Source organism: Xanthomonas sp. F14, from assembly GCF_014199865.1.
The window spans coordinates 1-55,428 of record NZ_JACHOM010000001.1; the positions used below are offsets into that span (position 1 = coordinate 1).

The 55,428-nt window shown below is 64.4% G+C and carries 60 protein-coding genes and 2 pseudogenes; 50 read left to right on the forward strand and 12 right to left on the reverse strand.

Features of this window, described 5'->3' with window-relative positions; all coding sequences use genetic code 11:
* The 31 genes from GGR73_RS00005 to GGR73_RS00155 all read left to right on the forward strand — a co-directional run.
* A partial coding sequence (locus GGR73_RS00005; RefSeq protein ID WP_456362897.1) for an EF-Tu C-terminal domain-related protein occupies positions 1-351 on the forward strand: 351 nt, incomplete at its 5' end.
* Between the two features lie 456 nt (positions 352-807).
* Positions 808-1,119 (forward strand): 30S ribosomal protein S10, encoded by a 312-nt coding sequence (rpsJ, locus tag GGR73_RS00010; RefSeq protein WP_003486723.1) that lies wholly within the window; start codon positions 808-810, stop codon positions 1,117-1,119.
* An 11-nt stretch (positions 1,120-1,130) separates the two neighbouring features.
* On the forward strand, positions 1,131-1,781 hold the full coding sequence (gene rplC / locus GGR73_RS00015; RefSeq protein WP_184455121.1) for a 50S ribosomal protein L3: 651 nt from the start codon (positions 1,131-1,133) through the stop codon (positions 1,779-1,781).
* 12 nt (positions 1,782-1,793) lie between these two features.
* Positions 1,794-2,399, forward strand: coding sequence for a 50S ribosomal protein L4 (rplD, locus tag GGR73_RS00020; RefSeq protein WP_024938567.1), 606 nt, complete (start codon positions 1,794-1,796; stop codon positions 2,397-2,399).
* Positions 2,396-2,695 carry a 50S ribosomal protein L23 gene (gene rplW, locus GGR73_RS00025; RefSeq protein WP_002811694.1) on the forward strand — a complete coding sequence of 100 codons (300 nt, stop codon included), beginning with the start codon at positions 2,396-2,398 and terminating at the stop codon, positions 2,693-2,695. The genes rplD and rplW overlap by 4 nt, the downstream gene beginning before the upstream one ends.
* 10 nt (positions 2,696-2,705) lie before the next feature.
* The gene (rplB, locus tag GGR73_RS00030; RefSeq protein ID WP_003486715.1) at positions 2,706-3,533 is read left to right on the forward strand and encodes a 50S ribosomal protein L2; all 828 of its coding nucleotides are present in this window, start codon (positions 2,706-2,708) and stop codon (positions 3,531-3,533) included.
* A 6-nt stretch (positions 3,534-3,539) separates the two neighbouring features.
* Entirely contained in the window at positions 3,540-3,809 is a 270-nt protein-coding gene (gene rpsS, locus GGR73_RS00035) for a 30S ribosomal protein S19 (protein ID WP_005993369.1), read from the forward strand.
* A 12-nt stretch (positions 3,810-3,821) separates the two neighbouring features.
* The gene (gene rplV / locus GGR73_RS00040; RefSeq protein ID WP_002811686.1) at positions 3,822-4,157 is read left to right on the forward strand and encodes a 50S ribosomal protein L22; all 336 of its coding nucleotides are present in this window, start codon (positions 3,822-3,824) and stop codon (positions 4,155-4,157) included.
* 17 nt (positions 4,158-4,174) lie between these two features.
* A complete protein-coding gene (gene rpsC, locus GGR73_RS00045) occupies positions 4,175-4,909 on the forward strand; it encodes a 30S ribosomal protein S3 (protein ID WP_024938565.1) in 735 nt (244 codons plus the stop codon).
* 5 nt (positions 4,910-4,914) lie between these two features.
* Positions 4,915-5,328: a 50S ribosomal protein L16 gene (gene rplP / locus GGR73_RS00050; RefSeq protein WP_011036127.1), complete on the forward strand. Its 414-nt coding sequence runs from the start codon at positions 4,915-4,917 to the stop codon at positions 5,326-5,328.
* Entirely contained in the window at positions 5,328-5,513 is a 186-nt protein-coding gene (gene rpmC, locus GGR73_RS00055) for a 50S ribosomal protein L29 (protein WP_006450638.1), read from the forward strand. The genes rplP and rpmC overlap by 1 nt, the downstream gene beginning before the upstream one ends.
* Before the next feature lie 11 nt (positions 5,514-5,524).
* A complete protein-coding gene (gene rpsQ, locus GGR73_RS00060) occupies positions 5,525-5,794 on the forward strand; it encodes a 30S ribosomal protein S17 (RefSeq protein WP_016900663.1) in 270 nt (89 codons plus the stop codon).
* A gap of 14 nt (positions 5,795-5,808) precedes the next feature.
* A complete protein-coding gene (gene rplN / locus GGR73_RS00065; RefSeq protein ID WP_003486699.1) occupies positions 5,809-6,177 on the forward strand; it encodes a 50S ribosomal protein L14 in 369 nt (122 codons plus the stop codon).
* A 15-nt stretch (positions 6,178-6,192) separates the two neighbouring features.
* Positions 6,193-6,510: a 50S ribosomal protein L24 gene (rplX, locus tag GGR73_RS00070; protein WP_003486696.1), complete on the forward strand. Its 318-nt coding sequence runs from the start codon at positions 6,193-6,195 to the stop codon at positions 6,508-6,510.
* Between the two features lie 11 nt (positions 6,511-6,521).
* Entirely contained in the window at positions 6,522-7,064 is a 543-nt protein-coding gene (rplE, locus tag GGR73_RS00075; protein WP_010371090.1) for a 50S ribosomal protein L5, read from the forward strand.
* Positions 7,065-7,082: 18 nt separating this feature from the next.
* Positions 7,083-7,388 (forward strand): 30S ribosomal protein S14, encoded by a 306-nt coding sequence (gene rpsN, locus GGR73_RS00080; protein WP_005917137.1) that lies wholly within the window; start codon positions 7,083-7,085, stop codon positions 7,386-7,388.
* A gap of 205 nt (positions 7,389-7,593) precedes the next feature.
* Positions 7,594-7,992 (forward strand): 30S ribosomal protein S8, encoded by a 399-nt coding sequence (gene rpsH, locus GGR73_RS00085; protein WP_010371096.1) that lies wholly within the window; start codon positions 7,594-7,596, stop codon positions 7,990-7,992.
* Positions 7,993-8,007: 15 nt separating this feature from the next.
* Entirely contained in the window at positions 8,008-8,535 is a 528-nt protein-coding gene (gene rplF, locus GGR73_RS00090) for a 50S ribosomal protein L6 (RefSeq protein ID WP_024938564.1), read from the forward strand.
* Between the two features lie 90 nt (positions 8,536-8,625).
* A complete protein-coding gene (gene rplR, locus GGR73_RS00095) occupies positions 8,626-8,985 on the forward strand; it encodes a 50S ribosomal protein L18 (RefSeq protein ID WP_016900655.1) in 360 nt (119 codons plus the stop codon).
* 159 nt (positions 8,986-9,144) lie between these two features.
* Positions 9,145-9,687 (forward strand): 30S ribosomal protein S5, encoded by a 543-nt coding sequence (rpsE, locus tag GGR73_RS00100; RefSeq protein WP_003486682.1) that lies wholly within the window; start codon positions 9,145-9,147, stop codon positions 9,685-9,687.
* Positions 9,680-9,871, forward strand: coding sequence for a 50S ribosomal protein L30 (rpmD, locus tag GGR73_RS00105; RefSeq protein ID WP_024938563.1), 192 nt, complete (start codon positions 9,680-9,682; stop codon positions 9,869-9,871). The genes rpsE and rpmD overlap by 8 nt, the downstream gene beginning before the upstream one ends.
* 4 nt (positions 9,872-9,875) lie before the next feature.
* Positions 9,876-10,319 carry a 50S ribosomal protein L15 gene (gene rplO, locus GGR73_RS00110; protein WP_016900650.1) on the forward strand — a complete coding sequence of 148 codons (444 nt, stop codon included), beginning with the start codon at positions 9,876-9,878 and terminating at the stop codon, positions 10,317-10,319.
* A 7-nt stretch (positions 10,320-10,326) separates the two neighbouring features.
* Positions 10,327-11,694, forward strand: coding sequence for a preprotein translocase subunit SecY (gene secY / locus GGR73_RS00115; protein WP_016900648.1), 1,368 nt, complete (start codon positions 10,327-10,329; stop codon positions 11,692-11,694).
* Positions 11,695-12,026: 332 nt separating this feature from the next.
* Positions 12,027-12,383, forward strand: coding sequence for a 30S ribosomal protein S13 (gene rpsM, locus GGR73_RS00120; RefSeq protein WP_003486672.1), 357 nt, complete (start codon positions 12,027-12,029; stop codon positions 12,381-12,383).
* Positions 12,384-12,393: 10 nt separating this feature from the next.
* The gene (gene rpsK, locus GGR73_RS00125) at positions 12,394-12,786 is read left to right on the forward strand and encodes a 30S ribosomal protein S11 (protein WP_003486671.1); all 393 of its coding nucleotides are present in this window, start codon (positions 12,394-12,396) and stop codon (positions 12,784-12,786) included.
* Positions 12,787-12,801: 15 nt separating this feature from the next.
* A complete protein-coding gene (gene rpsD, locus GGR73_RS00130) occupies positions 12,802-13,428 on the forward strand; it encodes a 30S ribosomal protein S4 (protein WP_024938562.1) in 627 nt (208 codons plus the stop codon).
* Positions 13,429-13,481: 53 nt separating this feature from the next.
* A complete protein-coding gene (locus GGR73_RS00135; RefSeq protein ID WP_002811635.1) occupies positions 13,482-14,480 on the forward strand; it encodes a DNA-directed RNA polymerase subunit alpha in 999 nt (332 codons plus the stop codon).
* 180 nt (positions 14,481-14,660) lie between these two features.
* Positions 14,661-15,044 carry a 50S ribosomal protein L17 gene (gene rplQ, locus GGR73_RS00140; RefSeq protein WP_003486665.1) on the forward strand — a complete coding sequence of 128 codons (384 nt, stop codon included), beginning with the start codon at positions 14,661-14,663 and terminating at the stop codon, positions 15,042-15,044.
* Between the two features lie 324 nt (positions 15,045-15,368).
* Positions 15,369-15,887, forward strand: a complete 519-nt coding sequence (locus tag GGR73_RS00145) for a disulfide bond formation protein B (RefSeq protein WP_184455123.1) — start codon at positions 15,369-15,371, stop codon at positions 15,885-15,887.
* 48 nt (positions 15,888-15,935) lie between these two features.
* Positions 15,936-17,327: a class II 3-deoxy-7-phosphoheptulonate synthase gene (locus tag GGR73_RS00150; RefSeq protein WP_046345812.1), complete on the forward strand. Its 1,392-nt coding sequence runs from the start codon at positions 15,936-15,938 to the stop codon at positions 17,325-17,327.
* A gap of 86 nt (positions 17,328-17,413) precedes the next feature.
* On the forward strand, positions 17,414-18,541 hold the full coding sequence (locus tag GGR73_RS00155; RefSeq protein ID WP_024938559.1) for a mechanosensitive ion channel family protein: 1,128 nt from the start codon (positions 17,414-17,416) through the stop codon (positions 18,539-18,541).
* Here GGR73_RS00155 and GGR73_RS00160 read toward each other — a convergent pair.
* The 3 genes from GGR73_RS00160 to typA form a co-directional block, all read right to left on the reverse strand.
* Positions 18,531-20,135, reverse strand: a complete 1,605-nt coding sequence (locus GGR73_RS00160) for an amidase (RefSeq protein ID WP_184456431.1) — start codon at positions 20,133-20,135, stop codon at positions 18,531-18,533. The genes GGR73_RS00155 and GGR73_RS00160 overlap by 11 nt on opposite strands.
* Before the next feature lie 106 nt (positions 20,136-20,241).
* Complete coding sequence (locus GGR73_RS00165) at positions 20,242-20,661, reverse strand: DUF2127 domain-containing protein (RefSeq protein ID WP_184456433.1); 420 nt, start codon at positions 20,659-20,661, stop codon at positions 20,242-20,244.
* A 70-nt stretch (positions 20,662-20,731) separates the two neighbouring features.
* Entirely contained in the window at positions 20,732-22,561 is a 1,830-nt protein-coding gene (typA, locus tag GGR73_RS00170; RefSeq protein ID WP_016904579.1) for a translational GTPase TypA, read from the reverse strand.
* Between the two features lie 218 nt (positions 22,562-22,779).
* Here typA and GGR73_RS00175 point away from each other — a divergent pair, with 218 nt between their 5' ends.
* Complete coding sequence (locus GGR73_RS00175; RefSeq protein WP_016904578.1) at positions 22,780-23,274, forward strand: peptidylprolyl isomerase; 495 nt, start codon at positions 22,780-22,782, stop codon at positions 23,272-23,274.
* A 117-nt stretch (positions 23,275-23,391) separates the two neighbouring features.
* Positions 23,392-24,378 carry a malate dehydrogenase gene (locus tag GGR73_RS00180; RefSeq protein ID WP_024938556.1) on the forward strand — a complete coding sequence of 329 codons (987 nt, stop codon included), beginning with the start codon at positions 23,392-23,394 and terminating at the stop codon, positions 24,376-24,378.
* An 80-nt stretch (positions 24,379-24,458) separates the two neighbouring features.
* Here GGR73_RS00180 and GGR73_RS00185 read toward each other — a convergent pair whose 3' ends face one another.
* From GGR73_RS00185 to GGR73_RS00205, 5 genes and pseudogenes are all read right to left on the reverse strand, one after another.
* Positions 24,459-25,073 carry a glutathione S-transferase family protein gene (locus tag GGR73_RS00185; protein WP_184455126.1) on the reverse strand — a complete coding sequence of 205 codons (615 nt, stop codon included), beginning with the start codon at positions 25,071-25,073 and terminating at the stop codon, positions 24,459-24,461.
* A gap of 63 nt (positions 25,074-25,136) precedes the next feature.
* The gene (locus GGR73_RS00190; protein ID WP_016905076.1) at positions 25,137-25,598 is read right to left on the reverse strand and encodes a cell wall hydrolase; all 462 of its coding nucleotides are present in this window, start codon (positions 25,596-25,598) and stop codon (positions 25,137-25,139) included.
* 999 nt (positions 25,599-26,597) lie between these two features.
* Positions 26,598-27,064 (reverse strand): annotated as a pseudogene (locus GGR73_RS00195) (MFS transporter); the annotation flags it as partial.
* Between the two features lie 332 nt (positions 27,065-27,396).
* Positions 27,397-29,436, reverse strand: a complete 2,040-nt coding sequence (locus tag GGR73_RS00200) for an NADPH-dependent 2,4-dienoyl-CoA reductase (protein ID WP_184455128.1) — start codon at positions 29,434-29,436, stop codon at positions 27,397-27,399.
* Between the two features lie 539 nt (positions 29,437-29,975).
* Positions 29,976-30,998: a zinc-binding alcohol dehydrogenase family protein gene (locus tag GGR73_RS00205; protein WP_184455131.1), complete on the reverse strand. Its 1,023-nt coding sequence runs from the start codon at positions 30,996-30,998 to the stop codon at positions 29,976-29,978.
* 416 nt (positions 30,999-31,414) lie between these two features.
* Here GGR73_RS00205 and GGR73_RS00210 point away from each other — a divergent pair, with 416 nt between their 5' ends.
* From GGR73_RS00210 to GGR73_RS00220, 3 genes are all read left to right on the forward strand, one after another.
* Positions 31,415-32,512, forward strand: coding sequence for an OmpA family protein (locus tag GGR73_RS00210; RefSeq protein WP_024938552.1), 1,098 nt, complete (start codon positions 31,415-31,417; stop codon positions 32,510-32,512).
* A gap of 191 nt (positions 32,513-32,703) precedes the next feature.
* A complete protein-coding gene (locus tag GGR73_RS00215) occupies positions 32,704-33,219 on the forward strand; it encodes a hypothetical protein (protein ID WP_184455134.1) in 516 nt (171 codons plus the stop codon).
* A 19-nt stretch (positions 33,220-33,238) separates the two neighbouring features.
* Positions 33,239-34,090 (forward strand): pseudouridine synthase, encoded by an 852-nt coding sequence (locus GGR73_RS00220; RefSeq protein WP_054591852.1) that lies wholly within the window; start codon positions 33,239-33,241, stop codon positions 34,088-34,090.
* Here GGR73_RS00220 and GGR73_RS00225 read toward each other — a convergent pair.
* Positions 34,044-34,433, reverse strand: coding sequence for an HNH endonuclease (locus GGR73_RS00225; protein ID WP_104608448.1), 390 nt, complete (start codon positions 34,431-34,433; stop codon positions 34,044-34,046). The two genes, GGR73_RS00220 and GGR73_RS00225, sit on opposite strands and share 47 nt — an antisense overlap.
* Entirely contained in the window at positions 34,433-35,641 is a 1,209-nt protein-coding gene (gene kbl, locus GGR73_RS00230; protein WP_046345819.1) for a glycine C-acetyltransferase, read from the reverse strand. Before kbl ends, GGR73_RS00225 begins: the two co-directional genes overlap by 1 nt.
* Positions 35,642-35,730: 89 nt before the next feature.
* Between kbl and GGR73_RS00235 the strand changes: the two genes are divergently transcribed.
* The 5 genes from GGR73_RS00235 (at position 35,731) to GGR73_RS00255 (ending at position 40,667) form a co-directional block, all read left to right on the forward strand.
* A complete protein-coding gene (locus tag GGR73_RS00235) occupies positions 35,731-36,831 on the forward strand; it encodes a sulfate ABC transporter substrate-binding protein (protein WP_026064742.1) in 1,101 nt (366 codons plus the stop codon).
* Between the two features lie 3 nt (positions 36,832-36,834).
* Complete coding sequence (gene cysT, locus GGR73_RS00240; RefSeq protein WP_046345821.1) at positions 36,835-37,695, forward strand: sulfate ABC transporter permease subunit CysT; 861 nt, start codon at positions 36,835-36,837, stop codon at positions 37,693-37,695.
* Positions 37,692-38,645 (forward strand): sulfate ABC transporter permease subunit CysW, encoded by a 954-nt coding sequence (gene cysW, locus GGR73_RS00245; protein ID WP_024938545.1) that lies wholly within the window; start codon positions 37,692-37,694, stop codon positions 38,643-38,645. Before cysT ends, cysW begins: the two co-directional genes overlap by 4 nt.
* A 7-nt stretch (positions 38,646-38,652) precedes the next feature.
* Positions 38,653-39,684, forward strand: a complete 1,032-nt coding sequence (locus GGR73_RS00250) for a sulfate/molybdate ABC transporter ATP-binding protein (RefSeq protein ID WP_016902217.1) — start codon at positions 38,653-38,655, stop codon at positions 39,682-39,684.
* Positions 39,685-39,950: 266 nt separating this feature from the next.
* A complete protein-coding gene (locus GGR73_RS00255; RefSeq protein WP_024938543.1) occupies positions 39,951-40,667 on the forward strand; it encodes a TorF family putative porin in 717 nt (238 codons plus the stop codon).
* An 842-nt stretch (positions 40,668-41,509) separates the two neighbouring features.
* On the opposite strand, the gene tdh is transcribed toward GGR73_RS00255, so the two are convergent.
* Together tdh and GGR73_RS00265 are read right to left on the reverse strand one after the other, a co-directional pair.
* Positions 41,510-42,544, reverse strand: a complete 1,035-nt coding sequence (gene tdh / locus GGR73_RS00260; protein WP_172641694.1) for an L-threonine 3-dehydrogenase — start codon at positions 42,542-42,544, stop codon at positions 41,510-41,512.
* A gap of 554 nt (positions 42,545-43,098) precedes the next feature.
* Entirely contained in the window at positions 43,099-45,444 is a 2,346-nt protein-coding gene (locus GGR73_RS00265) for a TonB-dependent receptor (protein ID WP_102252630.1), read from the reverse strand.
* 194 nt (positions 45,445-45,638) lie between these two features.
* Here GGR73_RS00265 and GGR73_RS00270 point away from each other — a divergent pair, with 194 nt between their 5' ends.
* From GGR73_RS00270 to GGR73_RS00310, 9 genes and pseudogenes are all read left to right on the forward strand, one after another.
* The gene (locus GGR73_RS00270; RefSeq protein ID WP_184455143.1) at positions 45,639-47,720 is read left to right on the forward strand and encodes a phosphocholine-specific phospholipase C; all 2,082 of its coding nucleotides are present in this window, start codon (positions 45,639-45,641) and stop codon (positions 47,718-47,720) included.
* A 3-nt stretch (positions 47,721-47,723) separates the two neighbouring features.
* Positions 47,724-47,924: pseudogene (locus GGR73_RS00275) on the forward strand (S46 family peptidase); the annotation flags it as partial.
* A gap of 91 nt (positions 47,925-48,015) precedes the next feature.
* Entirely contained in the window at positions 48,016-48,660 is a 645-nt protein-coding gene (locus tag GGR73_RS00280; RefSeq protein WP_016902223.1) for a histidine phosphatase family protein, read from the forward strand.
* Positions 48,661-48,713: 53 nt separating this feature from the next.
* A complete protein-coding gene (locus tag GGR73_RS00285) occupies positions 48,714-49,259 on the forward strand; it encodes a hypothetical protein (RefSeq protein WP_440585406.1) in 546 nt (181 codons plus the stop codon).
* A 150-nt stretch (positions 49,260-49,409) separates the two neighbouring features.
* Positions 49,410-50,702 carry a bifunctional tetrahydrofolate synthase/dihydrofolate synthase gene (gene folC, locus GGR73_RS00290; protein ID WP_184455146.1) on the forward strand — a complete coding sequence of 431 codons (1,293 nt, stop codon included), beginning with the start codon at positions 49,410-49,412 and terminating at the stop codon, positions 50,700-50,702.
* Between the two features lie 59 nt (positions 50,703-50,761).
* The gene (locus GGR73_RS00295) at positions 50,762-51,835 is read left to right on the forward strand and encodes an SPOR domain-containing protein (RefSeq protein ID WP_184455148.1); all 1,074 of its coding nucleotides are present in this window, start codon (positions 50,762-50,764) and stop codon (positions 51,833-51,835) included.
* A 213-nt stretch (positions 51,836-52,048) separates the two neighbouring features.
* A complete protein-coding gene (locus GGR73_RS00300) occupies positions 52,049-52,795 on the forward strand; it encodes a CvpA family protein (RefSeq protein WP_016902227.1) in 747 nt (248 codons plus the stop codon).
* A 30-nt stretch (positions 52,796-52,825) separates the two neighbouring features.
* Complete coding sequence (gene purF / locus GGR73_RS00305) at positions 52,826-54,292, forward strand: amidophosphoribosyltransferase (RefSeq protein ID WP_016902228.1); 1,467 nt, start codon at positions 52,826-52,828, stop codon at positions 54,290-54,292.
* A 265-nt stretch (positions 54,293-54,557) separates the two neighbouring features.
* Positions 54,558-55,361, forward strand: a complete 804-nt coding sequence (locus tag GGR73_RS00310) for a ferritin-like domain-containing protein (RefSeq protein ID WP_456362898.1) — start codon at positions 54,558-54,560, stop codon at positions 55,359-55,361.
* Positions 55,362-55,428: the final 67 nt, after the last annotated feature.

The window sequence follows — 55,428 nt, forward strand, 5'->3', positions numbered from 1 at the left end:
CTGCGCGGCACCAAGCGTGACGACGTCGAGCGCGGCCAGGTGCTGTGCAAGCCGGGTTCGATCAAGCCGCACACCGAGTTCGAAGCCGAAGTCTATGTGCTGTCCAAGGATGAGGGTGGTCGTCATACCCCGTTCTTCAAGGGCTACCGTCCGCAGTTCTACTTCCGCACCACCGACATCACTGGCGCCTGCCAGCTGCCGGAAGGCGTGGAGATGGTGATGCCGGGCGACAACGTGAAGATGGTCGTGACCCTGATCAACCCGGTCGCGATGGACGAAGGTCTGCGCTTCGCCATCCGTGAAGGCGGTCGTACCGTCGGCGCCGGTGTGGTTGCCAAGATCATCAAGTAAGTGCCTGCAATCCAGCGGCATTAGTCGCTGGATCTGCAAGAAGGAGGGTCGGCGCAAGCCGGCCCTTTTTTTGGTCCGGGGTCAGGGTTCGCAAACGTCCTCATAGGGCAGGGTGCTTGCGCGACCACAATCACGCCGCTATAATGCGCGGCTCGGTGTCCCTGGGTAGGGCGCTGAGTTACAGCGAAAAGAACGGCAGGATGCCGCTCGTGTTCGCCAGACCGGGAAGGTCGCGTCGCATGGAGCACTCAACAACTCACATGTTGTTGACCGTGCTCTTGTTGCGCACTATACTTTTCCGTCTGGGCAGGCCGGTTTACCGGTCTGCCTCAGTTTTTGGGCGGAGGAAATGCCCTCGCCAGCAGGATGCGCGGCGATTTCATCTACGTCAGGAATATCGGGGCAGGTATCCCAGAGGCCTTGCCCGTCGCTCTTTTAACGAAGGAAGCTTCCGTCATGTCGGAACAAAAGATCCGGATTCGGTTGAAGGCGTTCGATCATCGTTTGATCGACCGTTCGGCCAGCGAGATCGTCGAAACGGCTAAGCGGACCGGCGCGCAAGTGCGTGGCCCGATCCCGTTGCCGACCAAGATCGAACGTTACACCATCCTCGTATCCCCGCATGCCGACAAGGATGCGCGTGACCAGTACGAAACCCGCACGCACAAGCGTGTGCTCGATATCGTCGACCCGAACGACAAGACCGTGGACGCGCTGATGAAGCTCGAACTCGCGGCTGGCGTCGACGTACAGATCAAGTTGACCTGAGGACTACGACCATGACGAAGAAATATTCGTTGGGCTTCGTGGGCCGCAAGGCTGGCATGAGCCGCGTCTTCACTGAAGACGGCCGCTCGGTGCCGGTTACGCTGATCGAAGCAACTCCGAACCGCATCGCGCAGATCAAGACCGTTGAAACCGACGGTTACAGCGCAGTGCAGATTACCGTTGGCGCGCGTCGCGCCGCACTGGTCAACAAGCCGGCCGCTGGTCACTTCGCCAAGGCGAAGGTGGAAGCGGGTCGCGGCTTGTGGGAATTCCGCGTTGACGATGCGCAGCTCGGCGATTTCGCCGTCGGCGGCGAAATCAAGGCGGACATCTTCGAGGTCGGCCAGAAGGTCGACGTCCAGGGCGTCACCAAGGGTAAGGGTTTCCAGGGCACCATCAAGCGCTACAACTTCCGTATGGGCGATGCAACTCACGGTAACTCGCTGTCGCATCGCGCGCCGGGTTCGTTGGGTCAGCGCCAGACCCCGGGTCGCGTTTTCCCGGGTAAGAAGATGTCGGGCCACATGGGCGCCGTGCAGCAAAGCACGCAGAACCTGGAAGTGGTCAAGGTCGACGTCGAGCGTGGTCTGATTGCTATCCGCGGCGCCGTGCCTGGCGCAGCTGGTGGCGACGTGATCGTCCGTCCGGCGAGCAAGGCATAAGGAGAGATGACGATGGAACTCGTTATCACGGGTAGCAACAACAAGGTCTCGGTCTCCGATGCCGTGTTCGGTCGCGAATTCAGCGAAGATCTGGTTCACCAGGTCGTCGTCGCTTATCGCAATGCCGGCCGCGCTGGTACCAAGGCTCAGAAGACGCGTTCGGAAGTTGCGGGCACGACCAAGAAGTCGAAGAAGCAGAAGGGCGGCGGTGCGCGTCATGGCGCGCTGACGGCTCCGATCTTCATCGGCGGCGGCGTGACCTTTGCGGCCAAGCCGCGCAGCTTCGAACAGAAAGTCAACCGCAAGATGTACCGTGCGGCCATCTGCGCGATCTTCTCTGAGCTTAATCGCCAGGGTCGCCTGATGATCGTCGATGCGTTCGACGTCGAAACCACCAAGACCCAGGGTCTGATCGAGAAGCTGAAGGGACTGGACGTGGGCAAGCGCCCGCTGATCGTCACCGAGGAAGCGTCCGAGCACCTGTATCTGTCCGCCCGCAATCTGCCGTATGTGCAGGTGCGTGATGTGCAGGGTCTGGATCCGGTCGCTCTGGTCGGGGCCGATACGGTCGTGATCACCGCCGATGCGGTCAAGAAGGTCGAGGAGTGGCTGGCATGAGCAGCAACGAAAAAATCTTCAGCGTGCTGCGTGCTCCGCGAGTCTCCGAAAAGACCGCGCGCCTGCAGGAAATCTCCAACCAGTATGTCTTCGAAGTTTCGAACGAAGCCACCAAGGCCGATGTAAAGGCCGCGGTTGAGCAGCTGTTCGACGTCAAGGTCAAAGCAGTCAACGTGGTCAACGTCAAGGGCAAGAGCAAGTCCTTCCGTAACCGTGCTGGCAGCCGTGGCAATTGGCGCAAGGCGTACGTCCGCCTGGTTGATGGTCAGTCCATCGACGTAACGGCCAAGGCCTGAGGTCCATCCCATGCCATTGATGAAGTTCAAACCCACCTCTCCCGGCCGTCGTTCCGCCGTGCGCGTGGTCACCCCCGATCTGCACAAGGGCGCACCGCACGCGGCGCTGCTCGACTCGCAGAGCAAGTCCGGTGGTCGTAACCACCATGGCCGCATCACCGTGCGTCACGTCGGTGGTGGTCACAAGCAGCACTACCGCATCATCGACTTCAAGCGCAACAAGGAAGGTATTCCGGCGCGTGTGGAGCGGATCGAATACGATCCGAACCGTACCGCTCATATCGCCCTGCTGTGCTACGTCGACGGCGAGCGCCGCTACATCATCGCCCCCAAGGGCCTGAAGGCTGGCGACCAGGTCATTGCCGGTGCCAATGCACCGATCAAGACCGGCAACACGCTGCCGCTGCGCAACATCCCGGTCGGTACGACGGTCCACGGTATCGAGCTGAAGCCGGGTAAGGGCGCTCAGATCGCACGTGCTGCCGGTGCAGCCGTCCAGCTGGTCGCTCGCGAAGGCATCTATGCCACGCTGCGTCTGCGCTCGGGCGAAATGCGCAAGGTGCCGGTCGAGTGCCGCGCCACCATCGGCGAAGTCGGCAACGACGAGCACAACCTCGAGAAGCTGGGCAAGGCTGGCGCCAAGCGCTGGCGCGGTGTTCGTCCGACCGTTCGCGGTGCGGCCATGAACCCGGTCGATCACCCGCACGGTGGTGGTGAGGCCAAGGCTGGCCAGGGTAATCCGCATCCGGTCACCCCGTGGGGTGTTCCGACCAAGGGTTACAAGACGCGCAAGAACAAGCGCACCCAGCAATTCATCGTCCGCGATCGTAGGGGCTAATCGACCATGGCACGTTCACTTAAGAAGGGCCCGTTCGTCGATCACCACCTTGCAAAGAAGGTGGAGTCCGCTGCGGGTAGCAAGAAGCCGATCAAGACCTGGTCGCGCCGTTCGATGATCCTGCCGGAAATGGTAGGCATCACCATCGCCGTGCATAACGGCAAGAACCACATTCCGGTGCTCGTCAACGAGAATATGGTCGGCCACAAGCTCGGCGAATTTGCCGTCACCCGGACCTTCAAGGGTCACGGTGGCGACAAGAAGTCGAGCAGGTAAGGAGAGATGACGATGGAAGCGAAAGCAATCCTGCGCACCGCGCGCATCTCCCCGCAGAAGGCCCGCCTGGTCGCTGACCAGGTGCGTGGACTGTCCGCCGAACGTGCGGTCAATCTGCTGAAGTTCTCGGACAAGAAGGCTGCGCACCTGATCAAGAAGGTTGTGGAGTCGGCTATTGCCAATGCCGAGAACAATCAGGGCGCGGATGTCGACGAGCTGAAGGTCAAGACCATCATGGTTGATGAAGGTCCCTCCCTGAAGCGTTTCATGGCGCGGGCGAAAGGCCGCGGTACCCGCATCCTCAAGCGCACCAGTCACATCACTGTGATTGTCGGCGCCGCCAAGTAAGCGGAAAGGAAAAGACCATGGGTCATAAAGTTCATCCGACTGGAATTCGCCTTGGCATCGCCAAGGACTGGAATTCCAAGTGGTACGCAAGCAAGGCCGACTTCGCCGCCTACCTGGCAGCCGACCTGAAAGTGCGTGAAATGCTGCGCAAGAAGCTCGCGCAGGCAGGTATCAGCAAGATCTTGATCGAGCGCCCTGCCAAAACCGCCCGCGTGACGATTCACACCGCCCGTCCGGGCGTGGTGATCGGCAAGCGTGGCGAGGACATCGAAAAGCTGCGTAAGGAAGTGAGCGCGATGATGGGTGTTCCTGCCCACATCAACGTCACCGAAGTGCGCAAGCCGGAGCTGGATGCGCAGCTGGTCGCCGAGTCGATCGCGCAGCAGCTTGAGCGTCGCATCATGTTCCGCCGCGCAATGAAGCGCTCGGTCGGCAACGCGATGCGCTTGGGTGCCCTGGGCATCAAGGTCAATGTGGCTGGCCGCCTCAACGGTGCAGAAATCGCCCGTTCGGAGTGGTACCGCGAAGGCCGCGTGCCGCTGCACACGCTACGTGCCGACATCGATTACGGTTTTGCCGAGGCGTCCACGACGTACGGCATCATCGGCATCAAGGTCTGGATCTATAAGGGTGAGGTCTTCGACTTCTCCCAGGTTGGCCAGGAGAAGCAGGACGACAGCCCGCGCAACGATCGTAACGATCGCGGCGACCGTGGTGACCGTCCTTCGCGCCCGGCTCGTGAAGCGAGGTAACGGCAATGTTGCAACCCAAGCGAACCAAATATCGCAAGATGCACAAGGGCCGTAACGACGGCCTGGCATGGAGCGGAAACGCCGTCAGCTTCGGCGAGTACGGCCTCAAGGCAACCGCGCACGGTCAGCTGACCGCGCGTCAGATTGAAGCAGCACGTCGTACGATCAGCCGCCACGTCAAGAAGGGCGGCAAGATGTGGATTCGTGTGTTCCCCGACAAGCCGATCACCAAGAAGCCGATCGAAGTCCGCATGGGCTCCGGTAAGGGCAACGTGGAGTACTGGGTCGCGCAGATTCAGCCGGGCCGCATGATCTATGAAATCGAGGGTATTCCCGAGGATATCGCACGTGAGGCGTTCCGCCTTGCCGCCGCGAAATTGTCGGTGACCACCACTTTCGTGACCCGGACGGTGCGCTGATGGATATCAAACAACTCCGCGAGAAGTCGGCTGACGAACTGAAGGCCCACCTGACCGATCTGCGTAAGGAGCAGTTCTCGCTCCGTATGCAGCAGGTCACCGGCCAGCTGCCGAAGACCCACGATACCCGCCGGGTGCGCCGCGAGATTGCTCGCGTCAAGTACCTGCTCGGCAGCACCAAGTAAGGACGGCCGCGATGAGCGACAACAACGAAAAGCAAGCGCTGCGCACGGTCGAAGGCCGTGTCGTCAGCAACAAGATGGACAAGACGGTCACCGTGTTGGTGGAGCGCCAGGTCAAGCACCCGTTGTACGGTAAGTACATCAAGCGCTCGTCCAAGCTCCACGCACACGACGCCGACAATGCCTGCAACGAAGGCGATGTCGTGCGTGTGACCGAGATTGCTCCAATGTCCAAGACCAAGAACTGGCGGGTGGTCGAAATCGTCACCCGTTCGGCCGAATAAGGGAGATCTGAATCATGATCCAGATGCAGAGCTACCTCGATGTCGCCGACAATTCGGGTGCCAAGGAAGTGATGTGCATCAAGGTGCTGGGCGGCTCCAAGCGCCGTTACGCACACATTGGCGACATCATCAAGGTGACCGTCAAGGACGCCATTCCGCGCGGTAAGGTCAAGAAGGGCGAAGTCTACGACGCCGTCGTGGTGCGTACCCGCAAGGGTGTGCGCCGTCCCGACGGTTCGCTGATCCGCTTCGATGGCAACGCCGCTGTGCTGTTGAACAATAAGCAGGAGCCGATCGGGACCCGCATCTTCGGGCCGGTGACGCGCGAGCTGCGTTCCGAGAAGTTCATGAAGATCGTCTCGCTCGCTCCCGAAGTGCTGTGAGCGGAGGACATATACATGGCTAACCGTATCAAGAAGGGCGACCAGGTCGTCATCAACACCGGCAAGGACAAGGGTAAGCAGGGTGAAGTTGTGCGTGTGGATGGCGATCGCGTGATCGTCTCCAATGCCAACGTCATCAAGCGCCACACCAAGCCGAACCCGCAGGCGGGTGTCGCCGGCGGCGTGGTCGAGCGTGAAGCGTCGATCCATATCTCCAACGTCAATATCGTCAACCCGGCAACGGGCAAGGGCGAGCGCGTTGGCTTCAAGGTGCTGGAGGATGGACGCAAATTGCGTGTGTTCCGCTCCAGCGGTGAGGCGCTCGACGCCTGAGGAATGCGATCATGAACACTCGTCTCGAAAAGTTTTACAAGGAAAACGTGGTGCCGGCCCTGATGAAGGAATTCGGCTACACCAATCCGATGGAAGTGCCGAAGCTGGTCAAGGTCACGCTCAACATGGGCGTGGGCGAGGCGGCTACCAACAAGAAGATTCTGGAAAATGCGGTCGCCGACATGTCCAAGATCTCCGGTCAGAAGCCGGTGGTCACCAAGTCGCGCGTTTCGGTCGCATCGTTCAAGATTCGTGACGGTTGGCCGATCGGCTGCAAGACCACGTTGCGTCGCGCCAAGATGTACGAGTTTCTGGATCGTCTGATCAACATCTCGCTGCCGCGCGTGCGCGACTTCCGTGGTGTTTCGGGTCGCTCCTTTGACGGTCGTGGCAACTTCAACATGGGTGTGAAGGAACAGATCATCTTCCCGGAAATCGACTTCGACGCCGTCGACGCGATCCGCGGTATGGATATCGCCATCACCACCACCGCCAAGACGGATGCGGAAGCGAAGGCGCTGCTGGCAGCGTTCAAGTTCCCGTTCCGTAACTGACCGTCGAGGACATCCGAAATGGCAAAGACCTCCATGATCCACCGCGACATCAAGCGTGCAAAGCTGGCGAAGAAATTCGCCGGCAAGCGTGATGCGCTGAAGAAGATCCTCTCCAGCCAGGATGCGTCCTACGAAGAGAAGATCGACGCGTCGACCAAGTTGCAGAAGCTGCCGCGCGATTCGTCGCCGAGCCGCCACCGCAACCGTTGCGAGTTGTCCGGTCGTCCGCGCGGTGTCTACCGCAAGTTCGGTCTGGGTCGCAACATGCTGCGCAAAGCCACCATGAACGGCGACGTTCCGGGCCTGCGCAAGGCAAGCTGGTAACAGCATTGCCGGTCGCTCGCGGCCGGCTTGAGCAGGATGGTTCTGTTCAACATGGGAGTCCGACGCAGGTCGGGCTCTTTTGTCGTATACTTCCGCTTCTGTCTTGCCCGCACGGGCCTGGCATGGCGTAAAGGGTCCTGGCCCATCCCCAGGAAAACACAAGATTTTCGCGAAAGCGGATATCGGTGCACTCAAAGGTACTCATATGAGCATGACTGATCCCATCGCCGACCTGCTGGTACGCATCAAGAATGCGGCCGCGGTTGGTAAGCAGACGGTGAAATTGCCGTCGTCCAAGATCAAGGTCGCGATCGCCCAGGTCCTGAAGGACGAGGGTTACATCACCGACCTGCGCGTGACAGCGACCGAGAACAACAAGTCGGAGCTGGAAATCGTGCTGAAGTATTTCGAAGGCCGTCCGGTCATCGAGACCCTGAAGCGTTTCTCGCGCTCGGGTCTGCGCCAGTACCGCGGCAAGACCGAGCTGCCCAAGGTCCTGGGTGGCCTGGGTATCGCCATCATTTCCACGTCGAAGGGCATCATGACCGATGCGCAGGCTCGCGAAGCCGGCGTTGGTGGTGAAGTCCTGTGCTTCGTGGCCTAAGGGAAGGAATCGATCATGTCCCGTGTAGCCAAGAAGCCTGTCTCCCTTCCGAAGGGTGTTGAACTCAAGGTCCAGCCCGAGCTGGTCAGCGTCAAGGGCCCGAAGGGCACCCTGACCCTGCCGAAGCCGGTTGGCGTCGAAATCGCCGTTGACGGCGACGTTGCCACGCTGTCGGCCAACGAGCCGTCGCAGATCGCCATCACCGGCACCGTGCGCGCCATCCTTGCCAATATGGTCAAGGGCGTGTCCGAAGGCTTCGAGCGCAAGCTCGAGCTGGTGGGCGTCGGTTACCGTGCCGCCATGCAGGGCAAGGACCTGAGCCTGGCGCTCGGCTTCTCGCACCCGCTGGTGTTCGTGGCGCCGGAAGGCATCACGCTGTCGACCCCGACCCAGACCGAAATCGTGGTCCAGGGCGCCGACAAGCAGCGCGTCGGCGAAGTTGCCGCCAAGATTCGCGGTTTCCGTCCGCCGGAGCCCTACAAGGGCAAGGGTGTGAAGTACGCCGGTGAAGTCATCATTCGCAAGGAAGCCAAGAAGGCGTAATGCAGGTCCCTCTGCTAGGAGCCCGGCCATCCATGGCCGGACTTTTCGATGCAAAAGCCTGCTTCCTTCAGCTTCCGTAGGATAAATATCATGAGCATCAACAAGAACATCGCCCGTCTGCGTCGCGCCAAGTCCACCCGTTCGCACATCCGTGAACTGGGCGTCGCTCGCCTGTCGGTGCTGCGCACCGGCCAGCATCTGTATGCGCAGGTCTTCACCGCCGACGGCTCCAAGGTGATCGCGGCGGCGAACACCCTGCAGGCCGACGTCAAGGAAGGCCTCAAGAACGGCAAGAACAGCGATGCGGCCGTCAAGGTTGGCAAGCTGATCGCCGAGCGCGCCAAGGCTGCGGGCATCGAGAAGGTCGCATTCGACCGCTCGGGCTATCGCTACCATGGCCGTATCAAGGCGCTGGCCGACGCAGCTCGCGAAGGCGGCCTGCAGTTCTAAGCACTGCTGCGGATGTGGCCATCGGCCACATCCGCGTTACCGCCGGCAGGGGAGATGCCGGACCGTCCCGTTCTTTTGCAACGGTGCCGGGAACACAGCGTGACTTCACAACCATAAGCGGCTTCGAGCCGTACATACCCAATCAATCAAGGAATCAAGATGGCAGAAGAACGTGCACCGCGGGGTCGTGATCGCGACCGTAACCGCGAAGAGAAAGTCGACGATGGCATGATCGAAAAGCTGGTCGCGGTCAATCGCGTCAGCAAGACGGTCAAGGGCGGTCGCCAGTTCACCTTCACCGCGTTGACCGTGGTCGGCGATGGTCTGGGCAAGGTCGGTTTCGGTTATGGCAAGGCGCGCGAAGTGCCGGTCGCCATCCAGAAGTCGATGGAGCAGGCGCGCAAGAACCTGGCGACTGTCGATCTGAACAACGGTACCTTGTGGCATGCCGTCAAGTCCGGCCATGGCGCAGCACGCGTCTACATGCAGCCGGCGTCGGAAGGTACGGGCGTCATCGCCGGCGGTGCCATGCGCGCCGTGCTGGAAGCGGTCGGCGTCAAGAACGTGCTGGCCAAGGCGGTTGGTTCGCGTAATCCGATCAACCTGGTCCGTGCAACCCTGAAGGGTCTGTCGGAAGTGCAGTCGCCGGCCCGTGTTGCGGCCAAGCGCGGCAAGAAGGTGGAGGAGCTCAACCATGGCTAAGGACACCAACAAGACCGTGAAGGTGCGCCTGGTGCGTGGCCTGCGTGGAACCCAGTCGCGTCACCGCCTGTCGGTGCGTGCGTTGGGCCTGAATAAGCTCAACGATGTGCGTGAACTGAAGGACAGCCCGCAGGTTCGCGGTCTGATCAATACCGTTCACTACCTCGTCAAGGTTGAGGACTAATCCCATGACTTTGCATCTCAATGACCTCAAGCCCGCCGACGGCGCCCGTACCGAGCGCACCCGCGTCGGTCGTGGCATCGGCTCCGGCCTCGGCAAGACCTGCGGCCGCGGCCACAAGGGTTCGTTCGCTCGCAAGGGCGGCGGCAAGATCAAGGCCGGCTTCGAAGGCGGCCAGACGCCGATGCAGCGCCGTCTGCCGAAGATCGGCTTCCGTTCCAAGATGGCGCGTGACAGTGCCGAAGTGTTGTCCTACCAGCTGGACAAGCTGGAAGCCGGTGAGATCGACTTTGCAGCGCTGCGTGCGGCCAATCTGGTCCCGAGCCGCGCCAAGAAGGCGAAGATCGTGCTGAAGGGCGAGCTGAGCAAGAAGTTCGTGCTGAAGGGTGTCGCCGCAAGTGCGGGCGCCAAGGCAGCAATCGAAGCTGCCGGCGGCAGCGTAGAGGAGTAATCGGCAGATGGCGCAGGCTGGCATTGGTAACCTCGGTGGCGGGCTCGGCAAGTTCACGGAACTTCGCCAGCGGCTACTGTTCGTCCTCGGGGCATTGATCGTCTATCGCATCGGCTGCTATGTGCCGGTGCCGGGCGTGAATCCCGATGCCATGCTTTCGTTGATGCAGGCGCAGGGCGGCGGCATCGTGGACATGTTCAACATGTTCTCGGGCGGCGCCCTGCACCGTTTCAGTATTTTTGCGTTGAACGTGATGCCGTATATCTCGGCATCGATCGTGATCCAGTTGGCCACGCACATCTTTCCCGCCCTCAAGGCGATGCAGAAGGAAGGCGAATCCGGCCGACGCAAGATCACCCAGTATTCGCGCATCGGTGCGGTGCTGCTGGCGGTGGTGCAGGGCGGCAGTATCGCGCTGGCACTACAGAACCAGACCGCGCCTGGTGGCGCTCCGGTGGTGTACGCGCCGGGCATGGGTTTCGTGCTCACCGCAGTGATTGCACTGACCGCCGGCACCATCTTCCTGATGTGGGTGGGCGAGCAGGTCACCGAGCGTGGCATCGGTAACGGCGTGTCGCTGATCATCTTTGCCGGCATCGTTGCAGGCCTTCCGTCGGCGGCAATCCAGACCGTCGAGGCCTTCCGCGAAGGCAATCTGAGCTTCATTTCGCTGCTGTTGATCGTCATCACCATTCTGGCGTTCACGTTGTTCGTGGTGTTTGTCGAGCGCGGGCAGCGACGTATCACGGTCAATTACGCGCGCCGCCAGGGCGGCCGCAATGCGTACATGAACCAGACCTCGTTCCTGCCGCTGAAGCTCAACATGGCAGGCGTGATTCCGCCGATCTTCGCGTCCAGCATCCTGGCCTTCCCGGCCACGCTGTCGATGTGGTCGGGTCAGGCGGCGTCGGGCAGTGGCGTGGGTTCGTGGCTGCAGAAGATTGCCAATGCGCTTGGGCCTGGCGAACCGGTGCACATGCTGGTGTTCGCTGCGCTGATCATCGGCTTCGCGTTCTTCTATACCGCGCTGGTGTTCAACTCGCAGGAAACCGCCGACAACCTCAAGAAGTCTGGCGCACTGATTCCGGGTATCCGTCCGGGAAAGGCGACAGCTGACTATGTGGACGGCGTGCTGACCCGGCTGACCGCAGCGGGTTCGTTGTACCTGGTGATCGTCTGCCTGCTGCCGGAAATCATGCGTACCCAGCTGGGCACCTCGTTCCACTTCGGTGGCACGTCGTTGTTGATTGCCGTGGTGGTGGTGATGGACTTCATCGCGCAGATCCAGGCCCATCTGATGTCGCATCAGTATGAGAGCCTGCTGAAGAAGGCCAACCTCAAGGGTGGCTCGCGCGGCGGTCTGGCGCGCAGTTAAGTGGTACACTAGATCTTCATTGCGTGAAGACGGCCTGGTTCCCGGGCCACGATCTTCCGATCAGAAGGGCGGCTCGCGCGACGTCTCGCGCGCGGGTGTGACGAGGTGGTCCTGTGCGGGAGTAGTACAGGCGATTCGGAGAAGTTTTCTGGATCAACATCGTCCGGCGCCGGAGCGAGGGCACACTCCCCACGCCGGGTCCATGGAACTTTTGGTTCCACGGGCTTCAAAGCAATCCGAGGCCTTGCTACAATTCCGAGTTCACTTTTGATCCATCCTGCCGGATGGCGCCTGGGCGCTGTCGGGCCATCACTCAGTTGGAGAATCGCGTCATGGCGCGTATTGCAGGCGTCAACCTGCCAGCCCAGAAGCACGTCTGGGTCGGGTTGCAAAGCATCTACGGCATCGGCCGTACCCGTTCGAAGAAGCTCTGCGAATCCGCAGGCGTTACCTCTACCACGAAGATTCGTGATCTGTCCGAACCCGAAATCGAGCGCCTGCGCGCCGAGGTCGGCAAGTATGTCGTCGAAGGCGACCTGCGCCGCGAAATCGGTATCGCGATCAAGCGACTGATGGACCTGGGCTGCTATCGCGGTCTGCGTCATCGCCGTGGTCTCCCGCTGCGTGGTCAGCGCACCCGTACCAACGCCCGCACCCGTAAGGGTCCGCGCAAGGCGATCAGGAAGTAAGGGATAGATCATGGCAAAGCCAGCAGAAAAGAAAACGAAGAAGAAGATCAAGCGCGTCATCACTGACGGCGTCGCTCACGTCCACGCTTCGTTCAACAACACCATCGTCACCATCACCGATCGCCAGGGCAATGCACTGTCGTGGGCCACGTCCGGCGGCGCCGGTTTCCGTGGTTCGCGCAAGTCGACCCCGTTCGCTGCTCAGGTTGCCGCCGAAAAGGCTGGCCGCGCTGCGCTCGACTACGGCGTGAAGTCGCTGGAAGTGCGTATCAAGGGTCCGGGTCCGGGCCGTGAGTCGGCCGTGCGTTCGTTGAACAACGTGGGCTACAAGATCACCAACATCATCGACGTGACGCCAATCCCGCACAACGGGTGCCGTCCGCCGAAGAAGCGTCGCGTCTAAAGGGAGCGATAAGAAATGGCTCGTTATATCGGTCCTACCTGTAAGCTCGCCCGCCGCGAAGGCGTCGATCTTTCCCTCAAGAGCCCGGCGCGCGCGCTGGACTCCAAGTGCAAGCTTGAGCAGAAGCCCGGCCAACACGGCGCGGCTCGCAAAGGCAAGCTCTCCGACTATGCCACCCAGCTGCGCGAAAAGCAGAAGGTCAAGCGCATCTACGGTTTGCTGGAGCGTCAGTTCCGCAACTACTACAAGAAGGCCTCGACCAAGAAGGGCAACACCGGCGAGAACCTGCTGCAGTTGCTGGAAACCCGTCTGGACAACGTCTGCTACCGCATGGGCTTTGCCGTCACCCGTCCGGCCGCGCGCCAGCTGGTGTCGCACCGTGGCGTGCTGGTCAATGGCAAGTCGGTGAATCTGGCTTCGTACCAGATCAAGGCTGGCGATGCGATCACGCTGTCGGAAAAGGCACAGAAGCAGCTTCGCGTGCAGGAAGCCCTGACCGTGGCTGAGCAGCACGACATGACGCCGTCGTGGGTCGAAGTCGATTCGAAGAAGTTCAGCGGCGTGTTCAAGGCCGTTCCGGATCGCGCTGACCTGCCTTCGGATATCAACGAAGCGCTGATCGTCGAGTTGTATTCGAAGTAATTCACATTGGAGAGCCTCCGGCACCGCCGGAGGTTCGCAGGAGACCCCGCAACATGACGGTTACCGCCAACCAGGTTCTGCGCCCCCGTGGTCCGCAGATCGAACGTCTTACCGACAATCGCGCAAAGGTCGTGATCGAGCCCTTGGAGCGCGGTTACGGGCACACGCTGGGCAATGCCCTGCGTCGTGTGCTGTTGTCGTCGATCCCGGGTTTTGCGATCACCGAGGTCGAGATCGACGGCGTGCTGCACGAGTACACCACGGTCGAAGGGCTGCAGGAAGACGTGCTTGACGTCCTGCTCAACCTGAAAGACGTGGCGATTCGTATGCATAGTGGCGACAGCGCGACGCTGTCGTTGTCCAAGCAGGGTCCGGGCACGGTCACTGCGGCCGACATCAGGACCGATCACAACGTCGAGATCATCAACGGCGACCACGTGATCTGCCACCTGACCAAGGACACGGCGCTGAACATGCGCCTGAAGATCGAGCGTGGTTTCGGCTATCAGCCGGCTGCCGCGCGTCGTCGTCCGGACGAAGAGACCCGCACCATCGGTCGTCTGATGCTGGATGCGTCGTTCTCGCCGGTGCGTCGCGTTGCCTATGCCGTGGAAGCTGCGCGCGTTGAACAGCGCACCGACCTCGACAAGCTGGTGATCGATATCGAAACCAACGGCACGATCGATGCCGAGGAAGCCGTGCGCACCGCCGCCGACATCCTCAGCGATCAGCTGTCGGTGTTCGGCGATTTCACCCACCGCGATCGCGGTGCGGCCAAGCCGGCTGCCAGCGGCGTGGATCCGGTGCTGCTGCGCCCGATCGACGACCTCGAGCTGACCGTGCGTTCGGCCAACTGCCTGAAGGCCGAGAGCATCTACTACATCGGTGATCTGATCCAGAAGACCGAAGTGGAGCTGCTCAAGACCCCGAACCTCGGCAAGAAGTCGCTGACCGAAATCAAGGAAGTGCTGGCACAGCGCGGCCTTGCACTGGGCATGAAGCTGGAGAACTGGCCGCCGGCCGGTGTCGCCCAGCACGGCATGCTTGGTTAATGCATCACCGCATGGGCGTCTTCGGGCGCCCATGCTGTTTTTTTACATCGACGGGCCAAAGCCCGCGGTGACATCCGGTCAAAGGACGGCCGGCTCGGACCAACCGCAGTCCATTCAACAGCGCCAGGATGGCGACAGCGTCTCTCAAGCAGTCTCAACATTCCTCAGGAAATCACACTCATGCGTCACCAGAAATCCGGTCGTAAATTCAACCGCACCAGCGCGCACCGCGAAGCCATGTTCCGCAATATGGCCGCGTCGCTGTTCAAGCACGAGCTGATCAAGACCACCTTGCCGAAGGCCAAGGAACTGCGTCGCGTCGCCGAGCCGCTGATCACCATCGGCAAGGTCGATGGCGTTGCCAATCGTCGTCTGGCGTTCGCTCGCCTGCGCGACAAGGAAGCAGTGGGCAAGCTGTTCGTCGAACTGGGCCCGCGTTACGCGACCCGTCCCGGCGGCTACCTGCGCATCCTGAAGGCCGGCTTCCGTGCCGGTGACAATGCGCCGATGGCGTATGTCGAGCTGGTCGACCGTCCGGTCGTCGCCGAGGAAGTGGCCGAGTAATCGGTTCGCCCTTCGCAAAGATTCTCGAAAAGCCCGGCTAGCGCCGGGCTTTTTTATTGCCTGTGCCGGACCATGGCGGTCGGTCTTGGTATGGGTGTTTCGGCAACAGCGCAGCGATGTGCATGCCTCAACCAGGATCAAGCTCACCGCCGCAAAGGCGGCCGTCTACGGGCGGTGTCGAGGGTCTGCAGGCCGACACATGACTGGCGACATGCATGGCTGCACCGGGCCTGCTGCCGGGCGACCTGCCCGATGCAGGCATCCGTGGTCACCGCGGCAGCGATGGCTGATAATCGGGCATTCGATCCTAGGCAAGCGGTAGCGATGAATCCATTTCGTTGGGGTTTCCGGGCGCAGTTCTTGCTGGGCTTTCTTGCCTGCGCAGGATTGCTTGCCTATGCGATCTACGTACAGCTGCATCTTGGGCTGGAGCCATGCCCGCTATGCATCTTCCAGCGGATCGCGTTTGCGGCGCTGGCGCTGTTGTTTCTGCTGGGCGCGTTGCATGGGCCGCGCACAGCGGGCACGCGCAAGCTCTATGGCGTGCTGAGCTTCATCGCTGCCGGCGTCGGCATGGGCATCGCGGCGCGGCATGTCTGGGTGCAGATCCGGCCCAAGGACATGATGTCCTCGTGCGGGCCGCCGTTGAGCTTCCTGAGCGAGACGATGGGACCGTTCGAAGTGTTCCGCACCGTGCTGACCGGCACCGGCGACTGCGGCAATATCGATTGGCGCTTTCTGGGCCTGAGCATGCCGATGTGGAGCATGCTGTGGTTCGTGGGCCTGGCGCTGTGGGCGCTGTACGCCGGCTTCAGGCAGCGTGGTCCGCGCAAACTGTTCTGATCGTTTCGTTCCGGCGCTGGCCGGCGCCCGAGATTTCTGGAGTTCACGATGTCCGCTTCCCCTCATTCGTCCGTCAACCAGGCAGAGCAGTGGTCGCCGCAGAGCTGGCGGCAGCGTCCGGCGTTGCAGATGCCGGTCTACCCGGACGCCGTTGCGTTGGAACACACGCTGGGCGAGTTGCGGCAGCTGCCGCCGCTGGTGACCTCCTGGGAAATCTTTGCGCTCAAGCGCCAGCTGGCGGAGGCGCAGGAAGGCAAGCGCTTCCTGCTGCAGGGCGGCGATTGCGCCGAGAACTTCAGCGATTGCGAATCGGGCACGATCTCCAATCGCCTGAAGGTGCTGCTGCAAATGAGCCTGGTGCTGGTGCATGGCCTGCACCTGCCGGTGGTGCGGGTAGGGCGCTTTGCGGGGCAGTACGCCAAGCCGCGTTCGGCCGACACCGAAACCCGCGACGGGGTGACCTTGCCGAGCTACCGCGGCGATGTGATCAACGCGCCAGCCTTCACCGAAGCGGCGCGCGTGCCGGATCCGCAGCGCATGATCACCGCGCATTCGCGCTCGGCGATGACGATGAATTTCGTGCGCGCTCTGATCGACGGCGGCTTTGCCGACCTGCACCATCCCGAATACTGGAATCTGGACTGGGTGGGGTATTCGCCGCTGGCGGCGGACTACCAGAAGATGGTGGCATCGATCGGCGATGCGGTGCGCTTTATGGAGACCCTGTCCGGCGCGGAGGTCTACAACCTCAATCGCATCGACTTCTACACCTCGCACGAGGCGCTGTTGCTGCCGTACGAGGAAGGCCTGACCCGGCAGGTGCCGCGCCAGTGGGGCTGGTTCAACCTGAGCACGCATTACCCGTGGATCGGCATGCGTACTGCTGCGCTGGATGGCGCGCATGTGGAATACCTGCGTGGCGTGCGTAACCCGATCGCGATCAAGGTGGGGCCATCGGTGCAGCCGGATCAGCTGTTGCGTCTGATCGACGTGCTCAATCCCGAAGACGAACCCGGCCGCCTGAGCTTCATCCATCGCATGGGTGCGGCGCAGATCGCCGAGAAGTTGCCGCCGCTGCTGGAGGCGGTCAAGCGCGATGGACGTCGGGTGTTGTGGGTGTGCGATGCGATGCACGGCAATACCGAAAGCACCGGAAATGGCTATAAGACACGGCGTTTCGACAATATCCGCAGCGAGGTCGAGTTGTCCTTCGATCTGCATGCGGCCGCCGGGACGCGGCTGGGCGGGGTGCATCTGGAACTGACCGGCGAAGACGTCACCGAATGCACCGGTGGCGCGCGCGAGTTGACCGAGCGCGATCTGGAGCGCGCCTACCGCTCCAGCGTGGATCCGCGGCTGAACTACGAGCAGTCGCTGGAAATCGCAATGGCGATCGTGCGCAAGCAACAGCAGGTGGCGTCGCAACCGCTGGGCGCGTGATGTCACCGTACGCATGACGTGATGCTCATGCCGCGTGCGGCATGATGCTGCAGCCATCCCTCTTTCCCCCCCACAGGAGGAACGGTTTGACTGCCGATTGGAACGTCATCCGCGAATACGCAATCCCGCTTGGTGCCGCGCTGCTGGCGGGCATCGTCACCTGGTCGTTGATGCTGTGGCTGTTTCGCCGCATGCAGGGCCGCGACTATCGCCGTGCACGCATCATTCGCGTGGTCACGCTGCCGGCTGCCTTCATCCTGCCGCTGCTGTTTCTGGGCGTCGCCACCGAAGCGACGCCGCTATCCGGCAAGGGGCTGGCGGCGATGCAGCATCTGCTGCACGTCGGCATCGTTGGCTGCGTGACCTGGCTGTTGGTGCGCGCGGTCGCCGCCGGCGAGATGGCGATCCTGCGCAGCAACCCGATCGAGGTGTCCGACAACCTGACCGCACGGCGCATCCAGACCCAGACACGCGTGCTGAGCCGGGTGGTGATGGGCGCGGTGATCCTGCTCGGCATCTCGGTGGTACTGCTTGGCTTCGAGCAGGTACGCCAGATCGGCAAGACGCTGCTGGCATCGGCCGGCATCATCGGCCTGGTGGCCGGTATCGCGGCCAAGCCGGTGTTCGGCAACCTGATCGCCGGTCTGCAGATCGCCCTGACCCAGCCGATCCGGCTGGACGATGTGGTGATCGTGGAAGGCGAATGGGGCCGCATCGAGGAGATCGGTAGCTCGTATGTGGTGGTGCGGATCTGGGACGAGCGGCGGATGGTGGTGCCGTTGACCTGGTGGATCGAGCACCCGTTCCAGAACTGGACGCGCAGTAGCGCCGACCTGCTCGGTACCGCATTCCTGTGGCTGGATTACCGCACCCCGATCGCGGCGGTGCGCGCCGAGCTGGAGCGCATTTGCAAGAGCGAGCCGCTGTGGGATGGACGCGTGTGCGTGACCCAGGTGACCGAAACCAGCGAGAGCACGATCCAGGTACGCCTGCTGGTGAGCGCGCGCAATTCCGGCGATGCGTTCGATCTGCGCTGCATCAGCCGCGAGCGCATGATCGACTTCCTGACCCGCGAGCACCCTTACGCACTGCCCAGGATTCGCGCCGAAATCGCCGCGCAGGAAAAGCCACCCCTGCGTGCTGCCGCACCGATCGCCCAGGAGAGCGTGCGCTCGCCTGGTGCCGAAGACGGCGAGCCTGCGACTACGGTGTAGCTGCAGGCGCGGCCGCCGGCGCGCTGGGCGCAGTCGGCGCATAGCGGGGCGCAATACGCGCCTTGCTGCGTTGTTCGTAGGCGTAGGCCAGTTCGATCAGGCGCGGCTCGCTCCAGGCGCTGCCCATGAACAATAGGCCCAGCGGCAGGCCCTGGGTCTGTCCCATCGGCACGCTCAGGCTGGGATAGCCGGCTACCGCAGCCGCACCATAGCCGGCTCCGGGAAAGGTGTCGCCCTTGACCAGGTCGGTGACCCAGGCAGCACCGGTGGTCGGCACGATCAGCGCATCCAGGCGATCGGCCTGCAGCGCGGCGTCGATGCCGTCCGGCCCGGCCAGCCGTTTGGCAGTAGCGCGGGCCGTGAGATAGGCGGCATCGTCCAGTCCGGCCTCGGCCTGCGCCTGCTCGAACAGCTCCTGCCCGAAGTAGGGCATCTCACGCTGCGCGTGGCTGCGATTGAAGGCGATCAGCTGCTCCAGGCTCGACACCGGCGCGGCGTGGCTGCGCAGATACGCGTTCAGGCCGGCCTTGAATTCGACCAACAAGACCGTTTGCTCGGCGGCGTCCCACTGGCCCTCGGTCGCCAGGCTGGTTTCGATCACGGTGGCGCCAGCGGCGCGCAGCGTCTGCACGGCGCGCTCCAGCGTGGCGGCAATGGCCGGATCTTCGCGCAAGGGATTGCGCAGCAGGCCCAGGCGGGCGCCGCGCAGGCCATCGGGTCTGAGATGCGCCAGATAATCCGGCGCGGACGTCGGTGCAGTGCGCGCCGCCGGATCCTGCGGGTCGGGCGCGGCAATCGCCTGCAGCACCGCGGCCGCATCGGCGACGCTGCGCGACATCGGGCCGGCGGTGTCCTGGCTGGCCGAGATCGGAATGATGCCGTCGCGGCTGACCAGGCCCACAGTCGGCTTGAGCCCGACCAGGCCGTTCACCGAGGCCGGGCAGGTGATGCTGCCGTCGGTTTCGGTGCCGATGCCGACCGTGGCCAGGCTGGCGGCGATCGCCGCGCCGGTGCCGGCACTGGAGCCGCAGGGATTACGATCCAGCGCGTACGGATTGCGGGTCAGCCCGCCGCGTGCGCTCCAGCCGGAGCTGGACTTGGTGGAGCGGAAGTTGGCCCACTCGCTCAGGTTGGTCTTGCCCAGGATCACCGCGCCAGCGGCGCGCAGGCGCTGCACCAGAAACGCATCGCGGCCGGGCCTGAAATCGGCCAATGCCAGCGAGCCGGCGCTGTTGACCATCGGCAGCGCATCGATGTTGTCCTTAAGCAGTACCGGAATGCCATGCAGGGGCCCGCGCACATGGCCAGCGTGGCGTTCGGCGTCCAATGCACGTGCGTCGGCTTCGGCCTGCGGGTTGAGTTCGATCACCGAATTGAGAGTGGGCCCGGCGCGATCGATGGTGGCGATACGCTGCAGGTATGCGCGGGTCAGGTCCAGGCTGCTGGTCGTGCCAGACGCCATGCGTGCCTGCAGGCCGACGATGTCGGCGTCGATCAGATCGTCTTGCCTGGCAGTGGCTGCGTTGGCACCGGCCGGGGTCAGGCTTTCGGTATGCGCACAGCCGCACAGCGCAAGCAGCAGCGCGAAGGACAAGGTGGTGGATCGCATTGGCGGTGTTCCCCGGGGGACTGTTCGCAGGCTAACGGCGCTGCGGCGGGGTGACAATGTGTATGACATGCCCGCAGACGGGCAGGGGGCCTCAGCGGCGCCGGCGCTTGATCAGATCGCGTGCCAGCACGCCGACCACGATCAGATTGATCACCAGCACGCCCCAGGCGGTCCAGCCGGGATGGCGGACGATGGCGTAGATATCGAACGGCAGATAGATGGCCGCCGACAGGCAGCCCAGCAGTGACGCCCAGGCCTTGGCGCGCCACAGACCCCAGGCCTCCACCACGTGCAGCAGGCCATAGGCCAGCATTGCGGCAGCAGCCAGATGGACGGCGTCGGGACTGATGGTCTTGAGCAACGACGGCAGTGCGCCGTGGTCGGGATCCAGGTTGAAGCGGCGGATCAGTGTGCTGACCGCGTTCTGCAGCGGGAGCGGGCCCAGAATTTCCAGGCCCGTCGCCGCCAACAGCGCAAGCGTCCCCTTGACCGCCTCTAGCAAGGCGATCACATGCAGCCCCGGATGCGCACGCGGATCCGGGCTGTAGGGCGTGTTGCTCACGAAGATGGACGTCCCGTGTTTAGCCGGAACGGCCAGCGCGCTTGCGGTCGCTTTCGGTGAGGAACTTCTTGCGCAGGCGGATTTCCTTCGGGGTGACTTCCACCAGCTCGTCGTCCTCGATGAAGTCCAGTGCCTGCTCCAGCGTGTACTTGATCGCCGGGGTCAGCTTGATCGCATCGTCCTTGCCCGAAGCACGCATGTTGGTCAGCGGCTTGGTCTTGATCGCGTTGACGGTCAGGTCGTTGTCCTTGGAGTGGATACCGACCAGCTGACCTTCATACACGTTGTCGCCTTCGGCAGCGAACAGACGGCCACGCTCTTCCAACGGCCCCAGTGCATAGGCCGGGGTGGCGCCCGCAGCGTTGGCAATCATCACGCCGTTCTGGCGCTTGGCGATCGCGCCCTGTTCCTTCGGACCGTAATGGTCGAACACATGGAACAGCAGGCCCGAGCCCTGGGTCAGGGTGCGGAACTCGTTCTGGAAGCCGATCAGGCCACGCGCCGGGATCATGTAATCCAGGCGCACGCGGCCCTTGCCGTCCGGCTCCATGTTCTTCAGCTGGCCCTTGCGGGTGCCCAGCTTTTCCATCACGCCGCCCTGGTGCTGTTCTTCGATGTCCACCACCAGCTGTTCGATCGGCTCCATCTGCTTGCCGTCGATTTCCTTGATGATGACTTCCGGGCGCGACACGGCCAGCTCGTAGCCTTCACGACGCATGTTCTCGATCAGTACCGACAGGTGCAGTTCGCCACGGCCGGAAACCAGGAACTTGTCGGCGTCGGAGCCTTCCTCGACCTTCAGTGCCACGTTGTGCACCTTCTCGCGGTCCAGACGGTCGCGCAGCTGGCGGCTGGTCAGGAACTTGCCGCCGGACAGGTCCTTGTTGCCGGCGAACGGCGAGTTGTTGACCTGGAAGGTCATCGAGATGGTGGGCTCGTCCACGGTCAGCGCGGGCAGCGCTTCCGGGGCGTCGAGCGCACACACGGTGTCGGAAATGGTCAGCTCGGCCACGCCGGAGATGGCGACGATGTCGCCGGCCTCGGCGGTGTCCTGCTCGATGCGCTCCAGGCCGAGGAAGCCCAGCACCTGCAGCACCTTGCCCTGGCGCTTCTTGCCTTCGCGGTCGATCACGCTGACCGGCATGTTCTTCTTCAGCACGCCGCGCTGGATGCGGCCGATGCCGATCACGCCGACGAAGTTGTTGTAGTCCAGCTGGCTGATGCGCATCTGGAACGGGCCGTCCGGATCCACGTCCGGTGCCGACACATGCTGCATGATCGCTTCGTACAGCGGGGTCATGTCGCCGTCGCGCACGCTCGAATCCAGGCTGGCGTAGCCGTTCAGGGCGGAGGTGTAGACGATCGGGAAGTCCAACTGCTCGTCGGTTGCGCCGAGCTTGTCGAACAGGTCGAACACCTGGTCGATGACCCAGTCCGGGCGTGCGCCGGGACGGTCGATCTTGTTGACCACCACGATCGGCTTGAAGCCCATCGCGAACGCCTTCTGGGTGACGAAGCGGGTCTGCGGCATCGGGCCGTCCATCGCATCGACCAGGATCAGCACCGAGTCCACCATCGACAGCACGCGCTCGACTTCGCCACCGAAGTCGGCGTGTCCCGGGGTGTCGACGATGTTGATGCGGTTGCCGTTCCAGGTGATGGCCGTGTTCTTGGCCAGGATCGTGATGCCACGCTCCTTTTCCTGATCGTTGCTGTCCATCACGCGCTCAGCCAGCACGGTGCGTTCGGACAGGGTGCCGGACTGCTTCAGCAGGCAGTCGACGAGGGTGGTCTTGCCATGGTCAACGTGCGCGACGATGGCGATATTGCGGAGTTTTTCGATAGACATGCGGAAAGGGCCCCTGTCTGGCGCCAGTCTTGAGATGAGGTAAGCCCGACATTATAGCGGTTTCGTTGCCGTGCCGTTGCGTTCGGCCGCCGAGCGGTCCAAAACGCCCATTCAGCTAGCCCGGATACCCCCGACGATGGTCCAACCTGCACGGCCGCCTGCACGCCCGGGTGTATCCTAATGGGCTGTCATACACCCTGAAACCTGCAAGGATTTCCATGTCCCTGATTGCCCATTTCGACACCACCCGCGGCCCGATCGTGGTCGAGCTGTTCGCCGACAAGGCCCCGCTGACCGTTGCCAACTTCGTCAACCTGGTCCAGCGCGGCTTCTACGATGGCCTGAGCTTCCACCGCGTCATCGCCGACTTCATGATCCAGGGCGGCTGCCCGGAAGGCTCCGGCCGCGGCGGCCCGGGCTACCGTTTCGAGGATGAAGCCAACAACGGCGTCGGTCACGAGCGCGGCGTGCTGTCCATGGCCAATGCCGGCCCCAACACCAACGGCAGCCAGTTCTTCATCACCCACACCGCCACCCCGTGGCTGGACGGCAAGCACACCGTGTTCGGCAAGGTCACCCAGGGCCTGGACGTGGTCGATGCCGTCGCCCAGGGCGATGTGATCAACAAGGTGACGATCGAAGGCGATACCGACGCCGTGCTGGCCGCCAAGGCCGACCGTGTCGCGGAGTGGAACAAGATCCTCGCCGCCTGATGTCTTTCCCCCGAACGGCCGCCCTGTGCGGCCGTTCGTCTGTCACTGCGCGCCGCCAGGCCCTGCGCCACGCCAGCGTGCACCTCCACCCATGTTTTTTAGCAGAGGAAACTCCCCATGAAAGCACCTGTTCGTGTTGCCGTGACCGGCGCTGCCGGCCAGATCGGCTATGCCCTGCTGTTCCGCATCGCCTCCGGCGAAATGCTGGGCAAGGATCAGCCGGTGATCCTGCAATTGCTGGAACTGTCCAATGAAAAGGCCCAGGCCGCGCTCAAGGGCGTGATCATGGAGCTGGAAGACTGCGCATTCCCGCTGCTGGCCGGCGTGGTCGGCACCGACGACGCCGAAGTGGCGTTCAAGGACATCGACGTCGCCCTGCTGGTCGGTGCGCGTCCGCGTGGCCCGGGCATGGAGCGCAAGGACCTGCTGCTGGAAAACGCCAAGATCTTCACCGCGCAGGGCGCGGCGTTGAACAAGGTCGCCAAGCGTGACGTGAAGGTGCTGGTGGTCGGCAACCCGGCCAACACCAATGCCTACATCGCGATGAAGTCGGCGCCGGATCTGAACCCGAAGAATTTCACCGCCATGCTGCGTCTGGACCACAACCGTGCGCTCAGCCAGCTGTCGCAGAAGCTCGGCAAGCCGGTCGGCGGCATCGAGAAGCTGGTGGTCTGGGGCAACCACAGCCCGACCATGTACCCGGACTACCGTTTCGCCACCGCCGATGGCGCGTCCATCGGTGATGCGATCAACGACCAGGAATGGAACGCGTCCACCTTCATCCCGACCGTGGGCAAGCGCGGCGCGGCGATCATCGAAGCGCGCGGCCTGTCCTCGGCTGCGTCGGCCGCCAATGCCGCCATCGATCACGTGCGTGACTGGGTGCTGGGCAGCAACGGCAAGTGGGTGACGATGGGCGTGCCGTCCGACGGCTCCTACGGCATCCCGGAAGGCGTGATCTTCGGCTTCCCGGTGACCACCGCCAACGGCGAGTACACCCTGGTCAAGGATCTGCCGATCGACGACTTCAGCCAGAAGTACATCGACAAGACCCTGGCCGAGCTGGAAGAAGAGCGCAGCGGCGTGTCGCATCTGCTGGGCTGAGTTTCTCGCCTTGCTGTTGTAACGAAAACGCCGGGCAATGCCCGGCGTTTTTTATGTGGCGCTTGTGCGATGCTCCCGGCTCAGGCCAGGCCTTCGGCCTGCAATGCGGCCTGCACATCGGCATCGCCCAGCATGCGCTGCACGAATGCATCTACCGCGCTCAGGCCACTGAGATCCACGCCCACCTTCTGCGCCCATCGCAGCGTCACGAACAGGTACGCATCGGCGCCGGTGTGGGTGTCGCCTGCCAGCCAGTTGCGTCCCTGCAGATGCGCGTCGACACGTTCGTACAAGGTGCGCAGCTTGCTGCGTGCATCGTCATGGCTGCGCGCGATCAGCGCGTCGTCCTGCAGATAGGCGGTGCTGCCGAAGATCGGCTTGAAGGCCGGATGCACATCCGCATTGGCGAAGGCGATCCAGCGATTGATCTCTGCACGGCTGCGCGCGGTGCCATCGCCGGACAGACCGGTGAGCGGCGCGATGTCGGCGATGTAGTTGAGGATGGCCGCGTTCTGGGTCAGTGCCCAGTCGTCGACGACCAACAGCGGTACGGCACCGGCCGGGTTGAGGCGCAGATATTCGGGGGATTTCATCGTGGCGGCGTCGACCACCTGCAGATCGAAGGGCAGCCCCGACCAGCGCAGCACGATGTGATCTGCCAGCGAACATGCGCCCGGCTTGGTGTACAGCTTCATGAGAATTTCCGCACAAGAACGAAGACGCAAGCTTAGCGGCAACGCGTGAGTGCGTGGGCAGCGTCAGGATGCGGTGCGCGGGCGCAGCTTCTGTACGCGGTAGAACGTGTGGTCGCCGATGGTGGCCACCTGGTAGGCATTACGCCAGCTCGGGCTTGCGATCGCGCTTGCGGCAAAGTGACTGGCGCCCGGCACGATTTCCTTGCGTTGCCCCACCGGCAGCGCCCAGTTGCGCTCTGCAGCCAGTGCCACATCCAGCGCCTTGTTCCAGGCATCGTCGTTTTTCAGCTGCGTCCCCGGAGCCACGATGGTGGGCGCGAACTGCTTGCGTGCAGTGACCACCTGACACATCGAGTCGCCCCACAAGCCGCTGTCCAGCCGACGCAACGCAACTTCGGCGACGGCTTGCTGGCCGCGCAAGGTCTGATCACGCGCTTCCAGGTACACGGTGGTGCTCAAGCACAACGAATCTGCAGCCGGCTGCGGCAACAACTGCGACAGCCAAAGTATCCAAACCAGTTTCATATAACTCCTTGCTCCGTATGGGCCGATCCGCAGAGCATCCAAGGTGGATGCACCAGTACAGAGGGCTTGGCGTCATGGGGAGGCGACCTGCCACGGGTCGCCCGGTCTCCGGCGAAAGAAGATCTACCGGAGGTGCCCGCCAAATGCGGCGGGTCAAAAAGTTGGCGCAAGGTAGGCGTCGATCACAGAATCGCGGCTGAATAGGCGGGGTTGACGGGTGTGATTGCTTGCTGCATCTGCGGCTTGGTTCGATGACACCAGCGCGACGCATCCGTCGTGTGCGTCGCATCGCGCTGGCGACAGCGGATGCCGCAACGGATCTCGATACGGTGCGCGTGCGCTGTTGCGCCTGCGCAATGGCTCGAGACGTGCAACGCGTTGCACTTAGGCTACGCATGCCATCTGCAGTCTGCGCTACACGTCATCGTCACTGAGGGATGTGCTTGCGTATCGCCGCTTTCTACTGCAATGGGGATGTGTCGAGATGCGAACGCGGGGTGCATAAAGGAGCTTTCAGTGCATGGTGCTTGATGCAGTCCGGATCATGCATCGAGCGCTCGCATGTGCATCGTAGAACGCGGTGTTGTAATCACTAGAGGAGGCGTCCGAGGTGCTCGATGCGCGTTGATGGTGGCGAGTGAACACCAAACGCCACGACGGTATTGGCGCTCGCATCGCAGCACCAAGTCGTGCGTCAAGTTTGCATATCCATCGTGCACAAATGCGTCAGCGGAATTTTAGATGGCTTGTAGTGGCTGCACGACGATATGCAACCGAGATCGTCAAAATCATCGATCACGATTCCTTCGACGGTATCGGTGGCACAGCGGCGTTGGCCATGCGGCAATCGCAGTGCGCGCTTGCTAACGCTGTTGCTATTCGCAGTGCAGATGTTCGAACGCATCAGGCCTGTTGAATCACACGCATCAAGTTCAACATGGTGCGAAACAATCTCATGCAGACATGCAGACATGCAGACATGCAGACATGCAGACATGCAGACGAGCCGGTACGCAACTGCGCCAGATACGGCGCCAATTTGGTGAGCGTCGGCAATGTCAGGGCCAGTGCTGCGATGACCGCCAAGGGCAGCAACTGATCGCGCCGCCACTTCAGCGCAGCTACTGGCGATGCAGTCGTGGCAGCCGTATGCGCGTAAGGCTGCAATGCGTTGCGTAACCACCATGCCGACAGCACGGCAATACTGCTGACCAAAGCGACTACCATCAACGCAGTCGACGCGGCGGCAGGCGTGCCGCCTTCAGAACCAGGCCGATCGCGGCGCTGACCAAGAGCGCGGCCAGCCCGCTGCCGATCGGACGCAGCGCTCTGACGCCGCGCGTGCCACGCCAGGACCAGCGGCCCAATCCCAGCAAGGTGTTCTGTGCGACGTCGCCGACTGCATAAGCGGCGCGGAAGGGCAGGCTGAGCAGCAATACGCTGATCAGATGGACATCGGCGGGAAGTGGATGCAGCGATGTAGTCGGCGTCGCGGGCATGCCCGGTTTATCGCCGAGCTGCGAAAAGAAAGAGAATGGACTGCGCTGCACCGATCAGCGGCGCTCACGGGGTTGGGCGCCAGGTCGATGGCAGCGTCATCGCCTGCATCGATCCGGCGCATATGGATCCCGGCGCCGGCATCTCATGGGTGAACCGGTCATCGTTTCATCACCGCCACCACCGCCACCACCACCGGCGTTGACGTTGCGCCAGCCCCGCTCCATGACGCTCACAAAGAGGTTGGTGCGGGTGTCGCGCTCAGGCTGCTGTGGCGTTCAGCGCATTGCGGCAACGCGTGTTACAACTTCGCCGCCAGTCGGCAGGCCTGATCGATCGCACGCTTGGCGTCCAGTTCGGCGGCGACATCCGCACCGCCGATCAGATGCGGTTGCTGCCCGTTGGCCTGCAGCGCGGCCAGCAGGTCGCGGCGCGGCTCCTGCCCGGCGCAGACCACCACCGTGCCGACATCGAGCACTTGTTCGGCGCCGTCCACGCGGATCCGCAGTCCGGCGTCGTCCACGCCCAGATATTCCACGCCGCCCAGCATCTTGACGCCCTTGGCCTTGAGCGTGGCGCGGTGGATCCAGCCGGTGGTCTTGCCCAGGCGCGCGCCGGGTCTGCCGGGGCTGCGCTGCAGCAGCCAGACCTGGCGGGCAGGGCGCTCGGGCTGCGGCCTGGCCAATGCCCCAGCCGTTTCGAAGCTGGGGTCCACGCCCCATTCGGCCATCCAGCGCGCAGGGTCCAGCGACGACGATGGCCCTGTGTGCACGAGAAATTCGCCGACATCGAAGCCAATCCCGCCGGCCCCGATGATCGCGACCTTGTCGGCAGCGACATGGCGGCCCAGCACCACGTCGAGATAGCTCACGACCATCGGGTGATCGGCGCCGGGGAAGTCCACCTTGCGCGGCTCGATGCCGGTGGCCAGCACAATCTCGTCGAAGTCTTTCAGGTCTGCGGCTTCTACCCGGGTATTCAGGCGCAGCTGCACCCCGGTCGCATCGATGCGGTGGCCGAAGTAGCGCAGCGTCTCGTTGAATTCTTCCTTGCCCGGGATGCGCCTGGCGACATTGAATTGCCCACCAATTGCATCGCCCGCATCGAACAAGGTGACGCGATGACCGCGCTCGGCGGCCACTGTCGCGCAAGCCAGACCGGCCGGGCCGGCACCGACCACCGCAATGCGCCTGGGGTTGGGGGTCGGTGCGTAGATCAGTTCGGTTTCGTGCGCTGCGCGCGGGTTGACCAGGCAGCTCGCCAGCTTGTTGTCGAACACATGATCCAGGCAGGCCTGATTGCAGGCGATGCAGGTATTGATGGCGTGCGACTGGCCGGTGCGTGCCTTGTTGGCCCACTGCGGATCGGCCAGCAGCGGGCGCGCCAGCGACACCATGTCGGCGGCGCCGTCGGCCAGGATGCGCTCGGCCACTTCGGGCATGTTGATGCGGTTGGTGGCCACCACCGGAATACGCAGGTGCGGCTTGAGCTTGGCGGTCACACCCGCAAATGCGGCGCGCGGTACCGAGGTGGCGATGGTCGGGATGCGTGCCTCGTGCCAGCCGATACCGGAATTGATGATGGTTGCGCCGGCCGCTTCGATCGCCTGCGCCTGCGTCAGGATGTCCTGCCACTGGTTGCCGCCTTCGACCAGGTCCACCAGCGACAGCCGGTAGATGATGATGAAGTCCGGCCCGCACGCCTCGCGGATGCGTCGCACGATCTCCACCGCAAAGCGCATGCGCTTGGTCGCATCGCCACCCCAGGCATCGCTGCGCTGGTTGGTGCGCGCGGCGGTGAATTCGTTGATCAGATAGCCTTCCGATCCCATCACCTCCACGCCGTCGTAGCCGGCGTCGCGGGCCAGCCGCGCCGCACGCGCGTAGGCGGCGATCTGACGATCCACCGCACGTGCCGATAGCGCGCGTGGGGTGAACGGGTTGATCGGCGCCTTGAGCCTGGACGGTGCCACCGACAGGGGGTGATAGGCATAGCGCCCGGCATGCAGCAGCTGCAGGCAGATCTTCGCGCCGTGCGCATGCACCGCCCGGGTGACCTGACGATGCGGGCGCACCTCCCACGGCCACGACAGCTTGCCGCCGAACGGCTTGAGCCAGCCCACCACGTTCGGCGAAAAGCCGCCGGTGACGATCAAGCCAACCCCGCCGGCAGCGCGCTCGGCGAAATACGCGGCCAGTTTGGGGAAATCGCGCGCCCGGTCTTCCAGACCGGTGTGCATCGAGCCCATCAGGACGCGGTTGCGCAGTTGCGTGAAGCCCAGATCGAGCGGCGCGAACAGGTGCGGGTAGGACGAGACGGACGGGCCGGTGGCGGGCGACATGGTGTGGATACGCTGGCGTACGGAGTGCGCACGATGCAGGCAAACGGGCCTGGCGGCAAGTCTTGACCCGCTCATACGGCGCAATCGGCGGTTTCGGAGGGGAGGGCGGTACGGTTGGCCTGCACATCGGGCCGTATCTCAGTGGGGGCGCCCATGTCTGCCAAGCGCAACCAATGGCGCGAAGAAGACGCCCCTGCTGGCCCGCTGGCTGGCTGAGGCTCGAGCCGCACTTGCCGACTTCTTGATCAGTGCTGTCAGCTGGGCGGCCGCGCTCCAGCGCCGCGCGGGTCGCGGGGGCGAGTCTCTGTCGAGCGGGGCCGATCCGCCCGCGCCGCTGCCGCGGAACAGATCGCCTCGCATTACAGGAAACGCCTCTGCGATCGGGCCTGCGCCCCAGCAGCGAGGCGGACCGCACGATCAGGGTGCCCTCCCGCCTTGCCGCTGGGTCATGTGCGCGCGCTGGGGCCGTGCTGCCTTCTTCCTCTGCGAGCCAACGGCCCGTGCCCGCTGCGGCAGCCGGACTCAAGCGGTCACGGCGATCACCAACCCGCCAGTACCAGCTTGCCGATCGTGCTGCCGCTTTCCAGCCGTCGGTGCGCCTCGCGTAATTGCTGCGCATTGATCGGTGACAGCGTTTCGGTATGGGTGGTGCGCAGCTCGCCCGCATCGATCAAGCTGGCGGCACGGTTGAGGATGCGGTGTTGCTCGACCATATCCTCGGTTGCGTAGCGGGCACGGGTGAACATCAGCTCCCAGTGGATGCCGATGCATTTGGCTTTGTAGGGATCGCCGATCGACAGCGGGCCGCGCGGCTCCACGATCAAGCCCACATGCCCCTGCGGTGCCAGGATCTCGCCCAGTTGCTCCCAGTAGCGGTCGGTGTCGGCCAGGTTGAGTGCGGCGTCCACGCTCTGCATTCCCAAGGCCTGCAACTGCGGCTGCAGCGGCTGGTGATGGTCGATCACATGCTGGGCGCCCATCTGCCGCACCCATTCGATGGTTTCCGGTCGCGAGGCGGTGGCGATCACGCTGAAACCGGCATGCCGCGCCAACTGTATGGCGATCGATCCCACGCCGCCCGCACCGCCGATGATCAGCACGTGCTTGCCGCGATTGCGCGCGCCGTCGAAAGAGAACGGCATGCGCTGGAACAGCAGCTCCCAGGCGGTCAACGTGGTCAGCGGCAGGGCCGCGGCCTGGGCGAAGCTGAGTGAGGTGGGCTTGCAGCCGGCGATGCGCGCATCGACCAATTGGTATTGCGCGTTGCTGCCCGGGCGGCCGATGTCGCCCGCGTAATACACCTCGTCGCCGACTGCGAACGCGGTGACCTCGGGGCCTACCGCTTCGACGACGCCAGCCGCGTCGTAGCCCAGGATCTTCGGCGCATCCAGCGTGTGTGGCTTGGGTGCACGCACCTTGGTGTCGACCGGATTGACCGAGATCGCCTCGACGCGGACCAATAAGTCATACCCCGAAGGGGCCAACGGGGCCGGAAGTTCCATGTCAAGCAGTGCGGCGGAATCGTCGATCGGGAGATGACGGGTGATGACGACAGCTTTCATCGGGTCGCTCCATGTGGGGAGTTCAGGGTGCGTTGTGAAGCCGTCGCGCTGCAACCACCGACCCAACAATTCAGCTCGGACGGGGCCTGGCGTTCACCAATGTGGTTTTCGCATCACTGTGCAGCCCGCCGGCAAGGTGGATCCGCCAGCGTATTCAACTGGCTTAATTGGGCTGCGGTTCATGCAGGTCAGATGTGCAAACTGAGTGCACGGTCCTTCCCTTCATGAAACTGTATACGTAGTATTGAAAGGGATCGCCGGCCCTGGTGATTGCTTTCACATGTTATATGACCGTTAACGCGATCTTCACTGAAGCCGGCTTAATCTGCGCCCCGATGGCTCTGGATGTGACGAGCATCTTTACCAAGAACAACGCCTCTATCGGTTTTATCTCCCAAAGAAGGAGCTGTATACACATGAACAAGAAAATTCTCACTGCCGCGTTGCTCGGCGGTCTGGCGGTTGCCCAGGCTGCTTCCGCGCAGGAGTTCGATGACCGTTGGTACCTGACCGGTAGCGCTGGCTTCAACTTCCAGGACAGCGATCGTCTGACCAATGATGCCCCGTTCGTCACCCTGGGTCTGGGCAAGTTCGTCAGCCCGAACTGGTCGATCGACGGCGAGCTGAACTATCAGAACCCGAACTTCGATGCCAACCAGGATCAGAACTGGAGCCAGTACGGCATCTCGTTCGACCTGCGTCGCCACTTCATCCAGGAAGGCCGCGGCTGGAACCCCTACCTGCTGTTCGGTCTGGGCTACCAGCGTTCGGAAGAAGAATTCGACGCGACCCCGAACCCGGTTTCGCCGGGCCAGCAGAAGGACGGCAACTTTGCCGCCAAGGCTGGTGTCGGTCTGCAGACCACCTTCGACAAGCGCGTCGCCGTGCGTGCCGAGTTGGCCTACCGCGCTGACTTCAACGACCAGAGCGTTGCTGCTCCGCAGGAAGACTGGTTCGGCGACGTGCTGGCTTCGGTCGGCGTCGTGATCCCGTTGGGACCGGCTCCGTCGACCGCTCCGCCGCCGGCCCCGGCTCCGGTTGCTCCGAGCTGCGCAGACCTGGACGACGACGGTGACGGCGTCAACAACTGCGACGACAAGTGCCCGGCTTCGCAGCCTGGCCAGACCATCGGTCCGGACGGTTGCCCGGTGCCTGTGTCGATCGATCTGAAGGGCGTGAACTTCGACTTCAACAAGTCGACCCTGCGTCCGGACGCCGTCTCGATCCTGAGCGAAGCGACCGAGATCCTGAAGCGTTACCCTGACCTGAAGGTTGAGGTTGCTGGTCACACCGACTCGAAGGGTACCGACGAGTACAACCAGAAGCTGTCCGAGCGTCGTGCGACCACCGTGTACGACTACCTGACCAAGAACGGCGTCGATGCGTCGCGTCTGGTTGGTCCGATCGGCTACGGCGAGAGCCGTCCGATTGCTCCGAACACCAACCCGGATGGTTCCGACAATCCGGAAGGCCGTGCGAAGAACCGTCGTACCGAGCTGAACGTCCAGAACTAATTGGACCGCTAGCTGTTGCATACAAAACCCGGCCTTGCGCCGGGTTTTGTCTTTGTGGGGACCGCAAAACCCGCGCCTGGACGGTGCAAATCCTGTCTGCGTTGCCATCCAGGCACGTTTCCGGTTGAAACGGCGTTCATCGCTGCCTACACTCGCCGCGTCAACACCACACTCATAATTGGAAGAACCCGATGCTGCGTACCGCTACGGCTGGATTGCTCTGTCTCGCCTTGATTCCCGCCGCCTACGCCGCTCCGAACTGCGCCGGCAGCACGGTGTCCCAGCCGCTGCCGTTGCCCGCCACCGTCATCGCGCCGGCGGCCGCCGAGTTCTATACCCGTAGCGTGCAGCTGGGCATGCCCACCGGCGTGCTGGCACAGCCTTACACCACCGAGCAGTCGGTGGACCGCGTGCTGCTGCGTCTGCGCGTGGAAGGCTGCCAGGATCTGGCCAAGGTCATTCCGCCCGGCAGCACCGTCAATCCGAACGATCCGGCCGCCTACAAGGCCACCACCGCGTTCGACAACACGCCGTGGCGCTTTGACATGAGCCAGAACGGCAAGCGCATGACCGCCGAAGAATTCGATGCCTGGATGAAGGCGCGCGGCGTGCGCGTGGTCAAGGCACGCCCGGTGGCTGCGCCGGCTCCGGCTGCTGCCGCAACCGCAACGCCTGCGGCCGACGCCAAGTCGGTCGAAAACAAGTAAGCAACGCGGTCGGGACGGCATGACCCGGCGGCCTGCGCCGGCGACGTCCCGGCAGCGCACGCGTGGTCCGGCGGGCGCGTCGCGCGCCTCCGGTACGACCACGGCGACCAGCGCGCCACGCCACGGGCTGGCGCGCGTGCTGTCCAAACTGGGCGTGTGTTCGCGTACCGAAGCGGCGCGCTGGGTCGCCGACGGGCGGGTCAGCGTGGCCGCGCGCGTAATACGCGATCCCGAATATCCGATCCGCGCTGATCAGCACTCCACCATCCGCGTCGACGGACAGCCATTGGCCGGCCCGGCGCGGTGCTACCTGATGCTCAACAAGCCGCGCGGCGTGGTCACCACCGCACGCGACGAGCAGGGCAGGGACACGGTGTATCGCTGCTTCGATGGCGCCGGATTGCCGTGGATCGCCCCGGTCGGGCGCCTGGACAAGGCCAGCGAAGGCCTGCTGCTCTTCAGCAACGATCCGCAATGGGCCGCCACGGTGACCGACCCGATGACCGGGCCGGACAAGACCTATCACGTGCAGATCGATTGCCGCCCGAGCGCTGCGCAACTGGCGCAACTGCAGGCCGGTGTGGTCGATCCCGATCCGGACGGCGAGGGCGTACTGCTGCGCGCCAAGCGGGTCGGCGTGCTGCGCGAAGGCGAGCGCAATGCGTGGCTGGAGATCGTGCTGGACGAAGGCCGCAATCGGCAGATCCGCCGCTTGTTGGCTGCGGTGGAGATCGGCGTGCTGCGGCTGGTGCGGGTGGCGATCGGCTCGCTGGCGATGGGCGAGCTGGGCAAGGGTGCGTGGCGGATGCTCAGCCCAGCGGAAGTCAGTGCGCTGACGGCGGCTCCCGCCAGCGCGCCAGACGCGCGCTGAGCAAGGCGCTCACCACCTCGACGGCGCGGGCGTCGCCGGCACCGTTGGCATCGTGGCGTCGGCCCTTGGCATGATTGCAGCCGGCACAGGCCAGGGCGAGATTGCGCGCTGCATTGGCATCGTCGCCGACCAGCGCACACAGGGCCGCCGCCGCGCGACGGCCGAACCAGGCCTGCGGGACCACATGTTCCAGCGTGGTGTGCCCGAGCGGTTCGCCATCGGCGCGTAGTTGCAGGCGCCGACGGCAATGTAGGCAGCGGGTTTCCCAGTTGCCATCCAACAGCTGCGCCTGGGTATCGGTCTGCGCCGCGAGCAGCAGCCGTTGGCGCAGCGCCGAGCGCATCAGTGCTGGATGACGTCCAGTTCGCGGCCGATCTTGATGAACGCGTCGATCGCCTGATCCAGCTGCTCGCGGGTGTGCGCGGCGCTGATCTGGGTGCGGATACGCGCCTGGCCCTTGGGCACCACCGGGAAGAAGAAGCCGATCGCGTAGATGCCTTCTTCCAGCAGCCGCTCGGCGAATTTTTGCGCCAGCGGCGCGTCGTAGAGCATTACCGGGCTGATCGGGTGCACGCCGGGCTTGAGGTCGAAGCCGGCAGCGGTCATGCGCTCGCGGAAGTAGCGGGTGTTGTCGACCAGTTGCGTGCGCAGCTCGCCGGCGGCTTCCAGCATCTGAAAGGCCTTGATGCCGGCGGCCACCACATGCGGCGGCAGCGAGTTGGAAAACAGGTATGGGCGCGAGCGCTGGCGCAGCAGTTCGATGACTTCGCGCTTGGCAGTGGTGAAGCCGCCCAGGGCGCCGCCCATCGCCTTGCCCAGCGTGCCGGTGATGATGTCGATCTGGTCCAGCACGCCCTTGACCTCGGCCGAGCCGCGGCCGCTGGCGCCGAGAAAGCCGGTGGCATGGCATTCGTCGATATGCACCAGCGCGTTGTATTTGCGGGCGAGGGCGGTGATCTCGTCCAGCGGGGCGATGAAGCCGTCCATCGAGAACACGCCGTCGCTGGTGATCAGCTTGGTCTTGCAGCCGGCCGCATCGGCGGCCTGCAGCTGCGCTTCCAGATCGGCCATGTCGCAGTTGGCGTAGCGGAAGCGCTTGGCCTTGCACAGGCGCACGCCGTCGATGATGGAGGCGTGGTTGAGCGCGTCGGAAATGATCGCGTCCGCTTCGCCGAGCAGCGGTTCGAACAGGCCGCCGTTGGCATCGAAACAGGCGGCGTAGAGGATGGTGTCCTCGGTGCCGAAGAAATCGGCGATGGTGCGCTCGAGCTGCTTGTGCAGGTCCTGGGTGCCACAGATGAAGCGCACCGAGGCCATGCCGAAGCCGTGCGTATCCAGCGCGTCCTTGGCGGCCTGGATGATGTCCGGGTGGTCGGCCAGGCCCAGATAGTTGTTGGCGCAGAAGTTGAGCACGCTGCGGCCATCGGCCAGGGTGATCCGCGCCGACTGCGGGCCGGTGATGATGCGCTCGGACTTGAACAGGCCCTGAGACTGGATGGTTTCCAGTTCGGCGGCGTAATGGGCGGTCAGCGCAGCAGGAGCGTTGGTCATGGCGGTCGCAGTGGCAAGAGACGCATGATTTTAACGATCACGGTGGCATACCACTACGTCATGCAAAATCAGCATAAGGTGCGGCCTTGATGTCATTTCACCGCCTGCGTGCCGCTGCGCAGCATGGCATGCTTGCTGTTCAGCTGCGCCCCAACGGTTTGGAGATTGCTGTGACCCACCCCCGCTTCCGTCTTGTATCGACCGTGTTGTGCAGCCTGCTGGTCCTGGCCGGCCCGGCAGGCGCGCGCGATATCGGCCTGCTCAATGTCAGTTACGACCCCACCCGCGAGTTCTACCGCGACTACAACAGCGCCTTCGCCGCGCAGTGGAAGCAGCAGCATCCGCAGGACACCGTCACAGTGGAGACCTCGCATGGCGGCTCCGGCAAACAGGCAAGGGCGGTGATCGACGGCATCGAGGCCGATGTGGTCACTTTGGCGCTGGCCTACGACGTCGATGCGATCGCCGAAAAGGCCAAGCTGATCGACAGCGACTGGGAAAAGCGCCTGCCCGACAACAGCGCGCCGTACACCTCGACGATCGTATTCCTGGTGCGCAAGGGCAACCCGAAGAACATCCACGATTGGCCGGACCTGCTGCGCTCCGGCGTGGCGGTGGTGACGCCCAACCCCAAGACCTCCGGTGGCGCGCGCTGGAATTACCTGGCCGCCTGGGCCTACGCCGACCATATCTTCAAGGGCGACCGCGAGCGCATCTTGCGCTACATGCAGGCGCTGTTCCGCAACGTGCCGGTGCTCGACACCGGTGCGCGCGGCGCCACCACCACGTTCGTGCAGCGTGGCATCGGCGATGTGCTGCTGGCCTGGGAAAACGAGGCGCTGCTGGCGCGCGAAGAGCTGGGCAAGGACAAGTTCGAGATCGTGGTGCCCAAGCTGTCGATCCTGGCCGAGCCGTCGGTGGCGCTGGTCGACAAGAACGTCGACAAGCACGGCACCCGCGAGGTGGCCGAGGCCTATCTGCGTTACCTGTATGCGCCGGAAGGGCAGAAGCTGGCGGCCAAGCATTTCTATCGGCCGCGCCATCCGGAATTTGCCGACCCTGCCGACCTGGCACGATTCCCGGACATCAAGCTGGTGACCATCCAGGACGCGTTCGGGTCGTGGGACAAGGCGCAGCAGGAACACTTCGCCGACGGTGGCGTGTTCGATCAGATCCAGGCAAAAAAGTAGGCGATGCCGATGTCGGTTGCACCCCACCCAGCGCCGTCACCGCGCCGACGCGTGATGCCGGGGCTGGGCTTGAGTCTTGGAATCACGCTGACCTGGCTGGGACTGATCGTGTTGATCCCGCTGCTGGGCATCTTCATCAAGACCAGCGGGTTGGGCTGGGATGGGCTGTGGCGGGTGTGGAGCGAGCCGCGCGTGCTGTCGGCGCTGCGGGTGAGCTTCGGCACCGCGTTCGCGGCCGGCGCCTTCAATGCGGTGATGGGCACCTGGGTGGCGTGGGTGTTCGTGCGCTACAACTTTCCAGGCAAGCGCCTGTTCGATGCGGTGATCGACCTGCCGTTCGCATTGCCGACCGCGGTGGCCGGCATCGCGCTGACCGCGTTGTACGGCGGCAACGGCTGGGTCGGGCGCTGGCTGGAGGCGATCGGCATCAAGGTGGCCTACACGCAGTTGGGCATCGTGCTGGCGCTGGTGTTCGTCGGGTTGCCGTTCGTGGTACGGGTGGTGCAGCCGGTGCTGGCCGAGAGCGAGCGCGAGCTGGAAGCGGCCGCGGCCACGCTGGGCGCATCGCGCTGGCAGACAGTGTGGCGAGTGGTGCTGCCTGGGCTCTGGCCGGCAGTCCTGACCGGGTTTGCACTGGCCTTCGCGCGTGGTGTGGGTGAGTACGGCTCGGTGATCTTCATCGCCGGCAACCTGCCCAATTCGACCGAGATCGCGCCGCTGCTGATCACCATCCGGCTGGAGGAATTCGACTATGCCGGCGCCACCGCGATTGCCGCGGCGATGCTGCTGCTGTCGTTCGTGATCCTGCTGGTGGTCAATACGCTGCAGGCACGCCTGCTGCGCTATCAACGGAGGACTGCATGAACGATGCTGTTTCGCCGCTGCCTGCCATGTTGCACACCCGCCAAATGACCGAACAGGCCCGCCGCATCACCGACTCGGCCACCAACGAGCCGCGTTGGGTGCAGTGGTTGATGATTGCGGGGGCGCTGCTGTTCCTGCTGGCGTTCCTGCTGCTGCCGCTGGTGCTGGTGTTTGCCGAGGCGCTGCGCGGCGGCTGGGAGACCTTTCTGCGCGCGATCGTCGACCCGGATGCGTTGTCGGCGATCAAGCTGACCCTGATCGTCACTGCCATCGTGCTGCCGCTGAACCTGGTGTTCGGCGTGGCGGCGGCGTGGGCGGTCAGCAAGCACCAATTCCCCGGCAAGCGCTTGCTGATCAGCCTGATCGACCTGCCGTTCTCGGTGTCGCCGGTGGTGGCGGGCCTGATCTTCGTGCTGATCTTCGGCCGCAGCGGCTGGGCGTGGCCGTTGATCGACGAAGGCTGGCGACTGCAGTTGCCGTTTTTTGGCGAGTTGCTGATCCAGTTGCCGCGCATCGTGTTTGCGTTGCCCGGCATCGTGCTGGCGACGACCTTCGTCACCTTTCCTTTCATCGCGCGCGAGCTGATGCCGTTGATGGAGCAGCAGGGCAGCGATGAAGAACTGGCCGCCTTGAGCCTGGGCGCGAACGGCTGGCAGATGTTCTGGCGGGTGACCCTGCCGAACATCCGCTGGGGCCTGCTGTACGGCGTGTTGCTGTGCGCAGCGCGTGCGATGGGCGAGTTCGGTGCGGTCTCGGTGGTGTCCGGGCATATCCGCGGGCGTACCAACACGCTGCCCCTGCACGTGGAAATTCTCTACAACGAATACGCCTACAGCGCCGCGTTCGCGTGTGCCTCGTTGCTGGCATTGACCGCGCTGCTGACGCTGGCGCTGAAGACGTACCTGGAATGGCGGCACGGCGATTCGCTCGCCGCCAACCACCGACATTGAGGTGAACATGGGCATCCGCATCCACCGCCTGCGCAAGCAGTTCGATACGTTCACCGCGCTGGACGACATCACCCTGGACGTGCGTCAGGGCGAGTTGCTGGCCTTGCTGGGGCCGTCCGGTTCGGGCAAGACCACCCTGCTGCGGATCATGGCCGGGTTGGAGCATGCCGATGGCGGGCAGGTGCTATTCGGCGACGAAGACGCCACCCGCATGAGCGTGCAGTCGCGCCGGGTCGGTTTCGTGTTCCAGCACTACGCGCTGTTCAAGCATATGGACGTGTTCGAGAACATCGCGTTCGGCCTGCGGGTGCGGCGCGGCAACGAGCGCTGGGCCGAAGCGCGTATCCGCGCACGGGTGGAGGAGCTGCTGGCGCTGGTGCAGTTGCAGGGCCTGGAGCAGCGCTATCCCACCCAGCTGTCCGGTGGCCAGCGGCAGCGTGTGGCCTTGGCGCGTGCATTGGCGATCGAGCCGCGCGTACTGCTGCTGGACGAGCCGTTCGGTGCGCTGGATGCGCAGGTGCGCCGCGATCTGCGCCGCTGGCTGCGCGAACTGCACGAGCGGACCGGCCTGACCACGGTGTTCGTCACCCATGACCAGGAAGAAGCGCTGGAGCTGGCCGACCGGGTGGCGATCCTCAACCGTGGCCGTATCGAGCAGCTCGACACGCCGGCGATGATCTACGACAAGCCGGCTTCGCCGTTCGTGTATTCGTTTGTGGGGGCGGTGAACCGCATCCCCGGCGTGCTGGCGCAAGGCCAGATTCAGGTTGCCGGGCATGCCTTGCCGGCAGCCAATGCCGCGCTGGCGGCCGGCCCGGTCGAGGTTTACGTGCGGCCGGAAGATCTGGTGCCGGACGACGCTGGCTGGCCGGCCACGGTGGCCTGGTCGCAGCGTAGCGGGGCGCGTCTGCGCCTGCGTGCAACGCTGGAGCCGGCAGGCAATGAGGTGGAGGTGGAGCTGCCGGCATCGGCGGGCAGCTTTCAGCCCGGGCAGCAGCTGCGGCTGGCCGCGCGGCATTACGGCGTGTTTCCGGTCTGATCTAAGCCGGGATTGGGGATTCGGGATTGGGGATTCGCAGAAGCGAAGCGAATCCCTGCTAATCCCCAATCTCCACTCCCGGCCCATCAAGATTCCGCGCCGGCGGTCGATGAGACAGAACGCTGACCAGCGTCATCTGCTCCCGAGCGTGTGCGCTGGGTCAAGCGAGCGCGACGTGTATGTTGCGCTGCAATGACGGTTGGACTAAGAAGTCATGGCAGTCCCGCCTTGCGCAATCCGACCGCCCATCGTTCCAGGAGATGTTCATGAAGCCGTCCTCGCTCGCGTGTTGTCTGTCGTTGCTGCTGCTCGGTGTGGTGCCGCTGGCACAGGCGCAGGACGAACAAGCCCCCGCTTCTCCCTTCAGCGGCACCTTTGCGGTGACCAGCGACTATCTGTTCCGCGGTATTTCGCAGACCAATGAAGAGCCCGCCTTCCAGGCCGGACTCACCTACAAGACGCCGTTCGGCCTGTACATCGGCACCTGGACGTCCAACGTCGACTACGGTGCCGGCGATCCGGATTGGGAAGTGGATGGCTTTGTCGGCTACAACACCGACCTGGGTACCAATTTCAATTTCGATGTGATGGTCAATCGTTACCAGTACCTGGGAGCGGGTGCGTCCAATTACGCCGAGTTGATCACCAAGACCACGTTTCTGAAAACCTATAGCCTCACCGTTGCCTACACCAACGATCTCTACGGCACCAAGACCGATGGCTACTACTACGCGCTGGATGCCAACTGGTCGCTGCCCTATGACTTCACCTTCGGCGCGCATGCGGGGCACAGTGTCTATACCTCGTCGCTGAGTCAGGTGGATCACGACTACAACGACTTCGGCGTGAATGTCGGCAAGGCCTTCGGTCCGCTGGGCCTGAGCGTGGGCTACTACGACACCAGCGAGGCGGCGGAATTCGGCTTCGGTCGGCAGAATTCGCAGAACCATCTGGTGGCGACTGCGACGGTCACCTGGCCGTGATGCCGTGATGGCAATCGCTTGAACAGCGGCTCTAACGACGCAGCCGTGCAGTGGTAGTGGTGAGGCGGTAACAAGAGTCGATGCCTGGGTTCTTCAGTGTCTAAATTTGAAGGACACCGAGGCTCAAATCTCGTTTATTTTGTCTTTGAGTGATGCATCGTGCGGATAGATCACTTGCGGAGCGACTGATCTGCTGCCTGGCTGCAGGGCCCTTGCCCGCCCACCGTCGCGGGACACGCCGCAAGTACGTCCTTGTAGGCTCTTACGCGGCATCCATGCCGCGTAAGAGCCCGCGACGGTGAGCGGGCAAGGACCAGTCGAGATGGTCGGTCGTTGAAGCAGTCGCCGATGCGATAGCTCAATCGTAGAGCGGTTGATCTGCTGCCTGGCTGCAGGGCCCTTGCCCACCCACCATCGCGGGACACGCCGCAAGTACGTCCCTGTAGGCTCTTACGCGGCATCCATGCCGCGCAAGGTCCCGCGACGGTGAGCGGGCAAGGACCAGTCGAGATGGTCGGTGTGCACGGTAGGAGCAGTGCTTGGTGCGCGCTGTTCGACAATGGTGTGCAGGCTCAATATCCAATGTAGGTTGGGCGAAGCGTTTTCTTATGCGGTCACAGACTATTTCTCTGGTGCGGTGTCCTTGCCGGTTGCGGAACCCTTGGCGGCATGGATGGATGCCGCCAAGGCGCCTGCAGGGATGGATCCACCGCGTGTCCCGCGAGCGGCAAGGGCGCCGCGCCCTCAACCAGTAAGTTTTGCCTGCTGCGTAGCCAGTGCTCTGAAGATGGACATGCAAAAGGCGCCTTGCGGCGCCTTTTGCGTTGAAGCGTATTGGCCGATCAGTTCCAGCTCAACACGACCTTGCCGGCCTTGCCTTCTTCCATCAGGTCGAAGCCCTTCTGGAAATCGTCGATCGGCAATTGGTGGGTCAGCACCTTGTGCAGCGGGAAACCCGACAGCACCAGTTGCGTCATCTTGTACCAAGTCTCGTACATCTTGCGGCCGTAGATGCCCTGCACGGTGAGGCCCTTGAAGATGATCTTGTCCCAGTCGCAACCGGCGCCGCGCGGCATGATGCCGAGCATGGCGATCTTGCCGCCGTGGTACATGCAGTCGAGCATGTCGTTGAAGGCGCGCGGGTTGCCGCTCATTTCCAGGCCCACGTCAAAGCCTTCCATGTGCAGGTCGGCCATGACCTCCTTGAGCGAGGTCTTGGACACGTTGACCACGCGCGTGGCGCCCATGTCGGCCGCCAGCTTGAGGCGGAAGTCGTTGACATCGGTGACCACCACGTTGCGCGCACCAATGTGCTTGCAGATGCCGGCGGCAATGATGCCGATCGGGCCGGCGCCGGTGATCAGCACGTCCTCGCCGATCACATCGAACTCCAGCGCACAGTGCGCAGCATTGCCGTAAGGATCAAAGAATGCGGCCAGCTCCGAGGGAATCTGGTCGGGGATCGGCCACAGGTTGCTGGCCGGCATCACCATGTACTCGGCGAAGGCGCCGTTGACATTGACGCCGATGCCGACCGTGTTGGGGCACAGGTGCGGGCGGCCGCCACGGCAGTTGCGGCAATGCCCACAGACGATGTGGCCTTCGGCCGACACGCGTTGGCCGACCTGGTAGCCGGTCACCGCTGAACCGAGCTCGGCCACGCGGCCCACGAACTCATGGCCGATGGTCAGGCCGGGCTTGATGGTGCGCTGGCTCCACTCGTCCCACAGGTAGATATGCAGGTCGGTGCCGCAGATCGCGGTCTTTTCCAGCTTGATCAGCACCTCGTTGGGGCCGGGGCTGGGAACGGCGACCTGTTCCAGCCAGATGCCCTTGTTTGCTTCGCGCTTGACCAGCGCCTTCATCGTCTGCGCCATCTGGCGGGACCTGCTGAGTGAAAGTAAGACGGCGATTATATGCGGCGCGAGGTCGCGGCCATGCGGCGGTGCGGGAAGTGAGTGATGTCGGCTGACCCGGTTCATGGCAGGGTAGGGCCGGTGCCGTCCGTTTCCCCTCGGGAGAAGGTGGCGCAAAGCGCCGGATGAAGGGGCGCCTCAGAGATTTACCAGTACATGCAATGAAAAACGCGTCGCCACGCGCCTTCAGAAGTGACGCGCCGGGTGCCTCGCAGCGTACCCTCACCCCAACCCCTCTCCCGGAGGGAGAGGGGCTTTGATCTTGCTTCTCCCGTCGGGACATTGGCCTCTTTACGAGGCGAAGGTGGCGCAAAGCGCCGGATGAAGGGGCGCCTCAGAGATCTGTCGCCGCCTGCGATGGCAAGCGCGTCGCCAGGATGAATGATCGGCGTCACCCTCACCCTCAACGCCCCCGCTCCGCGCCCCTGCCCGCACCCGCGGCGGGACGCTCCAAAGCACGCGCGCCTGGGTGCGCAAGCTGTGTCTTATCGCCCGAGAGGAGGGGCGGCGGTGGCTCAGAACTTCACATCCAGACTCATGAAATACTGCCGCGGTGCGCCGACCACCATGGTCTGGTTGTAGCCATCCGGATCGGAGGCGACATAGCCGTTGGTACCGGTGCTGGCGAAATAGCGCTTGTCGGTGAGGTTGGTGATGTTGAGCGCCAACGCCACATCGGCCACCCCGCCCACGCGACCGAAGTCGTAGCGCGCGCCGGCATTGAACAGCCAGTACGAAGGCACCTGCGAATCGTTGAGGAAGGTGATGTAGCGCTTGTCGACGTACTTGCCGTCCAGATCCAGGCGCAGGTTGCCGAGCTGGTAACTCGCGCTGGAGGAGAACATCAACGCGGGGATGCCGACCACGTCCTTGCCGGAGGTGGCGACCACGCCGTTGTTGAGGTAATCGTCCTGGTAGCGCGAGCGGTTCCACGACAGCGAGTTCAACCAGCTCAGGCCCTCCACCGGGCGCCACATCAAGGCCAGGTCGGCACCCGCGCTATGCACGGCGCCGACGTTGCTCAGGATCGCCGCGCAGGTCTGCACGGCGGTACATGGTGAGGTGGTCAACAAGCGGTTGGAGAACTTGGTGAAGTAGGCATCGGCCGACAGCTGGAACTGCGCATCCTGCACGCGGTAACCCACCTGCACGGTCTGTGATTCTTCCGGCTCCAGCGTGGAGCGGCTGCGGTCGAACGCCGCCTGCGAGGTGCCGAACGGAGTGAAGCCGAACGCGGCGATGTTCTTGCTATAGGAGGCATACAGGTCCTGGCGCTCGTCCAGCTTGTAGTTCACGCCGACCTGCGGCAGGAAGTTGTCTTCGGCGCGGATGCGACCCTGTGCCAGTGCGGTGGTCGGCACCAGCGATTGCGCGCGCGTGGTGGTGCTGAGCGCCTTTGCGCCGTAGTTGAGGGTCAGCCGATCGTCGAGCAGGCGCACGGTGTCCTGCAGGTACAACATGCGGGTCTGGGTGGTGTAGCGCTGCAGGAAATCGCGACGGAACGGGGTCTGCGCTTCATACACGTTGTACAGCGAGGTATAGCCTTCATTGCCGAGCGCGAAGTAGTTGCGCTGCTGCGTGGTGCGTGCGTTTTCCGCCCACAGGCCCACTTCCAGATCGTGGTTGCCCCACGCCCATTTCAAGGCGCTGGTGCCGCCGAAACGATCCAGGCCGTAGTCGGTGGTGCGCATTGACAGCGGCACCTGCGCAGAGGTGCGTACATACGGCGTCACCCACTGACCTTCGCCACGATTGCCGTGGTAGTAGCCGGTGGCATCCAGGGTGGCGCCACCGAACACGAACGTGCCCGACAGCCCGGCCAGGTTGTCGCGGCGCAGGCCGCCGCCGGCGTAGTAGCTGGCATCGAGCCAGCTGTAATCGTCGGGCAGCCCGGCCAGCGATTGCGGATAGCCGTTGGCCACGCCACTGGTGGCGCCGGTGTTCTGATACGCACGCGCCATCTGCACGGCGGTGGCCCAATCCGGCTGCAGGTAGTCGTAGTCCCAGCCCAGTGCGCGCTGGCTGGTCAACGACAGGTCCATGTAGTCGTATTCCTTGCGCCGCGAGGTGTCCACGAACAGGCTCAGACGGTTGCCGTCGCCCCACTGGTAGACGGTCTTGAGGTTGGCCTGCTCGGACTGCTGGTCGCCGAAGCCCTTCCATTTGTCGGTGCTGGCATTGGCATAGGACAGGTACGCCGACAAGCCGTTGCGATCGCCGGTGTCGCCGCGCACGAAGGTGCGGCGCGTGGCATCGCTGCCGACCGTCTGCACCAGGCGCAGGCCCGGCGTGCTCTGCGGGTCGGCCGAGTAGAACTGCATGGTGCCGCCGAGGTTGGTGTTGGACGCGGTGCCAAGCGCACCGGCGCCTTGCGCGATTTCCACCGAGCCGAGGTTTTCCGAAATGATGGCGCGGGTGATGTGCAGGCCGTTGGTGACGCCGTAGCTCATGTTGCCGAGCGGAATGCCATCGAGCGTGTAACCCAGCCGGCTCTGATCGAAGCCGTGCAGGGTGACCTGCGTGGACCACTCGTAGGTGCCGAACGGATCGGCCGACTGGAACTGCACGCCCGGCAGCTTTTCCACTGCCTTGAAGGCGCTGCTGCCCGGTGTCAGCTGCTCGATGTCCTGCCGGCTGATGCGCTGGACCTGGCGGGTGCTGCCTTGCGACACCACGTTGATCGCGTCCAGCTGGGTGGCGTTGGTGGCGGCATCGGCCACGCTGGCCGGGGCATCGGCTACCGGCGCATCTGCACCGGCAACCGGATCGGCCGCCGGTGTGGCAGCAGAGGCGATGGCGGGGAGCAGCGCGGCCAGGGCAAGCGCCAGCGGAGTGACATGAAAACGGCGAGCGGAAGTCATGGGGGAATCCTGTTCGAGCACGGCTGAGGGCAACGCACGGTGCAGGACCGGCGTTTCGCGACGCAGGGTGTCAACGACGTATGAAACATTGATGACGGTGGCTGTCGCAAAACTGTCGTGCTTGCCCGCTATACGTGTCGTACCCAGCCGCACTGCGCGGCGACGTACGCGTATTTCCTGCAGGTTCCGTAGCCATGACGTCCTCCCCCTCGCGCCGCGATTTCCTCAAGCGCGTCGCCGCGCTGACCGCCGCCGGCGCCATGCCGTCCTCGATCGGCCGCGCACTCGCGTTGCCGGCCAACTCGCGCACCGGCACGCTGCGCGACATCGAACACGTGGTGATCCTGATGCAGGAAAACCGCTCCTTCGATCATTACTTCGGTGCGCTGCGCGGCGTGCGCGGCTTCGGCGATCCGCGCCCGTTGCAGCTGCGCGACGGTCACCCGGTATGGAGCCAGCCGGCCGCCGATGGTCGTCGCCTGCTGCCGTTCGCCTTCGATTCGCAAGACACCTGTGCGCCGTTGATCAAGAGCCTGGATCATTCGTGGAAAGCCGGTCACGGGCAGGACCCGGCGCGCTGGGCCGAGTACGACGCCTGGGTGCCGTACAAGGGCGAATTGACGATGGGATATTTCCAGCGTCACGACATCCCGTACTACCACGCACTGGCCGATGCGTTCACCATTTGCGATGGCTATTTCTGTTCATTGCACGGGCCGACCAATCCCAATCGCATGTATCTGTTCACCGGCACCAGCGGCCCGAGCGTGGGCAATCTCGGCGCGCAGGCGGTGACCAATGCCGACGATGGCAACTGGACCGCCGACATGGTGCGTGACAAGCCCGGTTATGCGGCGATGGACTGGACCACCTATGCGCAGCGCCTGCAGGCCGCAGGCGTGGACTGGCGCGTATACCAGGAGTACGACAACTTCGGCTGCAACTCGCTGGCGTATTTTTCGCACTACCGCGATCTGCACCCGAGCGACGAACGCTATCGACGTGCACGTGCCTGCGTGCCCGGGTCCACTGCAGACAATGCCGCCACCACGCAGGCCGATCATCTGATCGCTGCAATCGCCGCCGACGTGCAGGCCGATCGCTTGCCGCAGGTGTCCTGGATCGTGCCGCCCACCGCGTACTGCGAGCATCCGGAAGCGCCGCCGGCCTATGGCGAATCGCTGGTGGCGCGCCTGATCGATGCGCTCACCGCCAATCCGCAGGTGTGGGCGAAGACTGCGCTGATCATCAACTACGACGAGAACGATGGCTTCTTCGATCACGTTCCCGCAGCGCTGCCGGCACTGGATGCGCGCATGGGGCGCAGCAATGTCGATACGCGCGGGGAGGTCTACGAAGGTGTGCCGATGGGGCTGGGCATCCGCGTGCCGATGCTGGTGATCTCGCCCTGGACGCGTGGCGGCTGGGTCAATTCGCAGGTGTTCGATCACACCTCGGTGCTGCGCTTGCTGGAACGCCGCTTCGGTGTGGCCGAGCCGAACATCAGCCCGTGGCGTCGCGCGGTGAGCGGCGATCTGACCAGCGTGTTCGATTTCCGCAAGCCGGACGACTCGGCACTGCGCGCATTGCCGTCGGTCGACGACTACCGCGCGCGCACCGCCGCGGTGCGCAACAAGCCGCTACCGGTGCCGCCGGCCAAGGCCAGCATGCCGCGGCAGGAGCCGGGACAACGTCCGGCGCGCGCGTTGCCGTATGCCTTGCAGGTGCATGCGCGCGAGCAGGGCGACGGCGGCGTGCAGCTGCAGTTCGTCAACAGCGGCGCTGCGGCAGCCGCGTTCAACGTCTACACCAGCGCTGCGAGTGGGGGCCCGTGGTACTACACCGTATTGCCCGGCACCCGCCTCGACGATGTGCCGGTCGGCGCTGCGCACAACGGCGGCTATGCGCTGAGCGTGCATGGACCCAATGGCTTCTTGCGCGAATTCGCCGGCGACCTCGCTGCGGCCGGGACGCAGTCGGCTGCGCCATGGTTGGAGGCGCGGCAGGACGGCGAGGCGCTGGTGCTGGACATCGGCAATGCCGGGCAGCAGCCGTGCACGCTGCAACTGCGCGCGCTGGACTACGCAGACCCGACCGCGCGCTCGCTGCACCTGGCTGCAGGTCAGCGCCAGACCGTGCGTCTGGCGCTTGCTGCCAGCGATCACTGGTACGACCTGGTGCTGGAACAGCCGGGCGCGGCATTCCGCCGCCGCCTGGCAGGGCATCTGGAAACCGGCAGGCCCAGCCGCAGCGATCCGGCATTCGGGCGCGCCTGAGCCGGCGCCGGGGGCGCACCGGTGATGGACGCGCAGGGGAGGCGGGTTGTTCTGGCCTCGACGGCAACCGAGCGTCGGTGGGCTGCAACGGGCTCTTCGATCCGGCGATGACCCGCACGGTCGCCGTGGATAGCCGGTATTTGCGCTGGGTCATGCCGGAGTCGCCCGGCATCGCAGCTGTTGCCGGAATTCGGCGTGTGCTGACGCGGGCGGCCGGCGCCGCAGCGGGAGGGGTTATCATGCGCTCCCGTTTCGCTGCGGCGAGCCGGCCCCTTCCCCAAGGAATCCCTCGCGCATGCGCATCCTGCTTGCCCGTCACGGCGAGACGCCGTGGAACGCCGAAGGCCGTTACCAGGGCCAGATCGATATCCCGCTGTCGCCGGTCGGCGAAGGCCAGGCCGCCGCCCTCGGCGCGCGTCTGCAATCGTTGGAGATCACCCGCGCGGTGGCATCGCCGCTGTCGCGTGCGCAGGCCACCGCCAGGCTGGCGCTGGGCAGCAACCGCGAAAGCCTGCTGCAGACCGATGCAGACCTGCAGGAAATCGCCCACGGCGAATGGGAAGGCCTGCTGGCCAGCGAGATCAACGACAAGGATCCGGCACGTCTGCGCGCCTGGCGCGACGAGCCCGATACCGTGCTGATGCCCGGCGGCGAGTCCCTGCGGCAGGTGCTGGACCGCAGCTGGCGCGGCCTGGCGCGCGCGGCCGAAGGCCTGGGCGCGGCCGATACCTTGCTGGTGGTCGCGCACGATGCGGTCAACCGCGTGATCCTGTGCAAGATCCTGGGCCTGCCGCTGTCCCGGCTGTGGACCTTTCGCCAGGCACCGACCACGCTCAACCTGCTCGAAGGCGAGGACGTGGATCACCTGGAAGTGGTGCGGCTCAACGACTGCGCGCACCACACGCCGTTTTTTGGTGAAGCCAAGCATCGGGCGCTGTAAGACAACGCCCGGCACGGACGCTGGATGAGACCGTGGCCTGTGATATCGGCACAATTGCCAGGTGGCCCAGGGCGCTTCGCTACGCTGTTTTTGGCAGCGTGTCCGGCCTGTTGGCGCTGGGAGCGTTCTCCGACTTCATTCCCGCGCCTTTCCTGTCCGGTCGGGCCTGGATAGCGCCGATGGTGCTGCTGGGAAGCGGTCTGACGGTATCGATCGTCGCGCCGGCCTATCGCATCGGCGGGTGGAAGGCGGTCGTTGGCAAGCAGCTTTTCAACACCGTGCTGGCGCTCTGCCTGGCGCCGCCGCTCTTGGGATTGCTGTGCTGGCTGGTGCTGGCCAGAGGTGGGCCCTGGGTCTACACCCGCATCGCCGGCGTCGATTTCGAAGAGACGCATGTGATGCAGACCGCCGCCATGCCCGGCGCGCGAGCGTGCAAATACCGGTTGAGTGGCGGGCCGCTCGCGCATCGTTTTCCGGGCCATCTGTGCATCGACGAAGCGCAATATCGGCGTCATCCCGAGCAGCGCGTCTCGGTGCTGTTGCGCGGTCAACGCTCCGTGTTGGGCATGCGCATTGCGTCCATTTCCGATGTCCCCTGACTGCGGGCGACAGCGCTCCTCCAGTTGCTGGCTGAGGCGCGCGCACCCTGTCGGCCCATGCGACGGTGCGCGATCTGCCGGCGTGCCTGGTGATATGCGCTGCGCGCCGGCAAACGGCGATAATGCGCTTCTTCTCGCGCAGCCCTGACCGTGAACGCAACCGACTCCCTCTCCGACTGGCTCGCCTACATCGAGCAGCAGCATCCGCAGAACATCGCCATGGGCCTGGAGCGCGTGCGCGAGGTCGCTGCGCGGTTGCAGATTGAAGCGCCAGCCAGGCATGTCATTGTCGTAGGCGGCACCAATGGCAAAGGCTCCACCGTGGCCTTTATCGAGGCGATCGCGCAGGCCGCCGGCTGGAAGGTGGGCTGCTACACCTCGCCGCATCTGCTGCGCTACAACGAGCGAGTGCGCATCGACGGCAACGAGGCCGGCGACGCGCAACTGGTGGACGCCTTTGCCGCCGTCGAAGCGGCACGTGGCCAGACCGCGCTGACGTATTTCGAATACGGCACGCTGGCGGCGCTGTGGCTGCTGCAGCGCTCCGGGCTGGACCTGGCGGTGCTGGAAATCGGCCTGGGCGGGCGCCTGGACGCGGTCAACATCATTGATTCGGATGTGGCGGTGATCACCACCGTGGATATCGATCACACCGATTGGCTGGGCGAAGACCGCGAGGCGATCGGCACCGAGAAGGCCGGCATCATCCGCGCCTGGAAGCCGGTGGTGCTGGGCGAAATCGACCCGCCGTCGAGCGTGTTACGGCGGGCCTACCAGTTGGGCGCCAATGCGATCCGCGCCGGCAGCGATTATTTCTTCGAGCCGATCGAGGCGCAGCACTCCGACGCGCCGCAGTGGCGCTGGCGCGATGTCGCGGTGACCCTGGAGCTGCCGATGCCGGCCTTGCAGGCGCCGGTGCAACTGGCCAACGCCGCCGCGGCGATCGCCGCGTTGCAGGCCTTGCCGGTGGAACTGCCCGATGCCGCCTGGGCGCAGGGCATTGCCAATGCACGGGTGGCCGGGCGCCTGCAGCGCAGCGACATCGATGGCGTGCAGGTGCTGCTGGATGTCGGCCATAACCCGCAGGCCGCGCGCGCGCTGGCCGATGCGCTGGGCGCGCAGGCGCACACCGGCAGTACCCATGCGATCTACGCCGCATTGGCGGACAAGGACGTGCTGGGCGTGGTGGAGGCGGTGGGCGCGCAGGTCGACCATTGGGTCCTGGCCGGGCTGGACGGTGCGCGGGGGCAGTCGGCGCAGGCCTTGCAGGCCCGTCTGCAGGGCAGTGCCGCAGCGCAGGCGGCCTGCCACGGCGATGTGGCGGGCGCACTGCGCGCGGTGCTGGCGCAGGCCTCACCGGGCGATCGGGTGCTGGTGTTCGGCTCGTTTCATACCGTTGCCGACGCCCTAAGCGCACTTCGTTCAGTCCACCCGGGTCGGTAGCCCGGCTGCGGCCTTATAATCGCCGCGGCACCCCGCCACGCCGCCTCTCGTCTCTCTACGTGGATACTGCTCTGAAACAGCGACTGATTGGCGCCATCGTTCTGGTGGCGCTTGCCGTGATCTTCCTGCCGATGCTGGTCAAGGGCCCTGCGCCGTCGAGCGGCGTGGCCGATGTGCCGCTGGAGGCGCCTGCCGCACCGGCCAATGGCGAGTTCGAAACCCGCGAATTGCCGCTAGTCACCCCGGGCGATGCGCCGGCCGGTGGCGCGCTGGGCATGCGCGGCGCCGGCTCGGCGCCGGCTGCGGTGCAGGACAACCCGGATGCGGCCGATCTGGCCAACCCGTCCAGCGCGCCGTCGGCGCCTGAGGTGGCGGCCGGCAACTATGCGGTCAACTTCGGCGCCTACGCCACCAGCGCCGATGCCGACGCGGTGCTGGCGCGGCTCAAGCAGGCGCAGCTGCCCGGCTTCAGCGAAAAGACCCAGATCAACGGCCGGCCGGCCTGGCGCGTGCGCGTGGGGCCGTATGTCGACCAGGCGCAGGCCGAATCGGCGCGCCTGCAGGCAGTGAAGGTGCGCAGCGACGTCAACGCCCAGGTGGTGACGCTGGATGCCAATGCCGCCGCGCCAGCGCCTGCAGCCAGTACACCGACGCCGGCGCCGGCCCCGGCCGCAAAACCCAGCAGCAGCGTGGCCGCCGCCAGCACCGCCGCACCCACCAAGACCGAAAGCCTGCCGCCGGAGCCGGCCAAGCCGGTGGCCGCCGCGCCCAAGCCGGCCGAAGCGCCCAAGCCCGCTCCGGCCAAGCCGGAGGTGGCGAAAACGGAGCCGGCCAAGCCCGAGCCGACCAAGCCGGTCGTCGCGGCGCCCGCCGCGCCGGCAGCGCCTGCGGCCAGTTCGATCGGCTTTGCGGTGCAGCTGGGCGCCTTCGGGCGGGCCGAAGACGCCGACGCCTTGCGCGACCGCGTGCGCGCCGCCGGTTTCAGTGCCTTCGTCGAACAGGTGCGGACCGACAAGGGCGCGCTCAACCGCGTTCGGGTCGGCCCGGTGGCCAACCGTGGCGATGCCGAACAGTTGCGTGCGCAGGTGGCGGCCAAGGTCGGCATTTCCGGCATGGTGCGTCCGCATCCGTAAACGACTGCGCCGCCAACCGGCGGGCGCGGTACATGCCGGAGATCGGCATGACGGTTGGTTCGCTACGCGCAGTGCGGCCCGACTGCTCGCCGCTTGCGTGGTATCGCCAGCGGCGAGCGGATTTCCTGATCGCCTCACACCCATGGAGGGGAGCGCAATGAACACCGAGCCAGGTTGGACCAGCGGCGCACGCGCCGCGCGGAGAAGTGGGCAATGATCGACATGGTGCTGGGCGTCATCATCCTGGTGTCGGCCCTGTTGGGCCTGCTGCGCGGATTTGTCGCGATCGTGGTCGGCACGCTGTCGTGGTTGCTGGCCGGCTGGGCGACATTCCAGTTCGGCGGCCCGGCCGCGCGCTGGATCGCCGACGGCAAGCATCCATCGGCCACCGAATCGTTCGGCGGCTACGCGATGGTGTTCGTCGGCGTGCTGATCACCGTGGCGGTGATCGGCATGGTGATCCGTGCCGGGGTGGATGCGGTGCGCCTGGGCGGGATGGACCGCATGCTCGGGTTCGGCCTGGGTCTGGTGCGCGGCGGTTTTCTGGCCAGCGTGCTGGTGCTGCTGATGAGCTTCACGCCGCTGCCGCGCGAGCCGTCCTGGCGCCAGTCGATGCTGATGCCGATGCTGTCGCCGGGCGCGAGCTGGATGCGGGCGCAACTGCCGGCCTGGCGGATGCCGTCGATGGACATGCCATCAATGGAACTCGGCAACTTGCCAACGGAGTTGGGGAAGTTGCCCTCGGCAGGCGATAATACGGACCTGGGCAAGGCGCTGTCCGGGTCCGGTCTGAGCGACACCATCACGCGTGCGCTCGGGCAACCCGGCAAAGCTGCCAGCGACGGACGCGATCCGGCGCAGGCGATGCCGGCCAATATCGATCCGGCGCAGGTTCGCGGCGGAGAAAGCGACCCGGCTCGGGTCGAGTCCCAAGGCCAGGCACGGCCCCCTTCACAGTAACGGCGCAAGCCGTAGCGGAGAACGCGCACCATGTGTGGCATCGTCGGTATTGTCGGCAACCAGAACGTCGCCGGGCAGCTCTATGACGGCCTGACCGTCCTGCAGCATCGTGGGCAGGACGCCGCAGGCATCGCCACCGCAGACGGCACGCGCCTGCGTGTGCAAAAGGCCAACGGGCTTGTACGCGACGTCTTCGACGAAAAGAAGATGGCAGTGCTGGAAGGCCGGGTCGGCATCGCGCATTGCCGCTACCCGACCGCAGGCTCGGAAGGCATGGACGAGGCGCAGCCGTTCTACGTCAACTCGCCCTACGGCATCGCACTGGCGCACAACGGCAACCTGATCAACACCGAGGCCTTGCGCCAGCAGGTGTTCGAAGCCGACCGCCGCAACATCAACACCGATTCGGACAGCGAAGTGCTGCTGAACGTGTTCGCCTACGAGCTGGACGCGCAGCGCATGCTCACCCCCGAGGCGGCGATCCGCGCGGTGGCCGGCGTGCACCGCCGTTGCAAGGGCGGCTATGCGGTGGTCAGCGTGGTGCTGGGCCTGGGCCTGGTGGCCTTCCGCGACCCGCATGGCATCCGTCCGCTGGTGCTGGGCAAGCGCGAGCATGCCGAAGGCACCGAATACATCGTCTCCTCCGAATCGGCCGCGCTGGACATCCTCGGCTACCAGCGCGTGCGCGACGTGCGTCCCGGCGAGGCGATGGTGATCACCGCGCGCGGCGAGCTGTTTTCGGAAGTCTGCGCCGCGCCAACCGTCAACGCGCCGTGCATCTTCGAGTACGTGTACTTCGCGCGTCCCGACTCGATGATCGACAACATCTCGGTGCACAAGGCGCGCATGCGCATGGGCCTGAAGCTGGGCGAGAAGATCCTGCGGCTGCGCCCGGACCACGATATCGACACCATCATCCCGATCCCGGACACCTCGCGCGATGTGGCGCTGGAGATGTCCAACGTACTCGGGGTGAAGTACCGCGAGGGCTTCGTCAAGAATCGCTACGTGGGCCGGACCTTCATCATGCCGGGGCAGGGCGAGCGGCAGAAATCGGTGCGGCGCAAGCTCAATCCGATCCACCTGGAGTTCCGTAACCGCGTGGTGCTGCTGGTCGACGATTCGATCGTGCGCGGCACCACCAGCCGGCAGATCGTGCAGATGGCGCGCGATGCCGGTGCGCGCAAGGTGTATCTGGCCTCGGCCGCGCCGCCGGTGCGTTACCCCAATATCTACGGCATCGACATGCCGGCGGCCGAAGAACTCATCGCGCATGGCCGCAGCGAGCTGGAAATCCAGGAATTTTTGGGCTGCGACTGGCTGATCTACCAGGATCTGGAAGACCTGGAAGTGGCCGTGCGCGAGGGCAACCCGGACATCCAGCAGTTCGATTCCTCGTGCTTCAACGGCGAGTACATCACCGGCATCGAACCGGGCTATTTCGAACGCATCCAGCAATTGCGCTCGGACGATGCCAAGAAGCGTCGCCGCGCGTGAGGCTGTGCGGTAGCGCTGCAGCTCGGCGCTACCCAGACGTGGCCTAGAGCCGCTATGCCACGCAGGAGTACCTGCGTGGCGATCGCGCGATTTGATTGCTGCCGATCGACAAATCGGTGCGCTGCGCTGGTTCGATAGTGGCGCCAGCCGCTGGTTGTTCGCAGACCGCACCTACGACGGCTGCGTGGGGGTCTCGCTCGCCGCTGCAGATCGAAGCGCCAGTTGTCGATCTGGCGGCTACCGCAACGATGGAGTGATGGACACGATGGATCTTCTGCAAGCCGCATACGCCTGCCTGCAAGCGGCCGATCCGCTGGAGAAGGTCGCGTTGACGCAGCGACATGCGGCCGCGTTCCGTGCCGGTGAGTTGCCGTTGCCAACGCCGCAGGCGGCGCCTCCGGAGCCGATCCGCATGCCTGGCCGACCTGCAAGGCCGGTGCTGGTGCACCCGCGCGAGGTGCCGCGGCGCGGGCTGGGCAACCCGGAAGGCCGCGTCGCCTTTATCCACGCCATCGCGCATATCGAGCTCAACGCCATCGACCTGGCCTGGGATGCGGTGTATCGCTTCCGTGGGTTGCCGGCGGCGTTCTATGCCGACTGGGTTGGCGTGGCCGACGACGAATCGCGCCACTTCATGCTGCTGCGCGCGCGATTGCACGACCACGACCACGACTACGGCGACTTCGCCGCGCACAACGGCCTGTGGGAAATGTGCGAGAAAACCGCACATGACGGCCTGGCACGCATGGCGCTGGTGCCGCGCGTGCTGGAAGCGCGCGGGCTGGATGTGACACCGGCGATGATCGTCAAGCTGCGCTCGCTCGGCGATACCGCCACTGCCGAGGTGCTGGACACCATCCTGCGCGAAGAGGTGGCGCATGTGGCGGCCGGCTCGCGCTGGTACCGCTGGTATTGCGCGCAGGCCGGCATCGAGCCGCGCGCGCGCTTCAAGGCGCTGCTGCACGAGTACGCCGGTGGTTACCTGCATGGCCCGTTCAATCTGCAGGCACGGCTGCTTGCCGGCTTCGATGAGGACGAACTGGCCGATCTGGTGGAGCAGGCCGGCTGAGCCGCCGGTGGTGAATGTGTGGGCGGGCTGCAGTGCGCGATCTATCGATCACTGTTTGCGGAGCAGA

Excerpts from the sequence above, each read along its gene's own strand:
- rplF (WP_024938564.1), top strand. The coding sequence starts at position 8,008 with ATGTCCCGTGTAGCCAAGAAGCCTGTCTCCCTTCCGAAGGGTGTTGAA.
- rplE (WP_010371090.1), top strand. The coding sequence starts at position 6,522 with ATGAACACTCGTCTCGAAAAGTTTTACAAGGAAAACGTGGTGCCGGCC.
- GGR73_RS00205 (WP_184455131.1), bottom strand. The coding sequence starts at position 30,998 with ATGAAAGCTGTCGTCATCACCCGTCATCTCCCGATCGACGATTCCGCC.
- rpsE (WP_003486682.1), top strand. The coding sequence starts at position 9,145 with ATGGCAGAAGAACGTGCACCGCGGGGTCGTGATCGCGACCGTAACCGC.
- tdh (WP_172641694.1), bottom strand. The coding sequence starts at position 42,544 with ATGGCGCAGACGATGAAGGCGCTGGTCAAGCGCGAAGCAAACAAGGGC.
- GGR73_RS00220 (WP_054591852.1), top strand. The coding sequence starts at position 33,239 with ATGACCCGGCGGCCTGCGCCGGCGACGTCCCGGCAGCGCACGCGTGGT.
- rpsD (WP_024938562.1), top strand. The coding sequence starts at position 12,802 with ATGGCTCGTTATATCGGTCCTACCTGTAAGCTCGCCCGCCGCGAAGGC.
- typA (WP_016904579.1), bottom strand. The coding sequence starts at position 22,561 with ATGTCTATCGAAAAACTCCGCAATATCGCCATCGTCGCGCACGTTGAC.
- GGR73_RS00255 (WP_024938543.1), top strand. The coding sequence starts at position 39,951 with ATGAAGCCGTCCTCGCTCGCGTGTTGTCTGTCGTTGCTGCTGCTCGGT.
- rplO (WP_016900650.1), top strand. The coding sequence starts at position 9,876 with ATGACTTTGCATCTCAATGACCTCAAGCCCGCCGACGGCGCCCGTACC.
- rplV (WP_002811686.1), top strand. The coding sequence starts at position 3,822 with ATGGAAGCGAAAGCAATCCTGCGCACCGCGCGCATCTCCCCGCAGAAG.
- kbl (WP_046345819.1), bottom strand. The coding sequence starts at position 35,641 with ATGACCAACGCTCCTGCTGCGCTGACCGCCCATTACGCCGCCGAACTG.
- rplR (WP_016900655.1), top strand. The coding sequence starts at position 8,626 with ATGAGCATCAACAAGAACATCGCCCGTCTGCGTCGCGCCAAGTCCACC.
- GGR73_RS00225 (WP_104608448.1), bottom strand. The coding sequence starts at position 34,433 with ATGCGCTCGGCGCTGCGCCAACGGCTGCTGCTCGCGGCGCAGACCGAT.
- rplQ (WP_003486665.1), top strand. The coding sequence starts at position 14,661 with ATGCGTCACCAGAAATCCGGTCGTAAATTCAACCGCACCAGCGCGCAC.
- rpsM (WP_003486672.1), top strand. The coding sequence starts at position 12,027 with ATGGCGCGTATTGCAGGCGTCAACCTGCCAGCCCAGAAGCACGTCTGG.
- GGR73_RS00180 (WP_024938556.1), top strand. The coding sequence starts at position 23,392 with ATGAAAGCACCTGTTCGTGTTGCCGTGACCGGCGCTGCCGGCCAGATC.
- GGR73_RS00215 (WP_184455134.1), top strand. The coding sequence starts at position 32,704 with ATGCTGCGTACCGCTACGGCTGGATTGCTCTGTCTCGCCTTGATTCCC.
- rpsH (WP_010371096.1), top strand. The coding sequence starts at position 7,594 with ATGAGCATGACTGATCCCATCGCCGACCTGCTGGTACGCATCAAGAAT.
- cysT (WP_046345821.1), top strand. The coding sequence starts at position 36,835 with ATGCCGATGTCGGTTGCACCCCACCCAGCGCCGTCACCGCGCCGACGC.
- rplB (WP_003486715.1), top strand. The coding sequence starts at position 2,706 with ATGCCATTGATGAAGTTCAAACCCACCTCTCCCGGCCGTCGTTCCGCC.
- GGR73_RS00300 (WP_016902227.1), top strand. The coding sequence starts at position 52,049 with ATGATCGACATGGTGCTGGGCGTCATCATCCTGGTGTCGGCCCTGTTG.
- rplD (WP_024938567.1), top strand. The coding sequence starts at position 1,794 with ATGGAACTCGTTATCACGGGTAGCAACAACAAGGTCTCGGTCTCCGAT.
- GGR73_RS00265 (WP_102252630.1), bottom strand. The coding sequence starts at position 45,444 with ATGACTTCCGCTCGCCGTTTTCATGTCACTCCGCTGGCGCTTGCCCTG.
- GGR73_RS00175 (WP_016904578.1), top strand. The coding sequence starts at position 22,780 with ATGTCCCTGATTGCCCATTTCGACACCACCCGCGGCCCGATCGTGGTC.
- GGR73_RS00235 (WP_026064742.1), top strand. The coding sequence starts at position 35,731 with ATGTCATTTCACCGCCTGCGTGCCGCTGCGCAGCATGGCATGCTTGCT.
- purF (WP_016902228.1), top strand. The coding sequence starts at position 52,826 with ATGTGTGGCATCGTCGGTATTGTCGGCAACCAGAACGTCGCCGGGCAG.
- rplP (WP_011036127.1), top strand. The coding sequence starts at position 4,915 with ATGTTGCAACCCAAGCGAACCAAATATCGCAAGATGCACAAGGGCCGT.
- rpsC (WP_024938565.1), top strand. The coding sequence starts at position 4,175 with ATGGGTCATAAAGTTCATCCGACTGGAATTCGCCTTGGCATCGCCAAG.
- GGR73_RS00200 (WP_184455128.1), bottom strand. The coding sequence starts at position 29,436 with ATGTCGCCCGCCACCGGCCCGTCCGTCTCGTCCTACCCGCACCTGTTC.
- rpsQ (WP_016900663.1), top strand. The coding sequence starts at position 5,525 with ATGAGCGACAACAACGAAAAGCAAGCGCTGCGCACGGTCGAAGGCCGT.
- GGR73_RS00190 (WP_016905076.1), bottom strand. The coding sequence starts at position 25,598 with ATGAAACTGGTTTGGATACTTTGGCTGTCGCAGTTGTTGCCGCAGCCG.
- cysW (WP_024938545.1), top strand. The coding sequence starts at position 37,692 with ATGAACGATGCTGTTTCGCCGCTGCCTGCCATGTTGCACACCCGCCAA.
- GGR73_RS00280 (WP_016902223.1), top strand. The coding sequence starts at position 48,016 with ATGCGCATCCTGCTTGCCCGTCACGGCGAGACGCCGTGGAACGCCGAA.
- rpsJ (WP_003486723.1), top strand. The coding sequence starts at position 808 with ATGTCGGAACAAAAGATCCGGATTCGGTTGAAGGCGTTCGATCATCGT.
- rpmC (WP_006450638.1), top strand. The coding sequence starts at position 5,328 with ATGGATATCAAACAACTCCGCGAGAAGTCGGCTGACGAACTGAAGGCC.
- GGR73_RS00270 (WP_184455143.1), top strand. The coding sequence starts at position 45,639 with ATGACGTCCTCCCCCTCGCGCCGCGATTTCCTCAAGCGCGTCGCCGCG.
- GGR73_RS00310 (WP_456362898.1), top strand. The coding sequence starts at position 54,558 with ATGGATCTTCTGCAAGCCGCATACGCCTGCCTGCAAGCGGCCGATCCG.
- GGR73_RS00135 (WP_002811635.1), top strand. The coding sequence starts at position 13,482 with ATGACGGTTACCGCCAACCAGGTTCTGCGCCCCCGTGGTCCGCAGATC.
- rpsN (WP_005917137.1), top strand. The coding sequence starts at position 7,083 with ATGGCAAAGACCTCCATGATCCACCGCGACATCAAGCGTGCAAAGCTG.
- GGR73_RS00250 (WP_016902217.1), top strand. The coding sequence starts at position 38,653 with ATGGGCATCCGCATCCACCGCCTGCGCAAGCAGTTCGATACGTTCACC.
- rplN (WP_003486699.1), top strand. The coding sequence starts at position 5,809 with ATGATCCAGATGCAGAGCTACCTCGATGTCGCCGACAATTCGGGTGCC.
- GGR73_RS00210 (WP_024938552.1), top strand. The coding sequence starts at position 31,415 with ATGAACAAGAAAATTCTCACTGCCGCGTTGCTCGGCGGTCTGGCGGTT.
- rpsK (WP_003486671.1), top strand. The coding sequence starts at position 12,394 with ATGGCAAAGCCAGCAGAAAAGAAAACGAAGAAGAAGATCAAGCGCGTC.
- GGR73_RS00145 (WP_184455123.1), top strand. The coding sequence starts at position 15,369 with ATGAATCCATTTCGTTGGGGTTTCCGGGCGCAGTTCTTGCTGGGCTTT.
- rpmD (WP_024938563.1), top strand. The coding sequence starts at position 9,680 with ATGGCTAAGGACACCAACAAGACCGTGAAGGTGCGCCTGGTGCGTGGC.
- secY (WP_016900648.1), top strand. The coding sequence starts at position 10,327 with ATGGCGCAGGCTGGCATTGGTAACCTCGGTGGCGGGCTCGGCAAGTTC.
- rplW (WP_002811694.1), top strand. The coding sequence starts at position 2,396 with ATGAGCAGCAACGAAAAAATCTTCAGCGTGCTGCGTGCTCCGCGAGTC.
- rplX (WP_003486696.1), top strand. The coding sequence starts at position 6,193 with ATGGCTAACCGTATCAAGAAGGGCGACCAGGTCGTCATCAACACCGGC.
- rpsS (WP_005993369.1), top strand. The coding sequence starts at position 3,540 with ATGGCACGTTCACTTAAGAAGGGCCCGTTCGTCGATCACCACCTTGCA.
- rplC (WP_184455121.1), top strand. The coding sequence starts at position 1,131 with ATGACGAAGAAATATTCGTTGGGCTTCGTGGGCCGCAAGGCTGGCATG.
- GGR73_RS00150 (WP_046345812.1), top strand. The coding sequence starts at position 15,936 with ATGTCCGCTTCCCCTCATTCGTCCGTCAACCAGGCAGAGCAGTGGTCG.
- GGR73_RS00185 (WP_184455126.1), bottom strand. The coding sequence starts at position 25,073 with ATGAAGCTGTACACCAAGCCGGGCGCATGTTCGCTGGCAGATCACATC.